The following is a 55,778-nucleotide window of genomic DNA, read 5'->3' on the forward strand; positions in this document are numbered from 1 at the left end:
GCTCCCGTGCGGCCCGAGGCCGCGCCGCCGCCCGCGCCGGGGCCGCGGGACCCCTCCGGGCCGCAGGAGCCCCCGCCCGGCCCCGTACCGGCCGAGCCGAGGCCGTCCTTCGACTGGGCCGCCGCCGAGGAGCAGGTGTCCGATCTCGTCGGGCCGCGGTTCCTGGAGGAGCCGCAGGCCGAGGGCGGGGACGGGCCCGCCGGGGACGCCGCCGCCTGGGACGTGGACGCGCCCGGGGCCGTCCGCCTCGACGACGTCGGCGGCATGACGGACGTCAAGGACCGGCTCGAAGCCGCCTTCCTGGCCCCGATGCGCAACCCGGAACTGCGCCGGCTCTACGGCAAGTCGCTCCGCGGCGGGCTGCTCCTGTACGGCCCTCCCGGGTGCGGCAAGACCTTCATCGCCCGGGCCGTCGCCGGCGAGCTCGGCGCGAACTTCCTCACCGTCTCGCTCTCCGACGTCCTCGACATGTGGATCGGGGCCTCCGAGAAGAACATCCACGACATCTTCGAGACCGCCCGCCGCCAGGCCCCCTGCGTCGTCTTCCTCGACGAGCTGGACGCCCTCGGCGGCAAGCGCTCCCGCACCCACAACAACGGGCTCCGCAACGTCGTCAACCAGCTCCTCACCGAGCTCGACGGCATCGCCTCCGGCGCCGGCAACGAAGGCGTCTTCGTCCTCGCCGCCACCAACGTGCCCTGGGACGTCGACCTCGCCCTGCGCCGCCCCGGCCGGCTCGACCGCACCCTGCTCGTGCTGCCGCCCGACGCGCCCGCCCGCGAGGCGATCCTCCGCTACCACCTGCGCGAGCGGCCGATCGAGGCCGTCGACCTCGGCAAGCTCGTCAAGGTCACCGAGGACTTCTCCGGCGCCGACCTCGCCCACCTGTGCGAGACCGCCGCCGAGGCCGCCCTCCTCGACTCCGCGCGCACCGGCACGGTCCGCCTCATCACCACCAAGGACCTCCTCGGCGCCGCCAAGCAGATCCGGCCGTCCACCGAGCCCTGGTTCGCGGCCGCCCGGAACGTCGCCATGTTCGCCAACGAGGGCGGTCTCTACGACGACCTCCTCGCCTACCTGAAGCGGAAGCGCAAGCTGTGACCACCCCCGCCACGCCCTCCGCGCTCGCCCGGGCCGAGGCGCTCTACGACGCCGGACGGTACGAGCAGGCCGGGGAGCTCGCGGCCCGGCACCTCGCCGACGACCCCGAGGACGCCGACGCGCTCACCCTGCTGGCCCGTTGCCAGCACCGGGCGGGGAACCACGCGGCCGCCCTCACCGCCGTCGAGCAGGCCCTGCGCGCGGAGCCCGAGCTGCTCATGGCGCACCTGATGCGCACCCAGATCCTGCTCGGCCTCAAGCGGTACGGCGACGCCGAGGCCGCCGCCCACCGCACGGTCGAACTGGCGCCGCAGTTCTGGGGCAGCCACTACGCCCTCGGCACCGCGCTCGCCGAGACCGCCGAGGCGGGCCGCGGCCGCGACCCGGTCCGGACGGCCGCCGCCTACGAGGCCGCCCGCACCGCCGTCGCCCTCGGCCCGGAGGAGGACGCCGCCCACTTCCTCGTCGGCCTCACCGCCCAGCGGCGCGGCGACCACGCCACCGCCCGGCGGGCGTACGAGACGACCCTGCGGCTCAACCCGCAGAGCAGCGAGGCCCACAACAACCTCTCGCTGCTGAGGCTCCGCCGCCGCTGGCTGCGGCGCGGGGCCTGGACCCAGGCCGCCGAGGGCTTCGTCGCCTCCGCCGCGCTCGACCTCGGCGACCGCAAGGCCCGCTTCAACCTGGAGGCGATGGCCTGGGGCACCGCCGCAGGCGCCCGCTGGGTCGCCCTGCTCGGCTTCCTCGCCTCCGTGCTCGGCTCCGCCCCGGTCCGGACCGGCGCGACCGGTGCCGACGCCGTCGTGCCCTTCGTCGTCGGCGCCGTCGTGCTCGTCGGCGCCTGGGCCGGCTGGGCCGTGTGGATGGCCCGCCGGGTGCCGCCCCGGCTGCGCCGCCCGCTGCTGCTGGTCGCCCGCAACTGCCGGCCGGTGCTCGCGATGGCCGCCGCCGTCGGACTGCTCGGCCTGTACTCGGCGGTCACCCTGGCGCTCTGGTCCTTCGACGCCGGGGTCGTCGGGGCACTGGGCACCCCGCTCTTCTGGGCCGTGGTCATCACGTACTGGGTGAGCCGCTCGGCCCTCAACCGGCGGATGCCCAAGGACTGACGGGGACCGCCGGATAGCATGCGCAGGTACTGACCACCCGAGGGCGAGGAGGCCCGGAGCATGGCCGGAGAGCCGCAGAGCGACTGCCTGTTCTGCAAGATCGTGGCGGGGGAGGTGCCGGCGACGCTCGTCCGCGAGACCGAGACCACGCTGGCCTTCCGCGACATCAACCCGCAGGCGCCCACCCACGTGCTCGTCATCCCGCGCCTCCACTACCCGGACGCCGCCTCGCTCGCGGCGGCCGCGCCGACCGTCGCCGCCGACGTGCTGCGCGAGGCCGGCGAGGTCGCCGAGCTGGAGAAGGTCGACGGCAGCGGCTACCGCATCGTCCTCAACACCGGCACCGGCGCCGGCCAGACCGTCTTCCACGCGCACGCGCACGTGCTGGGCGGCCGCGGCCTCACCTGGCCCCCCGGATAGTCCGTGTCCGTCCGCGAACTCGTCGTCCTCGGCACCGCCAGCCAGGTCCCGACCCGGCACCGCAACCACAACGGCTACCTGCTGCGCTGGGACGGCCACGGCATCCTCTTCGACCCCGGAGAGGGCACCCAGCGCCAGATGCTGCTGGCCGGCGTCGCCGCGCACGACCTGAACCGGATCTGCGTCACGCACTTCCACGGCGACCACTCGCTGGGCCTGGCCGGGGTGATCCAGCGGATCAACCTCGACCAGGTCCCGCACCAGGTCACCGCGCACTACCCGGAGAGCGGCCGGCACTTCTTCGAGCGGCTGCGGTACGCCACCGCCTACCGCGAGTCCGTCGAGCTGACCGAGGCGCCGGTCGCGCGGGACGGCGTCCTCGCCGTCACCGGGGCCTTCACCCTGGAGGCCCGCCGCCTCTCCCACCCCGTCGAGTCCTTCGGCTACCGGCTGGTCGAGCCCGACGGGCGGCGGCTGCTGCCCGAGCGGCTCGCCGCGCACGGCATCAAGGGCCCCGACGTGGGCCGGATCCAGCGCGAGGGCGTCCTCGACGGCGTCACGCTCGACGAGGTGAGCGAGGTCCGGCGCGGGCAGCGCTTCGCCTTCGTCATGGACACCCGGCTCTGCGACGGCGTGCACGCCCTCGCGGAGGGCGCCGACATGCTGGTCATCGAGTCGACCTTCCTCGACGCGGACGTCCGGCTCGCCGAGGACCACGGACACCTCACCGCCGGACAGGCCGCCGCCGTCGCCCGCGACGCGGGCGTGCGGCACCTCGTCCTCACCCACTTCTCGCAGCGCTACTCCGACCCGTCGGAGTTCGAACGGCAGGCCAGGGCCGCCGGATTCGAGGGCGAGCTGAGCATTGCCCAGGACCTCATGCGGGTCCCCGTACCGAAGAGATAGAGCACCACCCATGCCCCTCCCCAAGGCGGAACTGCACCTCCACATCGAAGGCACCCTCGAACCCGAGCTGGCCTTCGCGCTCGCCGAGCGGAACGGGGTGACGCTGCCGTACGCGGACACCGCCGAGCTGCGCGAGGCGTACCGCTTCAGCGACCTCCAGTCCTTCCTCGACCTCTACTACGCGCTGATGGCGGTCCTGCGGACCCCCGAGGACTTCACCGACCTCGCCGACGCCTATCTGGAGCGGGCCGCCGCGCAGGGCGTCCGGCACGCCGAGATCTTCTTCGACCCGCAGGCCCACACCTCCCGGGGCGTCCCGATCGGCACCGTGATCGAGGGGCTGACCGCCTCCCTCGACCGGGCCGAGGAGCGGTACGGGATCTCCACCCGGCTCATCCTGTGCTTCCTGCGCGACGAGTCCGCCGAGTCGGCCCTCGCCACCCTGGAGGCCGCGAAGCCGTACCTGGACCGGATCACCGGCGTCGGCCTCGACTCGGCCGAGGTCGGCCACCCGCCGGCGAAGTTCCGCGAGGTCTACGAGGAGGCCGCCCGGCTCGGCCTGCGCCGGGTCGCCCACGCGGGCGAGGAGGGCCCGGCGGCCTACGTCCGCGAGGCCCTCGACGTCCTCGGCGTGGAGCGGATCGACCACGGGCTGCGCTGCATGGAGGACCCGGAGCTGGTCGAGCGCCTGGCCCGCGAGCGGATCCCGCTCACCCTGTGCCCGCTGTCGAACGTCCGCCTCCGGGTGATCGACACCCTCGCCGACCACCCGCTGCGGGCCATGATGGACGCCGGCCTCCTGGTCACCGTCAACTCCGACGACCCCGCCTACTTCGGCGGCTACGCGGGCGACAACTACGCCGCCGTCTCCGACGCCCTGGCCCTCACCGCCGAGCAGCTGCGGACCCTGGCCCGGCACTCCTTCGAAGCCTCCTTCCTGGAGGACGACGAACCCCGCCGGGCCCGGTACCTCGCCGAGGTGGAGGCGTACCGCTTCTAGGGCCTGGTCCTTTCCGTGAACGATCCTCCCGGCGATACTGGGAGGATCGTTCGTTTCGGGGGGAGCAGCGAGTGGCGGATGTGAACGGGCCCGGCGGGGCGGGGAGTTCGGACCAGGTGGGCGAGAGCGGGCGCTCGTACCAGCCGCCCCGCTGGGCCTGGTGGACGGCCGGCGTGCTGGTGCCGCTGGCGGGGATCGTCGCGACCTTCCTGACGGCGACGCAGCGGCCGCCGGCGAGCGCGCAGGTGTCGGTCGAGCTGCCGTCCACGACGACGACGCCGGCCTCCCCGACGGAGGTGCCGGAGCCGTCGGGCCCCTCGGCGTCGTCGGAGCCCCCGGCCTCCGGGGGGACGGGGACGGCGCCACCCGGGGACCGGCCGCTGCGGATCGTGAACGAGCTCAGCGGGCTGTGCCTGGCGGTGCCGGACGGGGCGGGCACGGCGGTCGTCGACCTGGACCAGGAGACGTGCGCCGACGGCCCGGACGACGTGTGGCAGCTCCGGCCGGACGGGGCGGACCCCGTGGGGCGGCGCCTCCACCGGATCGTCAACGGGAGCAGCGGCCGGTGCGCGGCCGTCCCCGGCGGGAGCTTGAAGGCGGGGACGAAGGTCAACCAGTTCGAGTGCGGCGACTGGCGCGACCACTTCTGGCGGGTGGAGCACGAACGCCGCGACACCGGCGGGCGGGACCTCTACCGGGTCGTGAACAGGAACAGCGGACTGTGCCTGGCCGTGGTCGACGCGCGTACGGAGTCCGGCGCGGCCGTCCACCAGGTGCCCTGCGACCCGTCCCCCGAGCGCCTCTGGTGGCTCGCGCCCCTCTGACCGGGCGGCCCGGTCAGCCCCGGTCCGACGGGCGGGCCAGGCGGAAGGCCGAGCGGGCGCGGCGGGCGGCCGTCGCCGGGGCCGGGATCGGGGCGATCTCCTGCTCCGGGGCGCCGACCTGGGGGAGGAGGGCGGTCGTCGTGGGGGTGGTGCCCGCGACGACGGCGGCGAGGGCCGCGACGAGGCGGCGGACGGAGCCGGGGACGAGCGGGCGGCCGGAGGCGTGCCGGGCCACCGCCGTCATGGGGGCGGCCACCAGCAGCAGCAGGCCGGCCAGGACCGCGCCCATGCCCGGATAGCCGGCCGCCTCCGAGAGGACGCTGCCTACCAGCGGGCCGCAGGCCGTGCCGAGCGAGGACGCCGAGCCGACCAGGACGGCCCAGCGGCCGCGCGGGTCGAGGGAGGCGGCGAGGCCCAGCAGGTAGGAGAGGACCACCGGGTAGACGGCGTTCCAGAGGATCTCGCCGGTCGCGAAGGAGGCCAGGCCTCCGGCGGCCGAGCTGAGCAGCACGCAGCCGGCGATCAGGACCGTGCCGGCGCCGATCGGCACCGCGCGGCCGAGCCGCGAGCCGAGCGCCCCGGCGGCGGTGACCCCGGTGAGGCCCGCGCCGAGCGCCAGCGCGAAGACCGCGCCGACGGTCACCTCGGAGAGCCCCGCCTGGCCGGTGCCGATCCGGCCGCTCACGCCCCAGAGCGCGTTCTGGGCGAGGGACCAGCAGAGGAGGCAGCCGGCCAGGACCGCGCCCGCCCGGCGGTACGGCAGCGGCCCGCCCGCCGCCGGGGTGTGCGGGCCGGGAGCGCCCCGGTACGCGCGCGTGGCGCCCGGCAGCCGGCCGGTGACCGGCCAGACCAGCAGCGCCGCGCCGGCGAGCGCCAGCAGCGGCAGGGAGTGGCCGCCGCCGAGCCGGGGCAGCGTCAGGTAGAGCGCGCCGGCCGTGGCGGAGACCGACAGCAGGCCCAGGGTGGAGGCCCGCTGCGGATCCGGTCGTCCGGCGATCCCGGAGGCCGCCACCGCCGTCGCGGTGCCCGAGCCGAAGCCGCCGAGGACCACCCCGGCGACCACCAGCGGCAGGCTGCCGGTCGCGGCGGCGGAGCCGTACCCGAGGGCCATCGCGAGCAGCCCGAGGCGGGCCGCCCGGCGCGGGCCGATCCGCTCCACGCGCGCGGCGAGCGTGAAACCGGCGGAGGCGGAGCCGAGCAGCAGCACCGAACCGACCAGGCCGGCCTGGGACGGGCCGAGGCCCAGTCCGGCGGCGAGCCGGCCGACGACGGTCGGCAGCAGGTACGGGGCGAGGTAACCGGCCGAGAAGAGGGCGACGAGGGCGGCGAGGGCCCCTCGGGCGCGCGGGCGCGACGACATGGGCGTTCCAGGAACTGAACGGGGGAATGAGACGGCGCCCGGTGATCCACGGGGTCGCGGCACCATGTGTATCAAGCAACCGAATGGGCGGAGAAGGCACTCTCCCCCGATTCGTCCTGTGATACGGGACACAATCGGTTTGGGTGGAGGGAAGCGGGGTATCGCGCGACGATCCGTCGCGTCACCCCCGTCTCCCCGACCCCATCGGGCACACTGTCCGGACCGGCACCCCGGGTGCCGGTCCCGCCGCACCACGACCGGGGAGTTCGCCGTGAGCACAGCCAGCGGAGACCAGCGCGGAGACCAGCGCGGAGGCCGGCCCGCGGACCCGCGCGCGGACGGGCGCGGCGACCGGCACACGGGCGCGCGCGCGGACCGGCCCGCCGACGCGGGCGCCGGCCGCCCCGCCGACCCCCGCCGCGCCGGCCGCCCCGCCGAGCCGTACGGGCCCGAGACCGGCATCGACCCGCTGGAGACCGTCCGCGAGCCCGCCGACCCGGCCTGCGACGTCTTCCTCACCGGCACCGTCTTCCTCGACATCATCTTCACCGGCCTCGACAGCGCCCCCGTCCGCGGCACCGAGTCCTGGGCCCGCGGCATGGGCTCCAGCCCGGGCGGCGTCGCCAACATGGCCACCGCGCTCGCCCGCCTCGGCCTGCGCACCTCCCTCGCCGCCGCCTTCGGCGACGACCACTACGGCGAGTACTGCTGGGACGCCCTCGAACAGGGCGAGGGCATCGACCTCTCGCTCTCCCGCACCGTCGCCGGCTGGCACTCCCCGGTCACCGTCTCCATGGCCTACGAGGGCGAGCGCACGATGGTCTCCCACGGCCACGAGGCGCCCCGCCCCGACGGCTCCCCCGTCCGCCCGCCGCGCGCCCGGGCCGCCGTCGCCTCCCTCGCCCCCGGCCGCACCGAGGAGTGGGTCGCCCGGGCCGCCCGCGACGGCGCCCGGGTCTTCGCCGACGTCGGCTGGGACGACACCGGCCGCTGGGACCTGGCCGGCCTGACCGACCTGGAGCACTGCGAGGCGTTCCTGCCCAACGCCGCCGAGGCGATGCGCTACACCCGCACCGAATGCCCCCGCGCCGCCGCCCGCGCCCTGGCCGACAAGGTCCGCTACGCCGTCGTCACCCTCGGCGCCGAGGGCGCCTACGCCGTCGACGGCGCCACCGGCGAGACCGCCGAGGTCCCCGCCATCCGCGTCGAGGCCCTCGACCCCACCGGCGCCGGCGACGTCTTCGTCGCCGGCTTCGTCACCGGCACCCTCGCCGACTGGCCGCTCGCCGACCGCCTCGCCTTCGCCGGCCTCACCGCCGCCCTCTCCGTCCAGGAGTTCGGCGGCTCCCTCTCCGCCCCCACCTGGACCGAGATCGCCGCCTGGTGGCAGCACGTCCAGCACGACGACCGGCAGGACCCCGAGGCGCTGCGCGCCCGCTACGCCTTCCTGGAGGACCTCCTCCCGGCCCCCGCCCGCCCCTGGCCGCCGCGCCGCGCGGTGCCCACCATCGGCTTCCGGGCCGCGGTCCCGTAAACCGCTTCGGGCTCACGGGCACCAGGTCGTAGGCTGGGGGCGAGAGGTTGTCGAGCAGCGAGAACCCCCGCAGCAGGAGGTATGCGCAGGCCACAGGGCCGGCCCATGACGCAGACACCCACAGCCCCCGACGGCGCGGCGGACGAGGCCCGCGCCCACTTCGCGGTGCCGGCCAAGCACCCGATGGTGACCGTCCTCGGCTCCGGCGACTCCCTGCTCCGGGTCATCGAGCAGGCCTTTCCCCGGGTGGACATCCACGTCCGGGGCAACCAGGTCAGCGCGGTCGGCGACGCCGTCGAAGTCGCCCTCGTGCAGCGCCTGTTCGACGAGATGATGCTGGTGCTCCGCACCGGACAGCCGATGACGGAGGACGCAGTGGAACGCTCCATCGCCATGCTCAAGGCGAGCGAGGACGGCGAAGGCACGGACGAGACCCCGGCCGAGGTGCTCACCCAGAACATCCTCTCCAGCCGCGGCCGCACCATCCGCCCCAAGACGCTCAACCAGAAGCGCTACGTCGACGCCATCGACAAGCACACGATCGTCTTCGGCATCGGACCCGCCGGCACCGGCAAGACCTACCTGGCCATGGCCAAGGCCGTGCAGGCCCTCCAGTCCAAGCAGGTCACCCGGATCATCCTGACCCGCCCGGCGGTCGAGGCCGGCGAGCGGCTCGGCTTCCTGCCCGGCACGCTCTACGAGAAGATCGACCCGTACCTGCGGCCGCTCTACGACGCCCTGCACGACATGCTCGACCCGGACTCCATCCCCAAGCTGATGGCGAGCGGGACGATCGAGGTCGCGCCGCTGGCGTACATGCGCGGACGGACGCTCAACGACGCGTTCATCATCCTCGACGAGGCGCAGAACACGAACCCCGAGCAGATGAAGATGTTCCTCACCCGGCTCGGCTTCGACTCGAAGATCGTCATCACCGGTGACGTGACCCAGGTCGACCTGCCGAACGGCACGAAGAGCGGTCTGCGGCAGGTCCAGGACATCCTGGACGGGGTCGACGACGTCCACTTCTCGCGGCTCACGTCCCACGATGTCGTCCGGCACAAGCTCGTCGGCCGTATCGTCGACGCGTACGAGAAGTACGACAGCGCCAACGAGCAGCGCACCGGCCGCAACGGGAAGTAGAAGCACCGCACATGTCGATCGACGTCAACAACGAGTCCGGCACCGAGGTCGACGAGCAGGCGATCCTCGACGTCGCCCGCTACGCGCTCGGGCGCATGCGCATCCACCCGCTCTCCGAGCTCTCGGTGATCGTGGTGGACGCGGAGGCGATGGAGCAGCTCCACATCCAGTGGATGGACCTCCCCGGACCGACGGACGTCATGTCCTTCCCGATGGACGAGCTGCGTCCGCCGGCCAAGGACGACGAGGAGCCGCCGCAGGGGCTCCTCGGCGACATCGTGCTCTGCCCCGAGGTCGCCAAGAAGCAGGGCGAGGACGCCCCGACGAACCACTCCATGGACGAGGAGCTCCAGCTCCTCACCGTCCACGGCGTCCTCCACCTGCTCGGCTACGACCACGAGGAGCCGGACGAGAAGGCCGAGATGTTCGGCCTCCAGGCGGCGATCGTCGACGGCTGGCGCGCCGAGAAGGGCCTCACCGGCCCGTCCCCGGCCCCCACCGTCAACTGACCCCGCGCGCCCGATGAGCATCCAGCTGATCCTCGGCGCCGTCGCCCTGGTCGTCGTCGCCTGGCTCGCCGCCTGCGCCGAGGCCGGGCTCGCCCGCGTCTCCAGCTTCCGCGCCGCCGAGGCCGTCCGCTCCGGGCGGCGCGGGGCCGAGAAGCTCGCCCAGGTCGCCGCCGACCCCACCCGCTACCTCAACGTCGCGCTGCTCGTCCGCGTCGCCTGCGAGATGGCGGCCGGCGTCCTCGTCACCTACGCCTGCCTGGAGTACTTCCCGGAGACCTGGGAGGCGCTCCTCGTCGCGATCGCCGTGATGGTCCTGGTGAGCTACGTGGCCGTCGGCGTCTCACCGCGCACCATCGGCCGCCAGCACCCGCTGAACACCGCGACGGCCGCCGCGTACGTCCTCCTGCCGCTGGCCCGGATCATGGGCCCGATCCCGCAGCTGCTGATCCTCATCGGCAACGCGCTGACGCCGGGCAAGGGCTTCCGCAAGGGCCCCTTCGCCTCCGAGGCCGAGCTGCGGGCGATGGTCGACCTCGCCGAGCAGGAGTCCCTCATCGAGGACGACGAGCGCCGGATGGTGCACTCGGTCTTCGAGCTGGGCGACACGCTCGTCCGCGAGGTCATGGTGCCCCGCACCGACCTCATCTGCATCGAGCGGTACAAGACCGTCCGGCAGGCCCTCACCCTCGCGCTGCGCTCCGGCTTCTCCCGCATCCCGGTGACGGGGGAGAACGAGGACGACATCGTCGGGATCGTGTACCTGAAGGACCTGGTCCGCAAGACGCACATCAACCGCGACGCCGAGGCCGACCTGGTCTCCACCGCGATGCGCGCGGCGGCCTTCGTCCCCGACACCAAGAACGCCGGGGACCTGCTGCGCGAGATGCAGCAGGAGCGCAACCACGTCGCCGTCGTCATCGACGAGTACGGCGGCACGGCCGGCATCGTCACCATCGAGGACATCCTGGAGGAGATCGTCGGCGAGATCACCGACGAGTACGACCGGGAGCTGCCGCCGGTCCAGGAGCTCGGCGACGACCGCCACCGGGTGACCGCCCGTCTCGACATCGGCGACCTGGGCGAGCTGTACGGCTTCGGTCCCGACGAGTTCGACGACGAGGACGTGGAGACCGTCGGCGGTCTGCTCGCCAAGGCCCTCGGCCGCGTCCCGATCTCGGGCGCCTCCGCCGTCGTCGCCCTGCCGGACGGGCGGGAGCTGCGGCTGACCGCCGAGGCCCCGGCCGGCCGCCGGAACAAGATCGTCACCGTCCTCGTCGAGCCGGTCGTCCCGGCCGGGGCGGAGGGGAAGGACCCGGAGTGACCCCGGACCGGCTGCGCGCCTTCTGCCTGGAGTTCAACGACGCCACCGAGGAGTTCCCCTTCGGGCCGGACACCTCGGTCTTCAAGGTGGCGGGGAAGCTCTTCGCCCTCTCCTGGCTCGACGGCGAGCCGCTGCGGGTCAACCTCAAGTGCGATCCGGAGGACGCCGTACGGCTCCGCGAGGAGCACCCGGCGATCACCCCCGGCTACCACATGAACAAGCGTCACTGGAACACGGTCGAGGTGGCCGGGCTCCCGGACCGGATGGTCCGGGAGCTCATCGAGGACTCGTACGACCTGGTCGTGGCCGGCCTGCCGAAGGCGGTACGGCTCCGCCTCGACCGGCCCTGACCCTCAGGCCCGCTTCCGCAGGCCCAGGGCGACCAGGACCGCGGCGGCCAGCACGATCGCCGCGTCCAGCGCGATGACCGTGCGCACCCCGTCGTACAGGCTGTCGCCCGTGGTGGCGAGGACGCCGAGCAGCGGGATGCCGACGGTCAGGCCGACCTGCTGGGTGGTGGTGACCAGACCCGTCGCCAGGCCCTGCTGCTCGTCGGGGACGCCGGAGGTGACGGTGACGCCGTACGAGATGATCGCGACCAGGTGGAACATCGAGGCCACCGAGACGGCGACGGCGGCGAAGACGGCGCCCGAGGAGGTGCCGATGCCCAGCAGGGCGGCGACGAGGACGCCCTGCCCGGCGAGCCCGGCGGCCAGGGTGCGGCGGGCGCCGAAGCGGCCGATCAGCCGGGGCGCGACCGTGCCGGCGAAGACCGACACCACGCCCTGGACGCCGAAGACCAGACCGGTGGCGAAGCTGGACAGGCCCAGCGTCTCCTGGAGGTACAGCGTCAGCACGAAGATGATGGTCGACATCATCGAGAAGGTGACGAGCCCGCCGAGGTTGCCGAAGGCGACCGTGCGCCGGCGCAGCATCGGCAGCGAGACCAGCGGGGCGGCGCTGCGGGACTCCACGACCACGAAGGCGACCAGCAGCGCCACCCCGGCGACCAGGGTGACCAGGACGTCCACGCCGCCGAAGCCGCGCTCGGCCGCCGTCGACAGGGCGTAGATCAGGGAGAGCAGACCCCCGGTGACGGTGACCGCGCCCGGCACGTCGAGGCGGGGGCGCTCAGGGGTGCGGGACTCGGTGAGCAGCCGGGGCGCGAGGGGCAGCACCAGGGCGCTGAAGAGGGCGAGCAGGCCCATGGTGGAGCGCCAGCCCAGGGTGTCGGTCATGACGCCGCCGAGGACCATGCCGATGGTGAAGCCGAGCGACAGCAGGGTGCCGGAGATGCCGAGCGCCCGGTCGCGCAGCGGGCCCTCCGGGAAGGTGGTGGTCAGCAGCGACATGCCGGTCGGCACGATCGCGGCGGCGCCGACGCCCTGGAGGGCGCGGGCGGCGAGGAAGACCGCCGGGCTCCAGGCGAGGGTGGCGAGCACGGAGGCCGCGCCGAAGACCGCGAGGCCGGTCAGGAAGAGCTTCTTGCGTCCGTAGAGGTCGCCGATCCGGCCGAAGAGCAGCAGGAAGCCGCCGGACGGCAGGGCGAAGGCGGTGACGGCCCACTGGAGGGCCGAGGGCCCGATACCGAGGTCGGCGCCGAGCGCGGGCAGCGCGACGTTGAGGACGGAGAAGTCCAGCGACACCATGAACTGGGCGGCGCACAGGACGACGAGGACGAGCCGGGCCCGGCCGGTGAGGGCGGGGGCAGGGGTCGGGGGTGCGGGGGTGACGGGCGGGGACGGGGGCGAGGACACGGTTGCCATGCCCACGACTCTCGTGCGCCGGGAACAACGCCGGGGAGCGGGAACTTATCCTGTTGGTCGTACCACCAGGCGTCCGGGGGAGGAAGCACACGTGGTCACAGCGACGGAGGGCGCCGGGGGCAAGGCGCACCGACTGGCCGAGCTGCGCGAGTTCCTGATGAGCCGCCGGGCCCGGATCACCCCGGCCGAGGTGGGTCTGCCGGACGGCGGCGGCCGGCGGCGTACGCCCGGCCTGCGCCGGGAGGAGGTCGCCGTCCTCGCCGGGGTCGGCGTCAGCTGGTACCAGTGGCTGGAGCAGGGGCGGGACATCACCGTCTCCCCGCAGGTGCTGGACTCGGTGGCGCGGGTGCTGCGGCTGAGCCCGGCCGAGCGGCGCCATCTGTACGTCCTGGCGGCGCTGAACCCGCCGGCCCTCGAAGCGGCCCCGGAGGACCGGGACATGTGCGACGGGCTGCGGCGGCTGATCGAGGCGTGGATGCCCTTCCCGGCGCACATCATGGACGTGTACTGGAACACGGTGATGTACAACGACGCGGCGGCGGCCGTGCTCGGGATGCGCCCGGACGTCACCCGGAACTGCCTGATCGACTTCTTCACCGACGAGATGTACCGGTCGCGGATGCGCGGCTGGGAGGAGCTGGCGCCGAGCATCGTGGCGCAGTTCCGGTCGGCCTGCTCGGAGGTCCCGGACGACGACGGCTTCCGCGCGGTGGTCGAGGAGGCGAAGGCGGCGAGCGCCGAGTTCGTGGAGCTGTGGGCACGCCGGGACATCCGGCCGGGCGGCCAGAACCGCAAGGAGATGGACCATCCGGTGGCCGGGCTGCTGGTCATGGAGTCCACCCAGCTGCGGGTGCCGGCCCGCCCGGACCTGGTGATCGTGCTGCACACCCCGCTGCCGGAGGCCGGCACGGCCGAGAAGCTGGAGTGGCTGGTGTCGCCGGAGGGCCGGCGGGGGGCCCTGTACCCGCTGGCGGGCTGACCGCTGGCCCCGACCTATGCTCGGTCCATGACACTCAGCAGTGAGCACGGCGACCTCGGCGCCGAGGACCTGAAGATCATCACGCTGGCGCGCAGCGCCCGCGCCCGCAACGGCGTGCCCGAGGGCGCGGCCGTACGGGACGAGACCGGCCGCACCTACGTCGCGGGCACGGTGGAGCTGGAGTCGCTGAAGCTGAGCGCGCTGCGGACCGCCGTGGCGATGGCCGTGGCCAGCGGGGCGCGGTCGCTGGAGGCGGCGGCCGTGGTGTCCGGCGCCGAGGCCGCTTCGGACGAGGACCGGGCGGCCGTGCGGGATCTGGGCGGACCGGAGACCCCGGTGCTGCTGGCGGGCCCGGACGGGAAGCTGCGCGCGGCGGTCACCGCCGGCTGAGCGGCGTGCGGGGAACGGTGGGGGTCCGGCCACGGCCGGGCCCTTGCGCGTTTGTGAAGGATCTCCGCGACTTCTCTTGCCTTCCCATGCCGTCTGCGTCTCAATAGGCGGCGGACGGTCCGACGGACCGTCAGATATTCGCCATTCCACGCAGTGCCCGCACCCCCTGCGTTCGTCATCGGAAGGGGTACGAACCCGCCATGAGAAGAAGCACCTTAGGGGCTGCCGGAGCACTCGCGGCCGGACTCGCCGCCGCGTCCCTCGCCTTCGCCCCCACGGCCTCCGCCGCCGTCTCGCCGGGCACGGCCACGGCGACGTACGACTGCGGCAGCTGGGGCGGCGGCACCGCCACCCTCACCATGACCCACTCCGGCACCACCGGGCAGGTGTCGATCACCGCTCCCGTGACCACGCCGATCGCGGTCGGCGCGGACACGATCAGCTCCTCGCTGATCCTGGACAACGCCACGGGACCCGACCGGACCTTCACCGGCAAGAAGAACCCGGCGATCCCCGCCGGCGGCACGGCGAAGCTGGGTCCGCTGACCGCCACCAACGTGGTGGCCGGCGACAGTCTCAACTCCTACTTCGCCGGGGTCGCCCTCAAGCTGGTGATCTTCGGTGTCACGGTGAACTGCGACGCGGTGACCTCGCAGTCCCCGGGACCGTTCGTCATCAGCTGATCCACCGCACCACCCGTGACCGGTGCCGCCGAGGGCGGCGCCGGTCTTCGGCGTGTGCGCCGACATTCCGGAGAAGTCGGCACATCGACCGATCCTGCCATTATCTGATGGGTCATCAGTCGATGGCGTCCGTCGTTATTGACTTCTCTCGCCCCCCGGCCGTCAATGGCGCCCTCTCGACCCTCAGGAGGGGGCACTCACATGGCATTCACCCGAACCCGGGCGGCGGCCCGAAGACGGCGGTGGACCGCCGTTCTCGGCGCCACCGCCCTCGCGTTCGCGGCCGGCGGCGCGCTCGCCGCCCCGGCGACCGCGCTCGGCAGCGCGCAGTCGGTGGACTTCACCACCCGCTGCGTCCCGCCGCCCATCGCCGGCATCCCGCCCATCGAGGGCACCACCACCGCCGTGATCTCGGTCGACAACGCCACCCCCAAGGTCGGCGACACGGTCAAGGTGACCTACTCGGTCACCAAGCCCGCCGCGTCGAACCCGGTCGACCTCGCGCTCCCGGCCGACATCCTCACCCCGAGCGGCAAGGTCGTCCTCGGCGGCGCCCAGACCGGGGCGGTCAGCGTCACCGGGCCCAAGAAGAACCCGCCGGTCCCCGGCAAGGGCGCCTTCCCGGGCTTCTCCATGACCGGCTCCTTCACGGTCACCACGGCCGGCGCGATCACCCTCTCGCCGGGCGACTACAACATCCACACCAGCTACCTCATGGAGCTGGACACCCCGTGCACGGTGCTCAACCCGCCCGCGCCCGTCTCCGAGACGGTCCAGGCCGGCGACCAGCCCGTGCCCAACGAGCGGACCCTCGCGCTCGGCGCCGCCTCCGGCGCGCCCGGCGTCCGCGTCACCGTCACCGGCGCCAAGTTCACCCCGCTCACCGAGGTGACCGTGGCCGCCCGCGCCGGAGCCGCGGAGACCGCCGACCGGATGACGGTCACCACCGACAGCGAGGGCGGCTTCGTCGCCCGGCTCAAGGTGAACGACCTCGCCACCACCGGGATCGTCGCCTACGAGGGCGGCTCCTGGAACGCCGAGAAGGGCGCCGGCCCGCTCCCGTACCAGGTGATCGACGACACCCCGACCCCGCCGAACAGCCAGAAGATCACCGCCACGGTCCAGGCGGGCGAACTGTCCATGACCCAGGCCGGTGACGCCGTCTCGCTCTCCGCGGTCGACTTCGGCCAGGGCGGCTCGGCCACCGGCGCGCTCCAGACGGTGACGGTCAAGGACTTCCGCGGCGGCCCCGCGGGCTGGTCCGTGACCGGCAAGGTCACCGACTTCACCGGCCCGGGCGGCGCCATCGGCGCCGACAAGCTCAGCTGGACCCCGGCCTGTGTCGCCAAGGAGGGCAGCCCCAGCGCCTGCGCGGCCGGCTCCGCCGGTCCCGTCGGCTCCGGCGCCACCCTCGCCTCCACGGCGAACGGCACGGTCACCGGCGGCGAGTTCACCGTCGACGCCCAGCTCGCGCTGGACGTCCCGGCGTTCACCGCCCCCGGCGCCTACGCGGGCGTGCTCACGCTGACCCTGTCCTGACGGCGGCCGACGGGCCGGCCGGGCGCACCCCCGGCCGGCCCGTCGGCGGCCCCGCACCCACTCCTCCCCACCGCACCCCCGGGGGTTCCGCACCGTGCGACGCAAGCTGTACGTCCTCCTCCTGAGCGCCGCCCTGCTGCTCCTCGGGGCCCCGGCCGCCCAGGCCGCCGAGAACGGCGAGTGGGCCGTCTACCCGGCCGCCGCCCGGCTCGGCGAACGCCCCTACTACTTCCTCACCGCCGACCCGGGCGCCACCCTCCGCGACAGGGTCACCGTCGCCAACAAGACCGCCGCCCCGCTCACCTTCCGGCTCTACGGCGCCGACGCCTACAACACCGAGCGCGACGGCGGCTTCGCCATCCGCACCCTCAAGGAGGAGCAGACCGGCGCCGGCGCCTGGATCAGGCCCGAGCGCACCACGGTCACCGTCCCCGCGCGCTCCTCCGTCACCGTCCCCTTCACCCTCACCGTCCCCGCCGACGCCGACCCCGGCGACCACCCCGGTGCCCTCGTCGCCCTCGACGAGCGGATCAGCCCGGCCGGCAGCGGCTCGGTCGCCATGGGCGTCCAGCGGGCCGTCGCCGCCCGCGTCTACCTCAAGGTCAACGGGCCCGCCGTGCCCGCGCTCGCCGTCGAGGACGTCACCGTGGAGCAGGACCGGCCGGCCGTCCCCGGCACCCGGGAGAGCACCGCCCTGGTCACGTACACCCTCCACAACCGCGGCAACGTCACCCTCGACCCCAAGGTCGTCCTCACCGCCGAGGGCCTCTTCGGACGGACCCTGCTCGACCGCGACCTCGACCGGGTCCCGTCCGAGCTGCTGCCCCGGCAGCGGATCCGGCTGACCGAGCGGTGGACCGGCTCGCCGCAGTTCGACTGGGCCGAGATCACCCTCACCGCCACCGCCAAGGACGTCCGCGAGAGCGCCGCCGTCTCCTTCCTCGCCCTGCCCTGGCTGGTCGCCGGAGCGCTCGCGCTCGCCGCCGCCGGGGGCCTCGCCGGGTGGCGGATCCGGCGCCGCCGGGCCCGGCCGGGACACTGAGTGCGTGGCGCGGCCGCTCATCGGGGACAATGGCCCCCATGAGCGTGCGCAGTGATGAGACCGATGAGAACACCGCCCCCCACCGGGCGGGCTTCGCCTGCTTCGTCGGGCGCCCCAACGCGGGCAAGTCCACCCTCACGAACGCTCTGGTAGGCCAGAAGGTGGCGATCACCTCCAACCGCCCCCAGACGACCCGGCACACCGTGCGCGGCATCGTGCACCGCCCCGACGCGCAGCTGATCCTGGTCGACACCCCCGGCCTCCACAAGCCGCGCACCCTGCTCGGCGAGCGGCTCAACGACGTCGTCCGCACCACCTGGGCCGAGGTCGACGTCATCGGCTTCTGCCTGCCCGCCGACCAGAAGCTCGGCCCCGGCGACCGCTTCATCGCCAAGGAGCTCGCCGAGATCAAGAAGACCCCCAAGGTCGCCATCGTCACCAAGACCGACCTGGTGGACTCCAAGACCCTCGCCGAGCAGCTGATCGCCATCGACCAGCTCGGCCGCGAGCTCGGCATCGAGTGGGCCGAGATCGTGCCCGTCTCCGCCGTCGGCGACAAGCAGGTCCAGCTCGTCGCCGACCTGCTCATCCCGCTCCTGCCGAAGTCCCCGCCGCTCTACCCGGAGGGCGACCTCACGGACGAGCCGGAGCAGGTCATGGTCGCCGAGCTGATCCGCGAGGCCGCGCTCGAAGGCGTGCGGGACGAGCTGCCGCACTCCATCGCGGTCGTCGTCGAGGAGATGATCCCGCGCGAGGGCCGCCCCGCCGACCGGCCGCTGCTCGACATCCACGCCAACGTGTACATCGAGCGCCCCAGCCAGAAGGGCATCATCATCGGCCCCAAGGGCAGCCGCCTGAAGGAGGTCGGGATGAAGTCCCGCAAGCACATCGAGGCCCTCCTCGGCACCCCGGTCTTCCTCGACCTGCACGTCAAGGTCGCCAAGGACTGGCAGCGCGACCCCAAGCAGCTCCGCCGCCTGGGCTTCTAGCGGTGCTCGACCCCGGGACCGAGCGCTTCGTCGACGCGGCGCTCGCCCTGCCGCCCGCCGCCCTGGCCGCCGCCTTCGACCGCATGGTCGAGGACCGTTCCCAGGGCGGCCGGGAGGCGAGCCGGGCCGCGAGGCCGTCGGCGGCGCAGGACTCGGTGCTCACGCACCGGGTCCGCGGCGGACTGCTGGCCCGCGCCGACGAGCTGGACGGCCACCTCACGGGGCTCCTGTCCGACGCCAAGTCCGCGATCTGCGTCGCCGGCCGCGCGGTCCTCAAGCGCGGCAGGCTCACCCCGGAGCAGTACGCCCTCCTGGTCACCCCCTTCACCGCCCTCGGCGTCCCGGCCCCGCCGCATCCGACCGTGGACCCGCCCCGAGACGGCGTGCCAGCATGACGCCGTGACGCAGATCAGCAAGGGGGAGGACCTGCCGGTCCCCGGGCAGCCAGGGCAGGGCGGGCCGGTCCCGCTGGAGATCCCGCACGGAGCCGTCGGCAAGTCGGCGGGCGCGGGCGCGGGTGCCGGGACAGGCTCCGGTACGGGCCCGGGCGCGGACGCCGGTACGGGCTTCGGCACGGGTACGGGCACGGGCTCTGCGGCGGCCGGCTCACCGGCCGGTTCCGGTCCACCGGGAGAGGACGGCGCACCGCCCCCGCGCCGGGTCGACCGCGCGGCCGGCGGATGGTGGGCGGACCTGATCGCCGCCTCTTCCGCCCCCTCGCCCGCTCCGGCCTCCGATCCGTCGGCCGCTCCGTCGACCGGGAGGGCCGCGCCGGCCGGGATCCTCGACGGCGGAGAGTTCGACGACATCGTGTACGTCGGCAGGGGCGATGCCAAGTTCGCCATGGAGGAGGTCCCGCCGCCCGGCTACGTCCTGGTCGAGTACGCCTGGAGGGGGACGGGCTTCTTCACGCTGGACTCCGTCGACTGGGACGGCAGGGACGCCGTCGGACTCGGCGGCTCGCATCCGGCCGGCCGGTTCGCGCAGCGGGTGATGTGGTGCGACAACCTGTACCCGCTGCGCTTCCGCCTCCGGTGCCGCGCACACGACGAGTGGGTGATCGTCGTCCGGCCCGTGACCGGCGTGCGCGAGCTCGGGGCGGGCGCCACGGGGCGGGGGACCGAGGTGCTGCTCCACACCGGACCCGCCGGTGAACTGCGCACCCGGCTCCGCCCGGCGGGGGCCGACGCGTCCCTGCGCGTCCTGGGCCACAAGCCGCGTCGCCCCGGCACCCCCGCCCCGTTCCCGGACACGCTGGCGAGCGACCACGCCCGGCGCCCGGAGGACGCCCGGAAGCTGCCCGAGGGGCCGCTGCTCGTCGAGGTCGTGAACGCCGACGGCGACTGGTCGCTCGACGTCGGCCCCGTCCGCCCCCCGGAGGAGAGGAAGTCCGGCTTCTGGGGCCGTCTCTTCGGGCGCTAGCTCAGGCGCCCTCCTTGAGGACCCTCGTCACCAGCGTCCGCTGGGCGTCCGTCAGATGGGGGTCGGCGCACCTGACGGTGCGCCCGTCGACCGTGATCTCGTAGGAGAAGCCGTCCGGGACGCCCCGGACGGCTTCCGTCGCCGCGAGGACGGAGGCGGCCAGGGACTCCCACTCGGGGCCCGTGACCTCCACCTCCGCCGACCGCTCGATGCCCGCGAAACCGCCCGTGCGCCGCACTCGAATCCGCATGGCCCCTGTCTACCAGCCGGATCAGTCGGTCGGCACGCCCACGGCCGCCCACGCCTTCATGACGGCCTGGATCTCCGCCGCGTCGCCGTACCGGGCCTTCGCCGCCGCCACCGTCGCCGCCGCGAACTCGGCGAACCGGGTCTCGGGGGCGAGCGTCCCGCCCGTCATCACGTCGTACCAGATCCGCCCGGCCCGGTCCCAGGCGTTGCCGCCCAGCTCGGTCGCCACCAGGTAGAAGGCGTGGTTCGGGATGCCGGAGTTGATGTGCACCCCGCCGTTGTCCCGGCCGGTGCGCACGTAGTCGTCCATGTGGGCGGGCTGCGGGTCCTTGCCGAGCACGTCGTCGTCGTACGCGGTGCCCGGCGCCTTCATCGAGCGCAGCGCCGTCCCCTCCACGTCCGGGTGGAACAGGCCCTCGCCGATCAGCCAGTCGGCCTGCTCGACGCTCTGGCCGAGCGCGTGCTGCTTCACCAGCGAGCCGAAGACGTCGGAGACCGACTCGTTGAGCGCGCCGGACTGGCTGAAGTACTCCAGGTTGGCCGTGTACTGCGTGAAGCCGTGCGCCAGTTCGTGCCCGATGACGTCCACCGGGAGGGTGAAGTCGAGGAAGATCTCGTCGTCGCCGTCGCCGAACACCATCTGCTCGCCGTTCCAGAAGGCGTTGCCGTACTTCTCGTCGTAGTGGACGGTCGCGAGCAGCGGCAGCCCGGCGCCGTCCATCGAGTCGCGGCCGAAGGCGTCCCGGAAGAGCGCGAAGGTGGCGCCGAGGCCCGCGTAGGCGCGGTTGACGGTGGCGTCGCCCGTCGCCTCCCCGCCCTCCTCGCGGACCTTCACCCCGGGCAGGTCGGTGCGCCGCTCGGCGTCGTAGATCGTGCGGCGCGGGGCCGCGGGTCCCGCCCCGGCGCCGGACGGGTCCGCCGCGGGGCGGGGGAGGACCCGGGCGGTGCGGGCCGAGGCGGAGGCGATCAGGGTCCGGCGGGCGGCGGCCGCGACGGCGGGGTTCCCGGAGGCGGCCAGGTGCTCCAGCAGGTGGGGCGGCACGATCGTGCAGAAGGGGGAGGTCATACCCGGCAATGTGGCACTGCGCGATGCCGCTGTCACGAGAAGTGACGGAGATTGGCGAAATGGAGTGATGAGTCACCTTTCGGTCTTGACGACACCGCCGTCCCGCATACTGGAACAAGACGTCCGCCTTCCCCGGTCCTGGGCTATGGTGACGCGCATCATGCGTTTCGGGCTGCTTCTCCTTAGCTGCCGCGGCGAGGGCCTGTAGTCGTAGGCCGACCCCCTCCCCGCGGGTTTCGGTGTTGCGTTCGACAGTCGGCCGTCCCGTTCAGAGGACCCGAGGAGCCCTACGCCATGTCCCAGTCTCCGTTCGTCAGCCGTCCGACGCCGATCACCAACGCGACGCACGCGCAGAAGCCGTCCGGGATGCCGATCCACAAGTACGGCCGCTACGAGGCCGTCGAGATCCCCGACCGCACCTGGCCCGAGCGGCGCATCACCAAGGCGCCCCGCTGGCTGTCCACCGATCTGCGCGACGGCAACCAGGCCCTGATCGACCCGATGTCCCCGGCCCGCAAGCGCGAGATGTTCGACCTGCTGGTACGCCTGGGCTACAAGGAGATCGAGGTCGGCTTCCCCTCCTCCGGCGAGACCGACTTCGCCTTCGTCCGCTCCATCATCGAAGAGGGCGCGATCCCGGAGGACGTCACCATCTCCGTGCTGACCCAGGCCCGCGAGGACCTGATCGAGCGGACCGTGGAGTCCCTGGTCGGCGCCCACCGCGCCACCGTCCACCTGTACAACGCCACCGCGCCGACCTTCCGCCGGGTCGTCTTCCGCGGCTCCAAGGACGACATCAAGCAGATCGCCGTCGACGGCACCCGCCTGGTGATGGAGTACGCGGAGAAGCTGCTGGGCCCGGAGACCACCTTCGGCTACCAGTACAGCCCCGAGATCTTCACCGACACCGAGCTGGACTTCGCCCTGGAGGTCTGCGAGGCCGTCTGCGACGTCTGGCAGCCCGGCCCCGGCCGCGAGATCATCCTCAACCTGCCCGCCACCGTGGAGCGTTCGACGCCCTCCACGCACGCGGACCGCTTCGAGTGGATGTCCCGCAACCTGACCCGCCGCGAGCACGTCTGCCTGTCGGTCCACCCGCACAACGACCGCGGCACCGCCGTCGCCGCCGCCGAGCTGGCCATCATGGCCGGCGCCGACCGCATCGAGGGCTGCCTGTTCGGCCAGGGCGAGCGGACCGGCAACGTCGACCTGGTCACCCTGGGCATGAACCTGTTCAGCCAGGGCGTCGACCCGCAGATCGACTTCTCGCAGATCGACGAGATCCGCCGCACCAGCGAGTACTGCAACCAGATGGAGGTCCACCCGCGCCACCCCTACGCGGGCGACCTGGTCTACACCGCCTTCTCCGGCTCCCACCAGGACGCCATCAAGAAGGGCTTCGACGCCATGGAGGCCGACGCGGCCGCCCAGGGCAAGACCGTGGACGACATCGAGTGGGCCGTCCCCTACCTGCCCATCGACCCCAAGGACGTCGGCCGCTCCTACGAGGCCGTCATCCGGGTCAACTCGCAGTCCGGCAAGGGCGGCATCGCCTACGTCCTGAAGAACGACCACAAGCTGGACCTGCCCCGCCGGATGCAGATCGAGTTCTCCCGGATCATCCAGGCCAAGACCGACGCCGAGGGCGGCGAGGTCACCCCGGCCGCGATCTGGTCCGTCTTCCAGGACGAGTACCTGCCCAACCCGGAGAACGCCTGGGGCCGCATCCAGCTGCGCTCCGGCCAGTCCACCTCGGACACGGACGGCACCGACACCCTGCGCGTCGAGGCGGTCGTCGACGGCGTCGACACCGTCCTGACCGGCTCGGGCAACGGCCCGATCTCCGCCTTCTTCGACGCCCTGCAGTCGGTCGGCGTGGACGCCCGCCTGCTGGACTACCAGGAGCACACCATGAGCGAGGGCGCCTCCGCGCAGGCCGCCTCGTACATCGAGTGCGCCATCGACGGACGCGTGCTGTGGGGCATCGGCATCGACGCCAACACCACCCGCGCCTCCCTGAAGGCGGTCATCTCGGCGGTCAACCGCGCCGCGCGCTGACCCCGCGCCCCGTACGGCGCCCCGCCCCTCCACGAGGGGGCGGGGCGCCGTTTTTTGTGAGGTGCGTCACGGTTTCAGGCCCACTTAAGGAAGATCATTCGGACTTGCCCGAATCAGCGCCATATCGGGTGAGTTGACGGCACATCACGGCGTGACGGATGGTTCAGACCACTCCCCACGGGACCCCCACACCTTCCCTCCCCGCACTCCCTGACCTGGAGTTCCGCATGCGCACGTCCGCTGCCGTGGCCACCGTCCTCGCGGTGACCGGAGCCGCCCTCGCCTGGGCCCCCGCCGCTTCCGCCGCCCCCGCCGAATGCACCCCGAACCCGCTCGGCACCGCCGGGCTCTACGCGGAGTTCGTCGAGGGCGACTCGGTCCGGCACTCGGACTCCGAGGGCGCGGTGGCGGTCGGCGGCGACGCCGCGTTCGGCGACCCGAAGGCGCCCTCCGGCTTCTCCGTCGGGTACCAGCTCACCCCGGGCGACCTCGGGAAGCTCCCCGGCGGCCACAGCCTCGTCGTCGGCGGCACCCTGACCGCCAACCAGGTCGTCATCACCAAGGGCACCGGCATAGCCGGCAAGGTCGTCAACGCCTCCGGGGGCAAGAACTTCGGCGTCGACGGCCCGATCGCCGAGGGCGCCTCCCCGGTCGACTTCGGCAAGGAGTTCACCGGCCTGCGCGCCCGCTCCGCCGGCTGGGCGGCCGAGAAGCCCAACGGCACGGTCGCCGTCTCCGGCGACGGCCTCTTCCTCACCGGCACGGACAGCACGCTCAACGTCTTCGCCGTGGACGCCGCCGAGCTCCAGAAGGCCCGCTCGATCACCCTGGACGTCCCGGTCGGCGCCTCGACGCTGGTGAACGTCCTCGGCGCCACGTACGACATGAACGCCAACGCCACCTACGGCGTCTACTACAAGAACCTCGCCGGCGGCGCGGCCGTCATCGACGACTACAACGTCCCGGACCCGGCCTACCGGACCATCCGCTCCAAGCTGCTGTGGAACTTCCCGCAGGCCACCACGGTGAAGAAGAACTACACCTCCTGGCCCGGCACCATCCTGGCGCCCGACGCCACCGTCCACATGGGCGGCGCCGGGGTCGGCCCCGGCCACGTCAACGGCGCCGTGATCGCCAAGGAACTCGTCACCGTCCCCGGCGCCGAGACCCACCAGATGACCTTCGCCGGCTGCCTCCCCGGGAAGACCACCCCCGGCCCCGTCGTCACCCCGGAGACGCCGAAGCCGACCGACACCCCGGTCCCCACCGCGCCGGCCACCACCGCCCCGGCCCCCAGCCCCACCACCTCCGCGCCGGGCGCCCCGGAGACCACCGCGCCCGCCACCCCGGCCCCCTCCGCGACGACCTCCGGCGCCCCCGCCGAGAGCCCCGCCCCCACCGGCACCCCGGAGGAGACCACCGCCGCGCCCGCCCCCTCGCCGACCACCCCGGAGGGTGATCTCGCGACGACGGGTTCGGCCATCGGGCCCGGTGTCATCGGGGCGGCCGTCGGTGCCCTGCTCCTCGGCGGAGGCTTCCTGGCCTTCGCGAAGCGGCGCCGCCGGGCCTGAAACCCGGGTGTCGTGTCTCGGCCATCTCCGGTGCGAAGTAGCGACGAGGTGCTGACGTCACATCAAGGATGTGGCTAACATCACGCCAACGCACCGGCAGTGCAGCCGGGCCGTTGAGGAGGTGCGCGTGCGTTCTGCCCGGGAAACGCGTGGTGGGAAGCTGACCGTCTGCGGCATCCGCACCTCCTGGAACACCATCGGCGACGGCGAGTTCTTCTGCGAGGAGTGCGGCGGCGACCGCAGCTACCGGCGGCGCACCGGCCGCCGCCGGTTCGCCGTCCTCGGCGTCCCGCTCGTGCCCCGGGGCTGCACCGGCCCGGTCGTGGAGTGCGCCGCCTGCCACACCCGCTTCGGCACCGAGGTGCTGGAGCGGCCCACCACCGGCCGCTTCTCCGCGATGCTGCGGGACGCCGTCCACACCGTCGCCCTCGCCGTCCTGGCGGCCGGCGGCACCGGCTCCCGCGAGGTCCTGGACCGGGCCGTGCACGCCGTCCGGTCGGCCGGGTACGCCGACTGCACGGCCGTCCAGCTCGTCGACCTGGTCGAGGCGCTGGAGGCCGACACCGGCCGCTTCATGCCGGAGATCAACCCCGAGGGCGCCCTCCTCGCCATCGAGATCCACGAGGCCGTCGCCCCGCTCACCCCGCACCTGGAGCCCGCCGGGCGCGAGGCCCTGCTGCTCCAGGCCGCGCGGATCGCGCTGGCCGACGGCGGCTACAGCCCGGCCGAGCAGGAGGTCCTGGGCACCGTCGGGACGGCGCTCGGCCTCCCGCCCGAGGACGTGCTGCGGCTGCTGGACTCCGCCCGGACCGTCTCCTGAGCCGCGCGCTCACGGCACGATGTTCTGGTTGAGCCGGAAGGCGTTGTCGGGGTCGTAGCGGCGCTTCACCTCGCGCAGCCGGTCGTAGTTCTGCCGGTAGTTCACCCGGACCCGGTCCTGGTCGTCGGTGTCCATGAAGTTCACGTAGCCGCCCGCCTCGGTGTGCGGGCGCAGCGCCCGGTCGTAGGCGCGGGTCCACGCGACGTTCGCCGCGGTGTCGGCCGGGTCCGTCCAGGTCGCGCCGAAGGAGTGCGAGACGTCCGCGTCCCGGTAGGCGAAGGCGGTCTCCTCCGGGCCCGTGCGGTGGCAGGCGCCGTCGATCGGGAAGAGCGCGGTGTCCGACTCCATGGTCGGCATGGTCGCCCCGTACGCGGCGTGCGCCGCGGCGGCCCCGGCGCTCAGGCCGGCGCTGAAGTTCCCCTTCCAGTAGTGGTACAGCCCGGCGGGCAGCTGTTCGTCGAAGAGCGTGTTGATCACCGGGTACGGCATCCGCTCCATGAACCGGCCGACGACCGGGCCCAGTCCGTCCAGGAGCGCCAGGACCCGGTCGTCCCGGTCGCGCGGGCCGCTGAAGCAGGTGAAGGCGGCGCAGATCGGGCGTCCGTGCCAGCGCTCCGGCAGGAACGGTTCCTCCGGGCCGAGGGCCAGCACCAGGATGATGTTCAGCTCCTCCGGGGCGGCGGTGGCCGCCTCGTGCCAGGCCCCGATCACCGCCTCGTCCAGCGGATAGCAGGTCAGGCCGCCGAACACGTCGGTCAGCGGGTGCAGCCGGTAGGCGAACTCGGTCACCACCCCGAAGTTCCCGCCGCCGCCGCGCAGCGCCCAGAACAGGTCCGGCCGCCGCCCGGCGTCGCAGGAGACCAGCGCGCCGTCGGCGGTGACGACCTCCGCGCCGGTCAGGTTGTCGCAGCTCAGGCCGTAGTGGCGGGCCAGGTGGCCCATCCCGCCGCCGAGGGTCAGTCCGGCGATCCCGGTCGTGGAGATCACCCCGCCGGTGGTCGCGAGCCCGAAGGCGTGCGCCGCGTCGTTGAGGTCGCCCCAGGTGGCGCCGCCGCCGGCCCGGGCCGTCCGGGTCTCCGGGTCGATCCGCACCTCCCGCATCGGGGAGAGGTCCACCACCAGGCCGTCGTCGACCGTGCCGAAGCCGGCGACCGAGTGGGCGCCGCCGCGCACCGCGAGCGGGAGGCCGTGCTCCCGGGCGTGGCGGACCGCCGCGCTCACGTCGCCGGCGTCCGCGGCGCGGACGACGACGGCGGGCCGCCGGTCGTGCAGGGCGTTGTAGACCCGCCGGGCCTCCTCGTAGGAGGGGTCGCCGGGGGTGACGACGGTGCCGCGCACGGCACCGCGAAGCGTGTTCAGGGTCTCCGTCGTCGTGGTCATGCCTCCGGTCTACGCGGCCGGCCGGTGCCGCCGCATCGCCCGTACCGCCCATCACGGCGGCGGCCCGCGCGTGGGCCGTTCAGACCAGACCGTGCGCGTAGGCGTAGGCGGTCGCGGCGGAGCGGGTGGAGACGCCGAGCTTGGCGAAGATGTTGTTGAGGTGCCGGGCGACCGTGTGCTCGCTGATGACGAGGGCCCCGGCGACGCCCTTGTTCGTCGCGCCCCCGGCGACCAGCCGCAGCACCTCCGCCTCCCGGGCGGTCAGCCCGCCCGGCAGCCGGCGGCGGGCGGCCGCCGACAGGAGCGCGGCGGCCCGGCGGGCGTCGGGCCCGGCCCCGAGCCCCTCGAAGCCGTCCCGGGGGAAGGCGAGGCCGAGCCGCCGGACCTGCTCGTACCCGGCGGCCCGGTCGGCCGCCGCGAGCAGCATCCGGGTCTGCGCCGCCTCGTACGGCACCCGCAGCCGCAGCCGCAGGTCGAGCGCCCGGCGCAGCACGGGAGCCGCCGCTCCGGGGTCCTCGGCCAGGGCCACCGCGCCGGCCGCCGTGCCGGCGAGGGCGCGCAGCAGCGGCACGTCACCGGCGAGGGCGTCGAGCTTCGACGCCGCGTCCGCCGCGCCCCGCACGGCTCCGACGGCGAGGGACACCTCGGTCGAGGCGGCCAGCAGCCGGGCCCGGGCCAGCGGGCCGTGCCGGGCGTCCTGGCAGGCCAGGGCGAGCCGGAGGCCGGCCGCCGCCGCGTCGCCGAGGCCCTGCGCGAGCCGCAGCAGGGCGAGCCCCGGCTGGGGGAGCCGGCCCAGCTCGTGGGCGTGGGCGTAGGAGCGGGCGGCCTCGTCGAGGCGGCCCTGGCGGCGCTGGACGTCCCCGGCGGCGCAGTACGCGGCGGCCGCCGCCTCCAGGCAGTCCACGGGTACCTCGCGGCAGGCCCGCCGGGCCTCCTCCTCGGCGGCCGTCCACTCGCCGAGCAGGTCCAGGACCTCGACCCGGTGGGCCCGGCACACCCCGCGGAAGGGGTTGTCGCCGGTGCCGAAGGCGGCGCACCACTCCATCGCCGTACGGGTCCACTCCACGGCCCGGCCGAAGTCGGCGGCCTCCATGCACTGGGTGAGGGCCAGGCAGTACAGCCAGCCGGTGAAGACGCCGCTCAGCTCGCCCGCCTCCGCCGCGCACATCGCCTCGTCGAGGAGCGCGAGCCCCTCCGCCCGGCGGCCCTGGGCGAGCAGGGCGGCGGAGGCGGCCTGGCGGCTGAGGGCCAGGAGGTCGGGGCTGCCGGAGCGCTCGGCGAGGCGGGTCATCCGGCCGGTGGCGGCCAGGGCGGCGGGGCCGTCGCCGCGGGCGGTGGCCTCCTCGGCGTCGGCCCAGGCGAGGAAGGACTGCTCGGGGCAGGGCGGCAGCCCGTCCAGGTGGTGGCGGGCGCGGTGCAGCCAGCCGGCGGCGACGGCGGGCCGGCCCAGGCCCGCGTACTCGTAGTGGAGCCACCAGGCGGCCAGCCCGGCGCCCCGGTGGTCGCCGGCCGCGACGTGGGCGGCGTGCGCCCGCAGCCGGGCCGCGACGGACTCGTCGAGGTGCCCGGACCACCAGGCGGCGTCGGAGAGCGCGCCGAGGTCGTCGGGGGTCAGTGCCTCGTCCGGGTGCCGGTCGCGGGCGTGCAGCAGCGCGTACGCTTCTCCCCACGCCTCGCGGGCCACCGCGTCCCGGGCCCGGCCGGCGCGGTCGATCACGGGTGCGGACACGTGCCTCACCCCTTCCGGTCCTTCCAGCGTAGGACCGGACGCGGGGAGGGGGCACCCGGTGGACGCCCCCTCCCTTCGTGCGCGTGACGCGGTCGCGCGTCAGTCGATGGCGCCGCTCGCGCGGAGCATGTCCTCGCGCTCGACGATCTTCACGCGCTCGCGGCCCTGCGGCTCGCCCAGCGCCTTCTCGGCGGCGTCCAGCGCGTACCAGCCGTCCCACGTGGTGTAGGTGAGGTCCTTGCCCTCCAGGAAGGCGGTGACGGCCTCGGGCTCGGGGCTGGCCGGGGTGAGGAGCCGGCCGGCGGCGAAGTCCTCCAGGAGGTTCGCGACGGTCTCGTTGGCGTCGCCCTTGGTGTGGCCGATGAGACCGACCGGGCCGCGGCGGATCCAGCCGGTGACGTAGGTGGAGGCCATGTGCTCCTCGCCCTCCATCACGCGGCCGCCCTGGTCCGGGACGGTGCCGCTGACGGTGTCCCAGGGCAGCTTGGGCAGCTCGTCGGAGAGGTAGCCGACGGCGCGGTAGACGGACCGGACGTCCCAGTCGGTGGTGACGCCGGTGCCCTTCACGTTGCCGGTGCCGTCGAGCTCGGTGCGCTCGGTGCGCAGGCCGACGACCTCGCCGTTCTCGCCGAGGATCTCGACGGGGGACTCGAAGAAGTGCAGGAAGAGCTTGTGCGGGCGGTCGCCGATGTCGCGGATCGCCCAGTTCTCCAGGGTCTTGGCGACCATGTCGGTCTGCTTGTTCTTGCGCCGCTCGGCGATCGAGCCCTCGTCGTAGTCGATGTCCTCGGGGTTGACGATGACCTCGATGTTCGGCGAGTGGTCCAGCTCGCGCAGCTCCATGGGGCTGAACTTCGCCTGCGCCGGGCCGCGGCGGCCGAAGACGTGGATCTCGACGGCCTTGTTGGCGGCCAGGCCCTCGTGGACGTTGGCCGGGATCTCGGTCGGCAGCAGCTCCTCGGCGGTCTTGGCGAGGATGCGGGCGACGTCGAGGGCGACGTTGCCGACGCCGAGGACGGCGACCTTCTCGGCGGACAGGTCCCAGGTGCGCGGGACGTCGGGGTGGCCGTCGTACCAGGAGGCGAAGTCGGCGGCGCCGAAGGAGCCGTCCAGCTCGACGCCGGGGATCCGCAGCTCGCGGTCGAACATGGCGCCGGTGGAGAAGACCACCGCGTCGTAGAAGGAGCGCAGGTCGTCGAGGTGGACGTCGGTGCCGTAGTTCACGTTGCCGAAGAGGCGGACCTGCGGCTTGTCGAGGACCTGGTGGAGGGCGTTGACGATGCCCTTGATCCGCGGGTGGTCGGGGGCGACGCCGTAGCGGATGAGGCCGAAGGGGGCCGGCATCCGCTCGAAGATGTCGATGGACACGCCCGGCTCGGCGGCGGTGTCGGACTTCAGCAGCGCGTCGGCGGCGTAGATGCCGGCGGGGCCGGCGCCGACGATCGCGACCCGGAGGGGGCGGGGCATGACTGGGTTCCCTTCGCAAAGCGGGGTGCGGCGGACCGCCGACACTTAGGCCACCCTAATTAACATCCGGAGCCGAGTGGTACCCGACCCTGGTCTATGCCCCCATAAGGCGAACTTATGACTTCCCAAAGAGATGCTAGTGGGCCCGGGTCAGGAGTCCAGGAAGAGGCCCACCGCCAGAGCGGCGGAGAGGAACGTCAGGGCGACGCCGCAGACCAGCAGGACCGCGCCGGCCAGGTTGTTCGTCAGGTAGGTGAACGGGGGAGACGGCACGAGCACGTCCGCCGGGTCGTCCGGGGGGAAGGCCACCGTGATCGCGGGCCCGGCCTCGCCGTGGACGAAGCCGCGGTAGGCGCCGGTCCCGTCCGGGTAGACGTACGCGCCGCGGGTCGTCGCCCGGGTCGCGGTCGCCGTGACGCCGTGGGCGAGCAGCCACCGCTCCCGCCGCGAGCGCGCCACGCCGTACACCCCGAACCAGAGGGCCAGCCAGCTCATGCCGCCGAACGGGATCGTCATGACGACCACGTCCCACTCGCCCAGCGCGCCGGCGACCGCGCAGACGGCGACGAGCGCGAGCAGGTAGCCGAGCACGCCCCACAGGAGCCGGCGGAGGAAGGTCTTCCGCCAGGTCGGACGGAGCGAGCGGATCACGGCGAACGGCGCCCCGTCGACGTCCTCGTCGTCCGTCCGGTTCGCCAGCAGCGCGTTGATCCCCTCGGCGAAGCGGACGGCCGCCTCCGCGTCCACGTCGTCGATCCGGTGGACGACCGGAGTCGCCCCGGTCCGCGCCCGCAGCTGGAGGAGGACCGCCCGCCCCTCGGCGCGCACCCGGGAGAGCCCGTCGGCGGTGAAGGTGATCTGCTCGTGCGGGAGGTCGAGGACCAGTCCGCCGTCGTCGGCGGAGAGGACGGCGCCGTCCCGGCCCCGGAGGGCGGGGAGGGCGGCGAGGGCAGGGTTCGGCATGAGCATGATCGTAAGGTCGTGCGTCCCCCGGTGACAGGGGCGCTACCCGCCCCGGACCGCGACCGTGACCAGGGCGACGACGGCGGTGAGGCAGCCGGCCGCCATGGCGGCGCCCACGAGGGTCGCGACGACGCCCATGACGCGGCCGTAGGGGGTGTCCGGGCGGATCACCCGGGTCGGGTCGCGCGGGTCGTGGGCGAGCTCGATCTCGTCCGGGCCGGAACTCGTCGCGTAGTCGTGCTCCACGCCGTCCACGTCCGTGTAGCGGTACACCTTCCGGTGGTTCGTGTGGTGCGTGAACCGGCCGACGACCGTGATCCCGTGCCGCGGCAGGTACCACTGGCGGTACGCCTCCCGGCCGGCCGAGCGCGCGAGGAGGCCGCCGACGCCGGCGAAGAGGACCGCGAGCCAGAAGACGAGCGCGTACTCGCCCCGGGGGGCGCGGAGCGCGATGAGGACGTCGAGGGCGACCAGCGGGACGCCGACGGCCGCCGCGACCGTCCACCGGCGGGCGCGCGCGGGCTCCGGGGCGGCCCGGAGGGGGCTGGTCGTGACGAGGGCGGCGCCGTCGGGGGCCGGGGCGGCCGGGAGCGCGGCGGTCACGGCGTCCGCGAAGGCGAGCGCGCCCGCCTCGCTGACGTCGGTGACCCGGTAGATCGTCGGCTCGTTCGTGCCCGAGGCGGTGAGGACGATCGCGACGGACCGCCCCTCGGCGTGGACGAAGGAGATCGCCGCCAGCGGTATGTGGTGCTCCTTGTCCGTGCGGTGCAGGGTGACCGGCCCGCCCGCGAAGCGGAGAACCGATTCGCCACCGCGCAGGACCAGAGAGGGGGTGGCCGTCATCGTCCGCGTTCCTCCGCCGCCGTCGGTGCGTCCCGGGGCGCCTCCGGGCGACAGGGCGACGCTCCCGCGCCGATCGTAGGGGCACCGGCCCGCCCGGCACCATGCCCGGCCCCGTGCCCGCGGCCGTTCCGTGCGCCCCCCGACGCGCCCCCGCGTGCGCCGGGGCGAAAACAGGAGGCGATTCGGTCCGCCCGGAGAATGACCCCCTCGACCGTCCGGGACGGCCGTTCGAGAATCCCCCGGATTTACGGTGCTCCGCCGATTCCGCGACCGACCCGACGGCCGCGAATCGAATTATCCGCTCGAACATCCCGACCCGGGTGGCGTGCGGAAACGGACCGAACTCCCTTGGTGCGTCCGACGATTCTACGGATCACCGGTCGCCCGGGAGTGGGGAAGCGGGAAATGGATTCAGAAAGGCATACGTTGGTGAAGGAAGACACCAGAAGAGAACGACCACGGGGGAAGTCGGAGCGGCACGGCGCGCGGAGCCGGAATTGCGCGGTCCCGGGCGCGGAGGGAATCCCCTCCGCACCGGACCGGCGTCCGGACCCGCCGCTCCGCCGTCCCCTCGGCCGCTCGTTCGCAAGGGACACCGCACGGTGCCCCGGCCCCGGCACACCCGGGCCGGGACCACCGGGGAGGAGGGCCGCTCATGGCACTGCAGATCGGGGCGTACGTCGTGGAGATCCGCACCGGGCGGGTCGCGAGGGTGATGGGCCACGAGGGCCCCTACGTCCAGGTCCGCCCGCTCGGCGGCGGACGCGAGTGGGACGTGGCGCCCGAAGAGGTCCGCGAAGCCACCTCCGCGGAGCGCCTGAGCGCCGCCACCGCCCACGCCAACGCCCGCAGCCGGGGCGAGGTCCCCTGACCCCCCCCGCGGCCGCCCGGGCCGGACGTCCGGGACGGAGCCGCGGCCGGGCGGCCGGGAGGGGAGCCGCGTGCGGGAGAATGGGGGGCATGAGTCTGTTTCGTGATGACGGGATCGTGCTGCGCACCCAGAAGCTGGGTGAGGCGGACCGCATCATCACGATCCTCACCCGGGGGCACGGCCGGGTCCGGGCCGTGGCGCGCGGGGTGCGGCGGACCAAGTCGAAGTTCGGCGCGCGCCTCGAACCCTTCTCGCACGTGGACGTGCAGTTCTTCGCCCGGGGGAGCGAGCTGATCGGACGCGGGCTGCCGCTCTGCACCCAGAGCGAGACGATCGCCGCGTACGGCGGCGGCATCGTCACCGACTACGCCCGCTACACCGCCGGCACCGCGATGCTGGAGACGGCGGAGCGCTTCACCGACCACGAGGGCGAACCGGCCGTCCAGCAGTACCTCCTGCTCGTCGGCGGCCTGCGGACCCTGGCCCGGGGCGAGCACGCCCCGCACCTCATCCTCGACGCCTTCCTGCTCCGCTCCCTCGCAGTGAACGGCTACGCCCCCAGCTTCGAGGACTGCGCGAAGTGCGGACTCGACGGACCGAACCGCTTCTTCTCGGTCGCGGCGGGCGGCGTCATATGCGGCGACTGCCGGGTGCCCGGAAGCGTCGTACCCTCAGCGGAGGCCATCGGCCTGCTCAGCGCGCTGCTCACCGGCGACTGGGCGACGGCGGACGCGTGCGAGCCGCGTCACGTCAGGGAGGGCAGCGGACTCGTGTCCGCCTATCTGCACTGGCACCTGGAGCGCGGCCTGCGCTCCCTGCGTTATGTAGAGAAAAGCTAGGTAGGAGAGACCACGTCATGGCCATCGCACGACTGCTCGGTCGCCAGCGCCGGGAGTACGCAACCCCCGAGCCGCACCCGTCCGGCGCCCGCCCGCCGAAGCTCCAGACCGAGCTGATCCCGGAGCACGTCGCGATCGTCATGGACGGCAACGGCCGCTGGGCCAAGGAGCGCGGACTGCCCCGCACCGAGGGCCACAAGGTCGGCGCCGAGCAGGTCCTCGACGTCCTCCAGGGCGCGATCGAGATGGGCGTCGGCGCGATCTCCCTCTACGCCTTCTCCACCGAGAACTGGAAGCGCTCCCCCGAGGAGGTGCGCTTCCTGATGAACTTCAACCGCGACTTCATCCGCAAGTCCCGCGACCAGCTCGACTCGCTCGGCGTCCGGGTGCGCTGGGTCGGCCGGATGCCCAAGCTGTGGAAGTCCGTCGCCAAGGAGCTCCAGATCGCGCAGGAGCAGACCAAGGACAACACGAAGCTCACGCTCTACTTCTGCATGAACTACGGCGGCCGCGCCGAGCTCACGGACGCCGCGCAGGCGCTCGCCGAGGACGTCAGGGCGGGCCGGCTCGACCCCGCGAAGATCACCGAGAAGACGATCCAGAAGTACCTCTACTACCCGGACATGCCGGACGTGGACCTCTTCCTGCGCCCCAGCGGCGAGCAGCGCACCTCCAACTACCTGATCTGGCAGAGCGCGTACGCCGAGATGGTCTTCCAGGACGTGCTGTGGCCCGACTTCGACCGCCGCGACCTGTGGCGCGCCTGCGTCGAGTACGCCCAGCGCGACCGCCGCTTCGGCGGCGTCGACCCGGCCGACCTGGCCGTCCTCGACAAGGCCTGAGGCCACGGGAGGGCCCACCGGGGGGTGACGCTACGATCCGGCGCGTGAACGGGACAACGGACGACTCCACGCTCCACGACCGGATCGAGCTCACCTACCTCCCCGCCCTCGCCGACGTGCGCGAGGCGGTACGCGTCACCCTGGACGCCGCCCGCTGGTGGCGGGCGCTGCGCCTGCTCGCGTACGGCGCCGCGGTCCTCGCCTTCCTGATCGCCGCCCTGGAACTGCTGCTCCCGGGCGAGCCGGACCCGGGCACCGTGGCCGAGATGGCGGGGCTCGGCACGGCCGCCGTCCTCGTGGTCCGCCTGATGGGCTGGGCCGTCGCGCGGGCGTTCTTCCTCGCCGTCCGCGCGCAGGGCGAGGCCCGGGCCGTCGTCGACGCCGAGGGCGGCCGGTGGGCCGCCCGGGACACCGAGCAGGTCATCCGCTGGGCGATGCTGCCCCGGTACGTGGAGACCGACCGGCTCTTCGTCCTGCTCACGCCCCGGAAGACCGGATCCGGCTTCGCCTACCTGCCCAAGCACGGCCTCGCCGACCCGGCCGACGCCGACCGGCTGCGCGCCCTGCTCGACCGGCACAGCAGCCGGCTCTGACGGCATGCGCGAGGGCCCGCGCCGGACGGTCGTCCGGCGCGGGCCCTCACGTATGTCAGGTCTCAGCTCACTTCGCCGCGCACTCCGCGCAGGTGCCGAAGATCTCGACCGTGTGCGCCACGTTCACGAAACCGTGCTCGGACGCGACCGCCTCGGCCCACTGCTCGACCATCGGGCCCTCGACCTCGACCGCCTTGCCGCAGGCGCGGCAGACCAGGTGGTGGTGGTGGTCGTCCGAGGAGCAGCGGCGGTAGACGGTCTCGCCGTCGCTGGTGCGCAGCGCGTCCACCTCGCCCGCGTCCGCCAGTGACTGGAGGGTGCGGTAGACGGTGGTCAGGCCGACGGAGTCACCGCGGTGCTTGAGCATGTCGTGCAGTTCCTGCGCGCTGCGGAACTCGTCCACCTCGCTCAGTGCCGCCGACACGGCGGCGCGCTGCCGGGTCGACCGGCCGCGTACGGGGGGTCCTGCCGTCGCCACGGGGGCCTCCTTGATGTTTCCGTTGCCCCCGCCATTCTGCCAGTCCCCCCTGTGCCGGGTCAGACCCTGACGTCGTCCGCCGGCTTCCGGCCCGCCGGGACCGTGCTGTCGCAGCCGTCCACGGCCGCCGCCTCGGCCGCCTTCGCGCGCCGCCGGGCCAGCGGCGCGGCGAGCAGCGCGAGGAGGACGAAGACGCCGATGGCGTAGAGGACGATCGTGGCGCCGGGCGGGACGTCCTGGTAGTAGGAGGTGACCGTGCCGGCCAGGGTGACGGTGATGCCCGTCGCCACGGCGAGGACGAAGGTCGCCCGGAAGGACTTCGTCAGCTGCTGCGCGGCGGCGACCGGCACCACCATCAGCGCGCTGACCAGCAGCAGGCCGACGACCCGCATGGCGACGGTGACGGTGACGGCGGCGGTGACCGCGATCAGCAGGTTGAGCAGGCGGACGGGCAGGCCGGTGACCCGGGCGAACTCCTCGTCCTGGCTGACGGCGAAGAGCTGCCGGCGCAGGCCGACGGTCACCAGGATCACGAAGGCCGCCAGGACGGCGATCGCGGTGATGTCCTCGGACGAGACGGTGGAGAGCGAGCCGAAGAGGTACGAGCTGAGGTTGGCGTTGGACCCGGTCGGCGAGAGGTTGATCAGCAGCACGCCGCCGGCCATGCCGCCGTAGAAGAGCAGGGCCAGCGCGAGGTCGCCGCGGGTCTTCCCGTACGCCCTGATCAGCTCCATCGCCACGGAACCGGCGATGGCGACCAGGGTCGCCATCCAGACCGGGCTGGAGTTGAGCAGGAAGCCGAGCCCCACGCCCGTCATCGCCACGTGGCCGATGCCGTCGCCCATCAGGGCCTGGCGGCGCTGGACGAGGTAGATGCCGACGGCGGGGGCGGTGATGCCGACGAGGACGGCCGCGAGGAGCGCCCGCTGCATGAAGGCAGGTTCGAGGAAGTCCATGGTCAGCTCAGCAGTCCGGTGCGGAGCGGCTCGCCGGCCGCGTGGGGGTGGACGTGGTCGTGGCCGGGCAGCGCGTGCTGGCCGAGGGCCTCGGGCGGCGGGCCGTCGTGGACGACGCAGCCGTCGCGCAGGACGACCGCGCGGTCGATGAGGGGCTCCAGCGGGCCGAGTTCGTGGAGGACGAGGAGGACGGAGGTGCCGCCGGCGACCTGTTCGCGCAGGGTCGCGGCGAGGATCTCCTGGCTCGCGAGGTCCACGCCGGCCATCGGCTCGTCCATGATCAGGAGTTCGGGCTCGGAGGCGAGCGCGCGGGCGATCAGGACCCGCTGGTGCTGGCCGCCGGAGAGCGCGGAGACGGAGTCCTTGGCGCGGTCGGCGAGGCCGACGAGTGCGATGGCCCGCTCGACGGCGGCCCGGTCGGCCCGGGTCGTCCAGCCGAACCTCCGGCGGGCGAGCCGGCCGGAGGAGACGACCTCGCGGATGGTGGCGGGCACGCCGGCGGCGGCGGTGGTGCGCTGCGGGACGTAGCCGACGCGCGCCCAGTCGCGGAACCGCTTCCGGGGGGTGCCGAACAGCTCGATGGTGCCGCCGGTCAGCGGCACCTGGCCGATGACCGCGCGGACGGCGGTGGACTTGCCGGAGCCGTTGGCGCCGAGCAGGGCGACGACCTCGCCGCGGCCGACGGTGAGGTCGACGCCGCGCAGGACGGGACGGGCGCCGAGGGCGGCGGTGGCTCCGCGGACGGAGATGACGGGGTCGTCGTTCACTGCTTGTCTCCTACTTGGCGCCGAGCGCGCTCTTCAGGGCGGCGAGGTTGGACCGCATGACCTCGATGTAGTCATCGCCCCGGGACTGGTCGGTGATTCCCTCCAGCGGGTCGAGCACGTCGGTCTTGAGGCCGGTGTCCTGCGCGAGGGTCTTCGCGGTCTTGTCGCTCGCGAGGGTCTCGAAGAAGACGGTGGAGACCTTGTCCGCCTTCGCGATGTCCTGGAGTTCCTTGATGCGGGCGGGGCTCGGCTCGGACTCGGGGTCGACGCCGGAGATGCCCTCCTGGTCCAGGTGGTAGCGCTCGGCGAGGTAGCCGAAGGCGGAGTGGGTGGTGATGAAGGTGCGGGTCGTGGCGTCCTTGAGGCCGGTCTCGAACTCGGTGTTCAGCAGGCCGAGCTTCTTCACCAGGGCGGCGGTGTTCGCCTTGTAGTCGGCGGCGTGGTCCGGGTCGGCCTTCTCGAAGGCGGCGCCGACGCCCTGGGCGACCTCGGCGTACTTCACGGGGTCGAGCCAGATGTGCGGGTCGGTGCCGGCCTCGGAGCCGTGGTCGTGGCCCTCGTGGGACTCCTCCCCGGCGTGCTCCTCGCCCTCGTGGTCGTGGCCTTCGCCGGCGGTGGTGCCGTGGGCTTCGAGGGTGGTGAGGGTCGCGGCGTCGACGGTGTTCTTCACGCCGGCCTGGGCGATGGCCTCGTCGACGGCGGGCTGGATGCCCTTGAGGTAGAGGAGGACGTCGGCCTCGCCGAGCTCGCCGATCTGCCGCGGCTTGAGCTCCAGGTCGTGGGGTTCGACGCCGGGCTTGGTGAGCGTGGTGACGGCGACGTGGCCGCCGCCTATCTGCTCGGCCAGGTACTGCATGGGGTAGAAGGACGCGACGACGTCCAGCTTGCCGTCGCTCCCCTTGTCCGCCGCGTCGGAGGTCCCGCCGCAGGCGGAGAGGGTCAGGAGACCGAGGGTGACGGCTCCGGCGACGGCGGTGGTGGGTATCAGACGGCGTACGTTCATGACACTCATTTTCAACAAAACTGGAAACGGTTGTCAATTGCCGGAGCTGTGGTCCGGGCCACGCGCGGCGGGCGGCGGCCGCCCGCCGAACCGATTTGATACGGGCCCCATGGGCGCCGGTAACCTGTGGCATTCGCACTTCGTCGTCGTAATGAAGAGAGCACCGTGGCCGCCGACAAGATCGACACCATCGTCAGCCTGAGCAAGCGCCGTGGCTTCGTTTTCCCCTGCAGTGAGATCTACGGCGGTCAGCGCGCCGCCTGGGACTACGGGCACCTGGGCGTCGAGCTCAAGGAGAACATCAAGCGCCAGTGGTGGCGTTACATGGTCACCGCGCGCGAGGACGTCGTCGGCATCGACTCGTCGGTCATCCTGGCGACCGAGGTCTGGGAGGCCTCCGGTCACGTCGCGACCTTCACGGACCCGCTGACCGAGTGCACCTCCTGCCACAAGCGCTTCCGCGCCGACCACCTGGAGGAGGCGTACGAGGAGAAGCACGGCCGCCTCCCCGAGAACGGCCTCGCCGACCTCAACTGCCCCAACTGCGGCAACAAGGGCACCTTCACCGAGCCGAAGAACTTCTCCGGCCTGCTCGCCACCCACCTCGGCCCGACCCAGGACTCCGGCTCCGTCGCGTACCTGCGCCCGGAGACCGCCCAGGGCATCTTCACCAACTTCTCCCAGGTGCAGACGACGGCGCGCAAGAAGCCCCCGTTCGGCATCGCGCAGATGGGCAAGTCCTTCCGGAACGAGATCACTCCGGGCAACTTCATCTTCCGGACCCGCGAGTTCGAGCAGATGGAGATGGAGTTCTTCGTCAAGCCGGGCGAGGACGAGGAGTGGCAGGAGTACTGGATGCAGCAGCGCTGGAACTGGTACACCAACCTCGGCCTGCGCGAGGAGAACATGCGCTGGTTCGAGCACCCGCAGGAGAAGCTCTCCCACTACTCGAAGCGCACCGCCGACATCGAGTACCGCTTCTCCTTCGGCGGCAGCGAGTGGGGCGAGCTGGAGGGCGTCGCCAACCGCACCGACTACGACCTGACCGCCCACTCCAAGGCCTCGGGCGCCAACCTGACGTACCTGGACCAGGAGTCCGGCGAGCGCTACACGCCGTTCGTCATCGAGCCCGCCGCCGGTGTCGGCCGCGCCATGCTCGCCTTCCTCCTCGACGCGTACACCGAGGACGAGGCGCCCAACGCCAAGGGCGTCATGGAGAAGCGCGTCGTGCTGCGCCTCGACCACCGCCTGGCTCCGGTCAAGGCCGCGGTCCTGCCGCTCTCCCGCAACCCGCAGCTCTCCCCGAAGGCCAAGGGCCTCGCGGCGGACCTGCGGCAGAACTGGAACATCGACTTCGACGACGCCGGCGCCATCGGCCGCCGCTACCGCCGTCAGGACGAGATCGGCACCCCGTTCTGCATCACCGTCGACTTCGACACCCTCGACGACAACGCGGTGACCGTGCGCGAGCGCGACACGATGAAGCAGGAGCGCGTCTCCCTCGACCAGATCCAGGGCTACCTGGCCACCCGCCTGATCGGCTGCTGAACCGTCTGAGCGCGTACGCGTGAGCCCCCGGGTCCGGAACGTCGGACCCGGGGGCTCACGCGTACGGTACGGACCTCAGGCGGCGGTCGCGGCCGCCGAGGCCTCCGCCTCCGCCGCCCGCCGGGCCCCCTCGGCCGCCCGGCGACGGCCGAACCAGGCCGTCCACACGCCGAGCGCGGCGAGCACGCCGTAGATCATCACCGGGCTGACCACCACCATGGTGTCCGTCGGCAGCGCGTACGCCAGCGCGATCCGGGTCAGCGCCTCCGCCACGTACGCCACGCCCCACACCAGCGTCATCGTGCGCATCGTGGAGCGGAAGCCCTCGTACTGCCACATGCCGTTCCACCAGGCGGTGCTCTCCGGGGTGCCGTCGGTGGCGAACTTCCGGCCGAAGTAGAACATCAGCGGGCGCGGCGCGAGCAGGGTGCCGAGGCAGAGCAGGCCGAAGAGGCCGGTCACGCCGGAGTCCTTCACCAGGAGCGCGCGGGCGGTGTGCGCGCCGACCAGCGAGACGACGGCCGTGATGACCAGGAAGACCAGGGTGACGACGGCGAACTCGTCGACCTTCCGCCGCCAGGCCGCCATGACCGCGGTGTCGAGCACCGGCCAGGCGCCGCTGAGCAGCAGGGCCGAGAACTCGGACCAGCCGTGGTCCTCGGTCAGGGTGTTGTACGTGACGATCGGCGCGACCACGTTGAGGCCGATGGTCAGCAGCCAGCCGAGCGCGGCCGCCTTCCCGGAACGGGCCGGCGGGCCGGCCGAGGGTGCGGTGACGGACATGGTCTCCCCCTGAGTGCGTGCGGTGGGGGAGACGCTAGGGAGGAACAGGACAGGGAAGGGGAAATTCCGGCCCAAATGATCTTCAAGCCCGGCGCAGGGACCTGAGGATCAGGGCGACGACGGCGGCGAAGGCCGTCTCGATGTCCGGCGCGGACCAGTCGGCGGCGTGCGCCGGGTCGTGGAAGCGGTCGGTGGCGTCGAAGACGGCGCGGGCGGTCGTCACGACCTCCTCGCCCTCGACGGCGGCGAAGACGCCCTCCCGGACGCCGTCCGCCAGGATCCGGGCGATCTGGTCCACCAGGTGCTCGACGTGCCGGTCGACCACCGCGCTGTTCTCGCCGATGAGGACCTGGAAGGTGGCCATCAGCTCGGGGTCGCCGCCCGCCTTGTTCCGCTTGAGCGCGAAGAGGGCCGTCAGCCAGCCGGTCAGCCGCTCGTCGGCCGGACCGGTCCCCTCCGCGTGGGGGCGGAGCTCGGTGATCGTCCCCTCCAGCCAGCGCTCCGTGACCGCCTCGCGCAGCGCCGCCTTGGTGCGGAAGTGGCGGTAGACGCTGCCGTGGCTCACGCCGAGCACCCGGGCCACGTCCACGACCGTCGCCTTCGCCGGGCCGTAGCGCCGCAGCACCTCCTCGGTGGCTTCGAGGATGCGCTCGGCGGTGAGGGTTTCGGTGGCGGCCATGGAAGGACAGTACCCGTCAGTGCTCGCTGTCCAGGTGGGCCATCTGCGCGGCCGGATAGCGCTCGCCGGCGGCGGCGCCGGCCGGGACGGCCTCCTCGATCGCGGCGAGGTCGGCGGCGTCGAGCGGGACGTCCAGGGCGCCGAGCGCCTCGGTGAGCCGGGTCCGGGTGCGGGCGCCGACCAGCGGCACGATGTCGTCGCCCTGGGCCAGGACCCAGGCGATGGCGGTCTGCGCGACGGAGACGCCCTTGGTCTCGGCGACGGCGCGCAGCCGGTCCACCAGGTCGAGGTTGCGGTGCAGGTTCTCGCCCTGGAAGCGGGGGCTCATGCCGCGGAAGTCGCCGGGGGCGAGCGCCCGGTCGCGGGTGAAGTGGCCGCTGATCAGGCCGCGGGAGAGGACGCCGTACGCGGTGACGCCGATGCCCAGCTCGCGGGCGACCGGCAGGATCTTCTCCTCGATGCCCCGGGAGACCAGCGAGTACTCGATCTGGAGGTCCGCGATCGGGGCGACGGCGGCGGCCCGGCGCAGGGTGTCGGCGCCGACCTCGGAGAGGCCGATGTGCCGCACGTGCCCGGCCTCGACCAGTTCGGCGATGGCGCCGACGGTCTCCTCGATCGGCACGTCCGGGTCGACGCGGGCGATCCGGTAGACGTCGATGTGGTCGGTGCCGAGCCGCTGGAGCGAGTACGCGGCGAAGTTCTTCACCGCGGCCGGCCGCCCGTCGTATCCGGTGAAGCCGCCCTCGACCGTGCGCAGCGCGCCGAACTTGACGCTGGTCAGCGCCCGCTCGCGCAGGGCGGCGGGCGCGGTCCGCAGGGCCTCGCCGATGAGCAGCTCGTTGTGGCCCATGCCGTAGAAGTCGCCGGTGTCGAGCAGGGTCACGCCGGCCTCCAGGGCCGCGTGGAGGGTCGCGAGCGACTCGGCGCGGTCGGCCTCGCCGTACAGCGCGGACATGCCCATGCAGCCGAGGCCGAGGGCGGAGACGGCGGGGCCGGTGGTGCCGAGGGGGCGGGTGGGGAGCATGACGGTCTCCTGGGTGGGGAGGGGAGTGCCCTGGAGCGGGCTCCCTACAACCATGACATGACCGATGACAGATTTCAATATCTGTCATTCAAAGGCGCGGGAGGGTGCCGGAAAACCGGATGCACCGGACCGAACCGGCCCGCTACCGTGCGGGCATGTTTGCTCACCTCCCGATCTACGAGTGAGAGCGGCGCCGCTCCGGCGGACCGACGACCACCGCACACCTCACCGAAGGGGAGAACCCCGTGGCCAAGAGCCGTAACAACCTCCTCGGCGTCGGCGGACAGCGCAAGAAGCTGTCCCGCGCCGAACAGAACGGCGCCGGGCAGTCCCGCGCCGCCGACCGCGACTCCGCGGAGGCCCGCAGGCAGGATCTCCTGAAGAAGATGCGCGAGCGCAGCCAGGGCGCCGCCGACACCTCCGAGGAGTAACCCGCACGAAGAAGGGCCCGGGCCGCGCGCACGCGCGACCCGGGCCCTTCGCCGTGCCCGACCGGACCGCCCGCTCCTCAGGCCGTCGCCCTCGGCAGGCGGAGGGCGTAGAGGGCGGTGAGGAGGGACAGCGCCAGCTGGATCAGGAGCGTCGTGGCCAGCGCCGTGCCCATGGAGCCCCGCGCCGCCAGCGTCAGGAAGAGCGAGCCCAGCGTGGCCACGCCGAGCGCCAGCGCCGACTGCTGGGTCGTCACCATCACGCCGCTGCCCACGCCCGCCCGGTCCGCCGGGACCTCCGCGAGGACCACCCGGAAGAGGACCGGCAGCTGGAGCCCCTGGCCCAGGCCCGCCACCGCCATGCCCGGCGCCAGTGTCCACGGGGTGACGTCCGGCCAGGAGGACGCCGCCGTCCACGCCAGCATCCCGAGCCCGGCCGCCTGCACCACCGCGCCCGCCGGGATCACCCGCGTCCCCCAGCGGGCCACCAGGCGCGGGCCCGCCAGCGAGGCGGCGAAGAACGCCAGCGCCATCGGGGCGAGCGCCGCCCCCGAGGCGACGGGACCCAGCTCCAGACCCTGCTGGAGAGCCACCGCGATCACCAGGATGAAGCCGCCGAAGCCGCCCGAGAGGGGCAGCACGAGGGCGAGGCCCCGGCGCAGCGGCGTCAGGCGCAGGAGGGACGGCGGGACCAGCGGGGTGCCGCCCCGGAGCTCCGTGCGCCGCTCCGCCCGCCAGAACCCGGCCGCCAGGAGCGGGAACGCGGCGAGCGCCCCCCACGTCCACGGCGGCCACCCCGCCGCCCTGCCCTCCGTCAGCGGGGCGAGGAGCGCGACCAGGGCCAGCGCCAGCAGGACCGTGCCCCGCACGTCCAGGGGCGCCGGAGCCGCCGCGCGGGTCTCCGGGACCGTGCGGAGCGCCAGCGGCAGGGCCAGCAGCACCGCCGGCACGTTCACCAGGAAGACCGCCCGCCAGCCGAGCCCCGCCACGTCCGCCGCGACCAGCAGGCCGCCCAGGATCTGGCCGGTCACGAACGCGAGCCCGGTGGTCGCCCCGTACAGACCGATCGCCCTGGCCCGCCGGGCCCCTGTCGTCGAGGAGTGAAGGGTCGCGAGCACCTGCGGCAGCATCAGCGCCGCCGCGGCACCCTGTGCCACCCGCGCCGCGACCAGCGCCCAGGCGCTCGGCGCGACCCCGCAGAGCAGGGACGTCACGCCGAAGGCCACCAGGCCCGCCAGGAAGAGCCGCCGCCGGCCGAAGAGGTCGCCGAGCCGGCCGCCGAGCACCAGCAGCACCGCGTAGGACAGGCCGTACCCGGCGACGAACAGTTCGAGGAGCGCCTCGCCCGCGCCGAGGTCGCGGCCGATCGACGGCAGCGCGACGTTGACGATGAAGAAGTCGACCAGGGGCAGCGCGGCCCCCAGCAGGACGGTGAACAGGCCCAGGGAGCCGAGGACCGGCGCCGGGGCGGCAGGGGGACGGGAGGGTCGCAGTGTCGTGGTCACGTCCACGACCCTCCGCGCCCCGCCGGACCGGTACCAGAGTCTCCTCATCCTGGTACCAGGACTGCCTGGCACCAGGGTCCGCCGACGGGCAGGCTGGGATCATGAGCATCGTCGCGACGACCGGGCCCGAGGCCCGGCGGCGGGAACTCGCCGCCTTCCTGCGCAGCCGGCGCGAGCGCGTCACCCCCGAACAGGTCGGCCTGGTCCGGGGCCGCCGGCGCCGCACCCCCGGCCTGCGCCGCGAGGAGGTCGCCCAGCTCTCCGCCGTCGGCGTCACCTGGTACACCTGGATCGAGCAGGCCCGGGACATCCAGGTCTCCCCGCAGGTCCTCGACGCCCTCGCCGGGGCCCTCCTCCTCGACCCGGCCGAGCGGGCCCACCTCTTCGCCCTCGCCGGCCAGCGCGACCCCCGGCCCGGCACCCCGAGTCCGGCCGTCACCCCCGCCGTGCGGGCGCTGCTCGACCGCCTGGAGCCCATGCCCGCCGCCGTCCAGAACAGCCGCTTCGACATCCTCGCCCACAACCGCGTCTTCGGGCGGCTCTTCCGCGACCTCGACGCGCTGCCGCCCGAGGACCGCAACACGCTCTGGCTGGCCTGCACCGACCCGGAGTTCCGGGCCGCCCTCACGGACCCGGACCTGATCTCCCGCCTCGCCGGCAAGCTGCGCGCCCGGATGGCCGGCTGCCTGGCCGAACCCGCCTGGAAGCGGCTTGTCCAGCGCCTGGAGGCGGCCTCGCCCGAGTTCCGGGAGATCTGGGCCCGGCACGACGTGGTCTCCTCCGAGAACATGGCCAAGGTCATCCGCAACCCCCTCGTCGGCCCGCTGCGCTTCGAGCACACCGACCTGTGGCTCCAGCCCGGCCCGGGACCCGTCCTCGTCACCTACGTGCCGCTCGACGAGGAGACCCGGGCCGGCTGCGCCCGGCTCCTGGAGCTGGTGGCCGGGGAGCGGGCGCCCCGGGCCGCGGCCTGAGGCGGACGCGGGCCGGGGGCCGAGGCGGACGCGGGCCGCGGGCGTACTCCCGACGGCCGTTCCCGCCGGTACGGGACAATGGGGTCCATGACCGCGTTCTCCCCCCTCTCCATCGGCCCGTACGTCGTGCAGCCGCCGGTGGTGCTCGCGCCCATGGCCGGCATCACCAACGCCCCCTTCCGCACCCTCTGCCGCGAGTTCTCCGGCGGCAAGGGCCTCTTCGTGAGCGAGATGATCACGACGCGGGCGCTGGTGGAGCGCAACGAGAAGACCATGCAGCTCATCCGCTTCGACGCGACCGAGCAGCCGCGCTCGATCCAGCTGTACGGCGTGGACCCGGTCACCGTCGGCAAGGCGGTGCGGATGATCGTCGACGAGGACCTCGCGGACCACATCGACCTGAACTTCGGCTGCCCGGTGCCCAAGGTGACCCGCAAGGGCGGCGGCTCCGCGCTGCCGTACAAGCGGCCGCTGCTGCGGGCGATCCTGAACGAGGCCGTGACGAACGCCGGGGACCTCCCGGTCACGATGAAGATGCGCAAGGGCATCGACGACGACCACATCACCTACCTGGACGCGGGCCGGATCGCGGTCGAGGAGGGCGTGACGGCGATCGCCCTGCACGGGCGGACGGCGGCGCAGCACTACGGCGGTACGGCCGACTGGGACGCGATCGCGCGGCTCAAGGAGCACGTGCCGGAGATCCCGGTGCTGGGCAACGGCGACATCTGGTCGGCGGACGACGCGGTGCGGATGATGCGCGAGACCGGCTGCGACGGCGTGGTCGTGGGCCGGGGCTGCCTGGGCCGGCCGTGGCTCTTCGCGGACCTGGTGGCGGGCCTGGAGGGCACCGGCGGCTACCGGACGCCGGGCCTGCGGGAGGTCGCGGACGTCATGGTGCGGCACGCGACGCTGCTCGGCGAGTGGATCGGGGACGAGTCGCGCGGCGTCATCGACTTCCGCAAGCACGTGGCCTGGTACCTGAAGGGCTTCTCGGTCGGTTCGGAGATGCGCAAGCGGCTGGCGGTCACCTCGTCCCTGGACGAGCTGCGCGCTCAGTTGAGCGAGCTGGACCTGGACCAGCCGTGGCCGGTGGGCGCGGACGGCCCCCGGGGTCGTACGTCCGGAAACAACCGGGTCGTCCTGCCGGACGGCTGGCTGAAGGACCCCTACGACTGTGCCGGGGTGAGCGAGGACGCCGAGCTGGACACGTCCGGGGGCTGAGATTCCGGGCCCTCCGGGCGAGTGATCCTCGCCACCCCTGAGGGGGGTGGCGCTCAGATGAGCAGGTTACGGAGGGCTGTACGGCTTGAAGGGGTGGCACTGGGTGCCACCCCTTTTGTGTTCAAGAGTTGAACGCAAATGGGCGGTGAAGCTGCTCATCTGAGCGTCTTGTCCCTGGATTGGGTCAAGCGGGCTTCGGGGCGTGAATGCGGAAGCTTCACGTCGGTAACTTTCGAAGTGGGGGCGGACGGGTGGTTACGACCGTGTGACCGGCAGGCGTACCTCCCCAGAAGCCTTCGATCTGGGTATGTTCCTCGCCGTCAGGGCAGCCAACCGAGTCGTCGAGGAGTCGAGACCCGTGTCGGAAAACAATGATCAGAAGTTCGTGTACGACTTCACCGAGGGCAACAGGGACCTGAAGGACCTGCTCGGTGGCAAGGGGGCCAACCTCGCCGAGATGACCAACCTCGGCCTCCCGGTCCCTCCGGGCTTCACGATCACCACCGAGGCGTGCAAGGTCTACCTCGAGTCCGGCTCGGAGCCCGCCGCCCTGCGCGACGAGGTCTCGGCCCACCTCGACGCCCTTGAGCGGCAGATGGGCAAGAAGCTCGGCCAGGCGGACGACCCGCTGCTCGTCTCGGTCCGTTCGGGCGCCAAGTTCTCCATGCCGGGCATGATGGACACGGTCCTCAACATCGGCCTCTCCGACGAGTCCGTCGCCGGCCTCGCCCGCCAGGCGGACAACGAGCGCTTCGCGTGGGACTCGTACCGCCGGCTCATCCAGATGTTCGGCAAGACCGTCCTCGGCGTCGAGGGCGAGCTCTTCGAGGACGCCCTCGACGAGGCCAAGGCCGCGAAGAAGGTCGCCAGCGACACCGACCTGGACGCCGCCGACCTGAAGAAGGTCGTCAAGCAGTTCAAGAAGATCGTGAAGGCCGAGACCGGCCGCGACTTCCCCCAGGACCCGCGGGAGCAGATGGACCTCGCCATCGAGGCCGTCTTCAACTCCTGGAACACCGACCGCGCGAAGCTGTACCGCCGCCAGGAGCGCATCCCGGGCGACCTCGGCACCGCCGTCAACGTCTGCTCGATGGTCTTCGGCAACCTCGGCCCGGACTCCGGCACCGGCGTCGCCTTCACCCGCGACCCCGCCTCCGGCCACGAGGGCGTCTACGGCGACTACCTGCAGAACGCGCAGGGCGAGGACGTCGTCGCCGGCATCCGCAACACGGTGCCGCTGGCCGACCTCGAGTCGATCGACAAGACGTCGTACGACCAGCTCATGCAGATCATGAACACGCTGGAGACCCACTACAAGGATCTCTGCGACATCGAGTTCACCATCGAGCGCGGCCAGCTCTGGATGCTCCAGACCCGCGTCGGCAAGCGCACCGCCGGTGCCGCCTTCCGCATCGCGACCCAGCTCGTGGACCAGGGCCTGATCGACGAGGCCGAGGCGCTCCAGCGCGTCAACGGCGCCCAGCTGGCCCAGCTGATGTTCCCGAAGTTCGACGACGCCGCGAAGGTCGAGCAGATCGGGCGCGGCATCGCCGCCTCCCCGGGCGCGGCCGTCGGCAAGGCCGTCTTCGACTCGTACACGGCCGTCAAGTGGTCCCGCTCCGGCGAGAAGGTCATCCTGATCCGCCGCGAGACCAACCCGGACGACCTGGACGGCATGATCGCCGCCGAGGGCATCCTGACCTCGCGCGGCGGCAAGACCTCGCACGCCGCCGTCGTCGCCCGCGGCATGGGCAAGACCTGTGTCTGCGGCGCCGAGGAGCTGGAGGTCGACACCAAGCGCCGCCGCATGGCCACCGCCTCCGGCACGGTCATCGAGGAGGGCGACGTCGTCTCCATCGACGGCTCCACCGGCAAGGTCTACGTCGGTGAGGTACCCGTCGTACCGTCCCCGGTCGTCGAGTACTTCGAGGGCCGCATGCACGCCGGCGCCGACGACGCCGACGAGCTGGTCCAGGCCGTCCACCGGATCATGGCCTACGCCGACCGCGTCCGCCGGCTGCGCGTCCGCGCCAACGCCGACAACGCCGAGGACGCCTCCCGCGCCCGCCGTTTCGGCGCCCAGGGCATCGGCCTGTGCCGCACCGAGCACATGTTCCTCGGCGAGCGCCGCCAGTACGTCGAGCGCCTGATCCTCGCCGACACCGACGCCGAGCGCGACGAGGCCCTCAAGGCCCTGCTGCCGCTCCAGAAGACCGACTTCGTCGAGCTCTTCGAGGCGATGGACGGGCTGCCGGTCACGGTCCGCCTGCTCGACCCGCCGCTGCACGAGTTCCTGCCCGACATCACCGAGCTGTCGGTGCGCGTCGCCCTCGCCGAGTCCCGCAAGGAGCCGCACGAGAACGACCTGCGCCTGCTCCAGGCCGTGCACCGGCTGCACGAGCAGAACCCGATGCTGGGTCTGCGCGGCGTCCGCCTCGGCCTGGTCATCCCCGGCCTGTTCACCATGCAGGTCCGGGCGATCGCCGAGGCCGCGGCCCAGCGGATCGACGCCAAGGGCGACCCGCGCGTCGAGATCATGATCCCGCTCGTCGGCACCGTCCAGGAGCTGGAGATCGTCCGCGAGGACGCCGAGAAGGTCATCGCCGAGGTCGTGGCGGAGACCGGCGTGGAGCTGAAGCTGGCGCTCGGCACCATGATCGAGCTGCCCCGCGCGGCCGTCACCGCCGGCCAGATCGCCGAGGCCGCCGAGTTCTTCTCCTTCGGCACCAACGACCTCACGCAGACGGTCTGGGGCTTCTCCCGCGACGACGTGGAGGCCAGCTTCTTCACCGCGTACCTGGAGAAGGGCATCTTCGGCGTCAGCCCCTTCGAGACCATCGACAAGGACGGCGTCGGCGCCCTGGTCCGCTCCGCGGTCCAGGCCGGCCGGGCCACCCGCCCCGACATCAAGCTCGGCGTCTGCGGCGAGCACGGCGGCGACCCGGAGTCGGTGCACTTCTTCCACGAGGTCGGCCTCGACTACGTCTCCTGCTCGCCCTTCCGGATCCCGGTGGCGCGCCTGGAGGCGGGCCGCGCGGCCGCCGAGTCGAAGGGCAGCGACAGCCGCTGACCCGAGGGGCCGCGAGGCCCCGTGAAGCCCCCGGGGCCGCCGTCGGTCATCCCTTCCGAACCCTCACCGGCGGACGGCGGTCCCGGATCCGAAAGAGGCGGGACGGACACCTTGTGCGGAGGTGTCCGTCCCGTCGTTTTCACGTCAGATTCATGCGCAATTACGGCAGCATTGAATTATTGGAAATTGAACGTCTTTGTTTGCGGACGTTTCGGTCGCGGCCCCCGGATCCCCACCCGGGGGCCGCGTCCTTTTTCTGGTGTCGGGCAGGTGAGCCGCAACCCTCGCCGACCGCCGCCGGACGGGCAAAGCCCCCCACGGTCTTCACCACGTCACCTCGGTCCTGAAGGTTTCCTGCCCGACCCGCACAGCATTTCCGTTGGGCCGTGTTCGCCGCGATGCTTTTCAACTGTGGCTGAAACACCCTGGTAACGTGCAGTGATGGTGTGCATACTCGATCGCGGGGTGGTTGCGAGTGCACAGGTGGGGACTTCATGCTTCGTATTCATTTCACCGCGGACGATCTGGCGGGGGTGCGGATCGCCGCCCGTCCTGACGTCCTGTGGGAAACGATTCTCAGCTTTCACCGTTTAAGGGACCGGCGCGGCCCGGTGGTGTTCGGCGGGTGGCGCACGGAAACGAGGGCACGGCTCGGCGGGGAGACCCGGCTGCTCGCCGCCCTCGTCCCGAGCCGCGGCTATTTCCCCGACTTCCTCACCCCGGCGGAGGGCCTGCACGGCCTCGACGACGGGCTGCGGGCGGTCCGCGCGACGGCTCCCGGCCGGCTCCGCTCCGAGCTGTCCCTGCTGGCCGCCGACCGGAGCGGCGGCCGCACCGTGCCGCACTCGCTGCGGGCCCTCGCCGACGGCGGCCCGGAGCCCTTCGACCGGCTGCTCGGGGCGCTGCGCAGCTACCACCGGGCGGCCGTGGAGCCGTACTGGCCGCACATCCAGGCCCGGGTGGAGGCCGACCGGGCCCGCCGGGGCCGGGCCGTCCTGGACGGCGGCGCGGAGGAGCTGCTCGGCTCGCTGCCGCCGATGCTGACCTGGCGCGCGCCGGTCCTGGAGGCGGCCTATCCGGTCGACCGGGACGTGCACCTGGACGGGCGGGGGCTGCTGCTCCAGCCCTCGTACTTCTGCCGGGGCACTCCGGTGATGCTGCGGGACCCGGCGCTGCCGCCGGTGCTCGTCTACCCGGTGACGCACGGGGAGGCGCCGACGGTCCGCCCGCCGGGCGTCTCCTCGCTGGCGAAGCTGGTCGGTCAGACCCGCGCGGAGGTGCTGCGGGCGATAGGCGACGGCGGGACGACGAGCGAGCTGGCCCGGCGGGCCGGGGTCTCGCTCGCCTCGGCCAGCCAGCACGCGGGCGTGCTGCGGGAGGCCGGTCTGGTGGCGACCCTGCGGCACGGGAACGCGGTGCTGCACACGCTGACGCCGCTGGGCGCCGCGCTCCTCGGCGGAGGCGGGGCACAGCGGCGCGGCGCGGAGCGCTGTTACGCGCGGAACGGGCCGGTCACCTCGTAGGTGATGCCGCCCGAGGAGCTGCCCGAGGTGCCGCGCTGGCTGGAGAAGTACAGCCGCGTGCCGTCGGGCGAGAAGGCCGGTCCGGTGATCTCGGAGCCGGACTGGCCGGTGATCCGCAGGAAGGGTGCGACGGTGTCGTCCGGGGTGATCAGGCAGATCTCCATGTTGCCGCCGTCCTCGGCGATGAAGAGGTCGCCGGAGGACGCGCCGGTGACGTTGTCCACGCCGGTGAGCGGGGCGGCGCCGCCGGGCACCAGCGAGTCGTCGTAGGCGAGCTCGTAGGTGCTGTTCGTGAGGTTCAGCTGCCAGAGGCGGTTGTCGCCCTTGGTGGTGAACCAGACCTTGTCGTCGGCGTAGTGGCAGCCCTCGCCGCCGCTGAACTTCTTCGCGCCGGAGACCTGGGTGCGGGTGGTGGTCGGGGAGCCGTCCGGGTCCGGCACGTTCTGCCAGGTGAAGGAGCCGGAGGTGGCGGTGGAGGCCTTGAGGACCTGGAGGGTGCCGGAGGAGAGGTTGCCCCAGGTGGTGGGGACGAAGCGGTAGAAGCAGCCGTCGGTCTCGTCCTCGGTCAGGTAGACGACCTTGCGGACCGGGTCGGCGGCGGCGGCCTCGTGCTTGAAGCGGCCCATGGCGTCCCGGCGGACGGCCGCGTTCACGCCGTACGGGTCGGTCTCGTAGACGTACCCGAGGCTGACCTCCTCGCAGGACAGCCAGGTGTTCCACGGGGTCTTGCCGCCCGCGCAGTTCTGCCGGGTGTTCGACAGGATGCGGTACGCGCCGGTGATCGTGCCGGTCGCGCCGAACCGCACCGCGCTCGCGCCGCCGCTCGGGTTGATCTCCGAGTTGGAGACGTAGATCCAGCCGGTGCCGTCGACGTAGCAGGCGCCGCCGTCGGGGGCGTTGTGCCAGGTGTACGAGGTGCCGGGGACGGTCTGTCCCGAGCGGGCGATGACCCGGCTGGTGAACCCGGCCGGCAGCATGATGCCGTTCGCGTCCGCCGAGCCGAGGGCGCCGTAGGGGCCGGTGCCGGGCTGGGCGGGGGCCGCGTAGGCGGCGCCCGCCATCAGGGTGCCGCCGAAGGCGGCGGCCGACGTGCCGATGACCGCTCCACGCAGGAAACTGCGTCGCTCCACGTGTTCTCTCCAGAGGTGTGGTGACTGCCCGCCGCACGGCCGGCGGCGGGGCCGCGCGGAGAGTGAACCTAGGAGTCCGGAGTTGACGGGGCGTCAACGGCCGGTGACCGGGAGGGGGCGGCTGCGGGGCGGGGGAGTCGGCGGCGGAGCGGGACGCTAGGTTGCGTGCCATGGACGTGAGGGCGGAGCGGGTCGGATCGGTACGGCTGCCGGGGGCGGCGCGACTCGTGGACGGCCGCGCCCGGCCGGCCGGGCCCGGCCGCTTCGCGCTGCGGCGGGACGACCGCCTGGAGGTGTACGACCTGACGGCGCTCCTCGCCGGCTCGACCGCCCCCGTGGCGGCCTTCCCGGCGCCCTGGCCCGGCTGGGACCGGGGTGTCGACGCGGTCGCCCCGGACCTCGGCCTCGCCGTCTTCTCGGGGCAGCGCGCCGTCCGCGCGGTGGCGGCCGACGGGCGCCCGCTCTGGGAGCGCCGGCACGGCTGCTGGGGCCCCGTGGTGGACCATCCGCACACCGGAGACGAGCAGGAGGTCTGCCCGGGCCTCGAACACGGCTCGGTGCTCGTCCCGGGCGACGGGACGGCCGTCTGGGCCCACGTCGTCGGTGAGGACGGGCGGGAGCACTGGCTGGTGCTCGACGCCCGGGACGGCCGGGAACTCGCCCGCGTCCCGCTGGAGGACAGCGTGGCCTCCGGCTCGCACCAGCTCGCCCTGCCCGACGACGGGACCGTCCTGCTGTGCGTCGGCATGGGGCAGGACGGGGTGCTGCTGTACGGGGCCCGCGCGGACGGGACGGGGATGTCCGTACGGGACCTGGGAGAGGACCTCGACCGGATCCTGCTCGACGTCCACCCCACCCGCCCCGGCTACCTGACCGTCGAGCACTCCTGCCATGACCTCCGGCTGCACGCCCCGGACGGCACCGTCCTCGCCGAGCGGGACGCCGACGAGCTGGGCGAGGAGGGGTGCTGGGACCACGCGGCGGGCTTCACCGACGCCGACACCGTCCTCGCCGTCGCCGAGGACCCGGAGGGCGGGGCGGGCCACTGGCTCCTCGACGCCGCCACCCTCGCGCTCCTCGGCCCCGTCGCGTACCCCCGGCCCGTCACCGGATACGCCCGCGGCCTCGGCGACGGCACCTGGCTCACCCACGACCGGGCCACCGACACCCTCACCCGCTGGAGGCGGGCGGGGGTCTGAGCGGACGGGACCTTCGGCACTGGGGGAGGCGGGTCGCGTCGGGGAGACTGGACACATGCGCGAGACCCGGGAGCTCACCGACATCGGCGGCCGCGACGACCTCGACGTGCTGCTGCGCCGCTTCTACACGGCGGCCTTCGCCGACCCCCTCATCGGCCCGTTCTTCACCGAGATCGCCGGCACCGACCTGGAGGTCCACCTGCCGCGCATCGCGGACTTCTGGGAGCGCGCCCTCTTCCGTACCGCCGACTACGCCCGGGACGCCTTCGCCCCGCACGCCGCGCTGCACTCCGCCCGCCCCCTGACCCCCGCCCACTTCGGGCGCTGGGTCCAGCTCTGGCACGCCACCGTCGACGGGCTCCACAGGGGGCCGCTCGCGGACCGGGCCAAGGCGATGGGGGAGCGGATCTCCGTCTCGATGATGAAGCGGCTGGGCGGCCCCGGCGCGGAGGTCGAGGCGGCCACCGGCGGGACCGGCGGCTTCGTCCCGCTGGCGGCGCTCACGCTGCGCGCTGCGGCCTGAGCGAAAAAACTTCTCCGGAGAGCGATGAGTCCGGGCCGGCCGGTCCGTCTCACCTCTCGACAGCACACGGCGGACCGCGAGACGGACCGCACGACGGAGAAGAGAGAGCACGCCATGGACCCGCAGATGATCTTCGTGAACCTGCCCGTGAAGGACCTCGCCACGAGCCGCGGCTTCTACGAGAAGCTCGGGTACACGATCAACCCGCAGTTCAGCGACGACAGCACGGCCTGCGTGGTGATCAGCGACACCATCTTCGTCATGCTGCTCACCGAGGAGAAGTTCCTGTCCTTCACCGCTCCCGGCAAGAAGGTCGCCGACGCCTCCGCCACCACCCAGGTGCTGCTGACGCTGAACGCCGAGAGCCGCGAGAAGGCCGACGAGCTGGCCGACCGGGCCCTGGAGGTGGGCGGCGGTCCGGCGAAGGAGCCGATGGACATGGGCTTCATGTACGGCCGCTCCTTCGCCGACCCGGACGGCCACCACTGGGAGGTCTTCTGGATGGACCCGGCCGCGATGCAGGGCTGAGCGCCCCGCCCGGGCTCAGGCGGAGACGCCGCCGTCGACCACCAGGTCCGTGCCGACGGCGGAGCCCGCCGCGTCCGACGCGAGGTAGAGCACCGCCGCCGCCACCTCGGCCGCCGAGGAGATCCGGCCGAGCGGCGACTGCTCCTTCATCCGGACCTCCCGCTCGGCCTCCGTCTCGCCGGGCAGCAGCGACATGGCGGACTCCGAGGCGCCCGGGCTGACCGCGTTGATGCGCACCCCGTCGCCGATGTGGTCCCGGGCCGCGGCGCGGGTGAGCGCCGAGACGGCCGCCTTGGACACCTGGTAGCCGAAGACGCCCGGGATCCGGACGTGCGGGCCCAGGTTGGACGAGATGTTGACGATCGCGCCGCCGCCGTGCGCCCGCATGTGGGCCACCTCGGCCTGGAGGGCGTTCAGGACCCCGGTGACGTTGGTGTCGAGCAGGGCCCGCCAGTCGTCGAGGGGGAAGTCGGCGGCGCTGTGGCCGCCCCGGAAGATCCCCGCGTTGTTCACGGCGACGTCGAGCCCGCCGTGGGCCGCGACCGTGCGCCGCACCAGCTCGCGGGTGGAGTCCGGGCTGGTGACGTCGGCGGTGACGGCGGTGGCGGTGCCGCCCTCGGCCTCGATCAGGGCCACGGTCGCGTCGAGCGCGGCGGCGGTGCGCCCCGCGGCGACCACCTTCGCGCCCTCGGCGGCGAAGGCGCGGGCGATCTCCCGGCCGAGGCCGGAGCCGGCGCCGGTGACGAGGACGACGCGGTCGGTGAAACGTGCGGACATGGGAACTCCCCTGGAATGTGCGGTCACTTGGCGAGACGGACGGTGAGGAAGGCCAGGGCGGCGAAGAGCGCGGCCGCCGCGGCGAGCGGTGCGGTGGAGCCGCCGAGGGTGAGCAGGGCGGCGAAGACCACGGTCGGGCCGAGCTCCATGGCCGTGTTCAGGACGCCGCCCGCGAGCCCGGCGCGCGCGGCCGGCACCCGTTCGGTGGCGAGGACGGCGGCACCCGCGAAGGAGAGCGCGGCGCCCGCGGGCAGCAGGAGCAGCCCGGGCAGCAGCCCGAGGGCGTAGGGCAGGGCGGGCTCGCCCCCGGTGGCGGCGAGCAGCGCGAGCAGGC

General features: G+C 73.3%; 54 protein-coding genes and 1 pseudogene. 35 read left to right on the top strand and 20 right to left on the bottom strand.

Annotation, left to right across the window (positions count from 1 at the left end):
- The 6 genes from IE321_RS21385 to IE321_RS21410 all read left to right on the top strand — a co-directional run.
- Positions 1 to 1,101: ATP-binding protein (locus IE321_RS21385; RefSeq protein WP_190224166.1), on the top strand; the 1,101-nt coding region annotated here is incomplete at its 5' end.
- Entirely contained in the window at positions 1,098 to 2,207 is a 1,110-nt protein-coding gene (locus IE321_RS21390) for a tetratricopeptide repeat protein (RefSeq protein ID WP_190224167.1), read from the top strand. The genes IE321_RS21385 and IE321_RS21390, both read left to right, overlap by 4 nt.
- A gap of 60 nt (positions 2,208 to 2,267) precedes the next feature.
- Positions 2,268 to 2,627 (top strand): histidine triad nucleotide-binding protein, encoded by a 360-nt coding sequence (locus IE321_RS21395; RefSeq protein ID WP_043221480.1) that lies wholly within the window; start codon positions 2,268 to 2,270, stop codon positions 2,625 to 2,627.
- A 3-nt stretch (positions 2,628 to 2,630) separates the two neighbouring features.
- On the top strand, positions 2,631 to 3,533 hold the full coding sequence (locus IE321_RS21400) for a ribonuclease Z (protein WP_190224168.1): 903 nt from the start codon (positions 2,631 to 2,633) through the stop codon (positions 3,531 to 3,533).
- 10 nt (positions 3,534 to 3,543) lie between these two features.
- Entirely contained in the window at positions 3,544 to 4,533 is a 990-nt protein-coding gene (locus tag IE321_RS21405; RefSeq protein ID WP_190224169.1) for an adenosine deaminase, read from the top strand.
- Positions 4,534 to 4,604: 71 nt separating this feature from the next.
- Positions 4,605 to 5,357 (top strand): RICIN domain-containing protein, encoded by a 753-nt coding sequence (locus IE321_RS21410; protein ID WP_190224170.1) that lies wholly within the window; start codon positions 4,605 to 4,607, stop codon positions 5,355 to 5,357.
- Positions 5,358 to 5,370: 13 nt separating this feature from the next.
- Here the strand turns inward: IE321_RS21410 and IE321_RS21415 are convergent, their stop codons facing one another.
- Positions 5,371 to 6,717 carry an MFS transporter gene (locus IE321_RS21415; protein ID WP_190224171.1) on the bottom strand — a complete coding sequence of 449 codons (1,347 nt, stop codon included), beginning with the start codon at positions 6,715 to 6,717 and terminating at the stop codon, positions 5,371 to 5,373.
- 460 nt (positions 6,718 to 7,177) lie between these two features.
- Between IE321_RS21415 and IE321_RS21420 the strand changes: the two genes are divergently transcribed.
- From IE321_RS21420 to IE321_RS21440, 5 genes are all read left to right on the top strand, one after another.
- Positions 7,178 to 8,251 carry a PfkB family carbohydrate kinase gene (locus tag IE321_RS21420; protein WP_226651896.1) on the top strand — a complete coding sequence of 358 codons (1,074 nt, stop codon included), beginning with the start codon at positions 7,178 to 7,180 and terminating at the stop codon, positions 8,249 to 8,251.
- Positions 8,252 to 8,356: 105 nt separating this feature from the next.
- Positions 8,357 to 9,394 (top strand): PhoH family protein, encoded by a 1,038-nt coding sequence (locus IE321_RS21425; RefSeq protein WP_051841742.1) that lies wholly within the window; start codon positions 8,357 to 8,359, stop codon positions 9,392 to 9,394.
- Positions 9,395 to 9,405: 11 nt separating this feature from the next.
- Complete coding sequence (ybeY, locus tag IE321_RS21430; RefSeq protein ID WP_043221475.1) at positions 9,406 to 9,903, top strand: rRNA maturation RNase YbeY; 498 nt, start codon at positions 9,406 to 9,408, stop codon at positions 9,901 to 9,903.
- Positions 9,904 to 9,916: 13 nt separating this feature from the next.
- A complete protein-coding gene (locus tag IE321_RS21435) occupies positions 9,917 to 11,224 on the top strand; it encodes a hemolysin family protein (RefSeq protein WP_190224172.1) in 1,308 nt (435 codons plus the stop codon).
- Positions 11,221 to 11,574 carry an MmcQ/YjbR family DNA-binding protein gene (locus IE321_RS21440; RefSeq protein ID WP_043221473.1) on the top strand — a complete coding sequence of 118 codons (354 nt, stop codon included), beginning with the start codon at positions 11,221 to 11,223 and terminating at the stop codon, positions 11,572 to 11,574. The genes IE321_RS21435 and IE321_RS21440 overlap by 4 nt, the downstream gene beginning before the upstream one ends.
- Positions 11,575 to 11,577: 3 nt before the next feature.
- On the opposite strand, the gene IE321_RS21445 is transcribed toward IE321_RS21440, so the two are convergent.
- The gene (locus IE321_RS21445) at positions 11,578 to 12,990 is read right to left on the bottom strand and encodes an MFS transporter (protein WP_043221472.1); all 1,413 of its coding nucleotides are present in this window, start codon (positions 12,988 to 12,990) and stop codon (positions 11,578 to 11,580) included.
- A gap of 157 nt (positions 12,991 to 13,147) precedes the next feature.
- Between IE321_RS21445 and IE321_RS21450 the strand changes: the two genes are divergently transcribed.
- From IE321_RS21450 to IE321_RS21485, 8 genes are all read left to right on the top strand, one after another.
- Positions 13,148 to 13,969, top strand: coding sequence for a helix-turn-helix transcriptional regulator (locus IE321_RS21450; RefSeq protein WP_226651897.1), 822 nt, complete (start codon positions 13,148 to 13,150; stop codon positions 13,967 to 13,969).
- Between the two features lie 27 nt (positions 13,970 to 13,996).
- Positions 13,997 to 14,359 carry a cytidine deaminase-like protein gene (locus tag IE321_RS21455; protein ID WP_043221470.1) on the top strand — a complete coding sequence of 121 codons (363 nt, stop codon included), beginning with the start codon at positions 13,997 to 13,999 and terminating at the stop codon, positions 14,357 to 14,359.
- Between the two features lie 200 nt (positions 14,360 to 14,559).
- Positions 14,560 to 15,042, top strand: a complete 483-nt coding sequence (locus IE321_RS21460) for a hypothetical protein (protein WP_043221468.1) — start codon at positions 14,560 to 14,562, stop codon at positions 15,040 to 15,042.
- A gap of 201 nt (positions 15,043 to 15,243) precedes the next feature.
- Positions 15,244 to 16,581, top strand: coding sequence for a beta-xylosidase (locus IE321_RS21465; RefSeq protein ID WP_043221466.1), 1,338 nt, complete (start codon positions 15,244 to 15,246; stop codon positions 16,579 to 16,581).
- Between the two features lie 94 nt (positions 16,582 to 16,675).
- The gene (locus IE321_RS21470; protein ID WP_190224174.1) at positions 16,676 to 17,623 is read left to right on the top strand and encodes a WxL protein peptidoglycan domain-containing protein; all 948 of its coding nucleotides are present in this window, start codon (positions 16,676 to 16,678) and stop codon (positions 17,621 to 17,623) included.
- A 29-nt stretch (positions 17,624 to 17,652) separates the two neighbouring features.
- Positions 17,653 to 18,612, top strand: coding sequence for a GTPase Era (gene era, locus IE321_RS21475; RefSeq protein ID WP_043221464.1), 960 nt, complete (start codon positions 17,653 to 17,655; stop codon positions 18,610 to 18,612).
- Positions 18,613 to 18,614: 2 nt separating this feature from the next.
- A complete protein-coding gene (locus IE321_RS21480) occupies positions 18,615 to 19,007 on the top strand; it encodes a hypothetical protein (protein WP_190224175.1) in 393 nt (130 codons plus the stop codon).
- A gap of 4 nt (positions 19,008 to 19,011) precedes the next feature.
- On the top strand, positions 19,012 to 20,034 hold the full coding sequence (locus IE321_RS21485) for a hypothetical protein (protein WP_190224176.1): 1,023 nt from the start codon (positions 19,012 to 19,014) through the stop codon (positions 20,032 to 20,034).
- A 1-nt stretch (position 20,035) separates the two neighbouring features.
- Here the strand turns inward: IE321_RS21485 and IE321_RS21490 are convergent, their stop codons facing one another.
- Both IE321_RS21490 and IE321_RS21495 read right to left on the bottom strand, forming a co-directional pair.
- A complete protein-coding gene (locus IE321_RS21490) occupies positions 20,036 to 20,284 on the bottom strand; it encodes a protealysin inhibitor emfourin (RefSeq protein ID WP_043221461.1) in 249 nt (82 codons plus the stop codon).
- Between the two features lie 21 nt (positions 20,285 to 20,305).
- Positions 20,306 to 21,349: a M4 family metallopeptidase gene (locus IE321_RS21495; protein ID WP_190224177.1), complete on the bottom strand. Its 1,044-nt coding sequence runs from the start codon at positions 21,347 to 21,349 to the stop codon at positions 20,306 to 20,308.
- A gap of 294 nt (positions 21,350 to 21,643) precedes the next feature.
- On the opposite strand from IE321_RS21495, the gene leuA reads away from it, so the two are divergent.
- From leuA to IE321_RS21510, 3 genes are all read left to right on the top strand, one after another.
- Complete coding sequence (leuA, locus tag IE321_RS21500) at positions 21,644 to 23,407, top strand: 2-isopropylmalate synthase (protein WP_190224178.1); 1,764 nt, start codon at positions 21,644 to 21,646, stop codon at positions 23,405 to 23,407.
- Positions 23,408 to 23,634: 227 nt separating this feature from the next.
- The gene (locus tag IE321_RS21505) at positions 23,635 to 24,978 is read left to right on the top strand and encodes a choice-of-anchor A family protein (RefSeq protein WP_190224179.1); all 1,344 of its coding nucleotides are present in this window, start codon (positions 23,635 to 23,637) and stop codon (positions 24,976 to 24,978) included.
- 127 nt (positions 24,979 to 25,105) lie between these two features.
- A complete protein-coding gene (locus IE321_RS21510) occupies positions 25,106 to 25,798 on the top strand; it encodes a TerB family tellurite resistance protein (RefSeq protein WP_079021865.1) in 693 nt (230 codons plus the stop codon).
- A 9-nt stretch (positions 25,799 to 25,807) separates the two neighbouring features.
- Here the strand turns inward: IE321_RS21510 and IE321_RS21515 are convergent, their stop codons facing one another.
- The 5 genes from IE321_RS21515 to IE321_RS21535 form a co-directional block, all read right to left on the bottom strand.
- A complete protein-coding gene (locus IE321_RS21515; RefSeq protein ID WP_190224180.1) occupies positions 25,808 to 27,178 on the bottom strand; it encodes an FAD-binding oxidoreductase in 1,371 nt (456 codons plus the stop codon).
- 79 nt (positions 27,179 to 27,257) lie between these two features.
- Complete coding sequence (locus IE321_RS21520; RefSeq protein WP_229916495.1) at positions 27,258 to 28,907, bottom strand: helix-turn-helix domain-containing protein; 1,650 nt, start codon at positions 28,905 to 28,907, stop codon at positions 27,258 to 27,260.
- A gap of 99 nt (positions 28,908 to 29,006) precedes the next feature.
- Positions 29,007 to 30,374: an FAD-dependent oxidoreductase gene (locus IE321_RS21525; RefSeq protein ID WP_043221452.1), complete on the bottom strand. Its 1,368-nt coding sequence runs from the start codon at positions 30,372 to 30,374 to the stop codon at positions 29,007 to 29,009.
- 150 nt (positions 30,375 to 30,524) lie between these two features.
- Positions 30,525 to 31,337 carry a hypothetical protein gene (locus tag IE321_RS21530; RefSeq protein ID WP_190224181.1) on the bottom strand — a complete coding sequence of 271 codons (813 nt, stop codon included), beginning with the start codon at positions 31,335 to 31,337 and terminating at the stop codon, positions 30,525 to 30,527.
- Positions 31,338 to 31,379: 42 nt separating this feature from the next.
- Positions 31,380 to 32,180: a DUF3592 domain-containing protein gene (locus IE321_RS21535; protein ID WP_190224182.1), complete on the bottom strand. Its 801-nt coding sequence runs from the start codon at positions 32,178 to 32,180 to the stop codon at positions 31,380 to 31,382.
- A gap of 655 nt (positions 32,181 to 32,835) precedes the next feature.
- Here IE321_RS21535 and IE321_RS21540 point away from each other — a divergent pair.
- From IE321_RS21540 to IE321_RS21555, 4 genes are all read left to right on the top strand, one after another.
- Entirely contained in the window at positions 32,836 to 33,051 is a 216-nt protein-coding gene (locus IE321_RS21540) for a hypothetical protein (RefSeq protein WP_043221446.1), read from the top strand.
- 89 nt (positions 33,052 to 33,140) lie between these two features.
- Positions 33,141 to 33,890, top strand: coding sequence for a DNA repair protein RecO (recO, locus tag IE321_RS21545; RefSeq protein WP_043221445.1), 750 nt, complete (start codon positions 33,141 to 33,143; stop codon positions 33,888 to 33,890).
- A gap of 17 nt (positions 33,891 to 33,907) precedes the next feature.
- Positions 33,908 to 34,732, top strand: a complete 825-nt coding sequence (locus IE321_RS21550; RefSeq protein ID WP_043221442.1) for an isoprenyl transferase — start codon at positions 33,908 to 33,910, stop codon at positions 34,730 to 34,732.
- Positions 34,733 to 34,776: 44 nt separating this feature from the next.
- Positions 34,777 to 35,325: a YcxB family protein gene (locus IE321_RS21555; RefSeq protein ID WP_190224183.1), complete on the top strand. Its 549-nt coding sequence runs from the start codon at positions 34,777 to 34,779 to the stop codon at positions 35,323 to 35,325.
- A gap of 67 nt (positions 35,326 to 35,392) precedes the next feature.
- Here the strand turns inward: IE321_RS21555 and IE321_RS21560 are convergent, their stop codons facing one another.
- From IE321_RS21560 to IE321_RS21575, 4 genes are read right to left on the bottom strand one after another with little or no spacing between them, the layout of a single operon-like run.
- Positions 35,393 to 35,803, bottom strand: a complete 411-nt coding sequence (locus IE321_RS21560; RefSeq protein ID WP_043221439.1) for a Fur family transcriptional regulator — start codon at positions 35,801 to 35,803, stop codon at positions 35,393 to 35,395.
- Positions 35,804 to 35,862: 59 nt separating this feature from the next.
- Entirely contained in the window at positions 35,863 to 36,759 is an 897-nt protein-coding gene (locus tag IE321_RS21565; protein ID WP_190224184.1) for a metal ABC transporter permease, read from the bottom strand.
- Between the two features lie 2 nt (positions 36,760 to 36,761).
- Positions 36,762 to 37,526: a metal ABC transporter ATP-binding protein gene (locus tag IE321_RS21570; protein ID WP_043221436.1), complete on the bottom strand. Its 765-nt coding sequence runs from the start codon at positions 37,524 to 37,526 to the stop codon at positions 36,762 to 36,764.
- 10 nt (positions 37,527 to 37,536) lie between these two features.
- Complete coding sequence (locus tag IE321_RS21575; protein ID WP_190224185.1) at positions 37,537 to 38,529, bottom strand: metal ABC transporter substrate-binding protein; 993 nt, start codon at positions 38,527 to 38,529, stop codon at positions 37,537 to 37,539.
- Between the two features lie 165 nt (positions 38,530 to 38,694).
- Here IE321_RS21575 and IE321_RS21580 point away from each other — a divergent pair, with 165 nt between their 5' ends.
- Positions 38,695 to 40,077, top strand: a complete 1,383-nt coding sequence (locus IE321_RS21580) for a glycine--tRNA ligase (protein ID WP_190224186.1) — start codon at positions 38,695 to 38,697, stop codon at positions 40,075 to 40,077.
- Positions 40,078 to 40,152: 75 nt separating this feature from the next.
- Here the strand turns inward: IE321_RS21580 and IE321_RS21585 are convergent, their stop codons facing one another.
- The 3 genes from IE321_RS21585 to IE321_RS21595 form a co-directional block, all read right to left on the bottom strand.
- On the bottom strand, positions 40,153 to 40,860 hold the full coding sequence (locus IE321_RS21585) for a VC0807 family protein (protein ID WP_190224187.1): 708 nt from the start codon (positions 40,858 to 40,860) through the stop codon (positions 40,153 to 40,155).
- Between the two features lie 82 nt (positions 40,861 to 40,942).
- Complete coding sequence (locus IE321_RS21590) at positions 40,943 to 41,539, bottom strand: TetR/AcrR family transcriptional regulator (RefSeq protein ID WP_043221428.1); 597 nt, start codon at positions 41,537 to 41,539, stop codon at positions 40,943 to 40,945.
- 16 nt (positions 41,540 to 41,555) lie between these two features.
- Positions 41,556 to 42,563 carry an aldo/keto reductase gene (locus tag IE321_RS21595; protein WP_190224188.1) on the bottom strand — a complete coding sequence of 336 codons (1,008 nt, stop codon included), beginning with the start codon at positions 42,561 to 42,563 and terminating at the stop codon, positions 41,556 to 41,558.
- Between the two features lie 245 nt (positions 42,564 to 42,808).
- Here IE321_RS21595 and IE321_RS21600 point away from each other — a divergent pair, with 245 nt between their 5' ends.
- Complete coding sequence (locus IE321_RS21600; protein WP_043221424.1) at positions 42,809 to 42,994, top strand: DUF6243 family protein; 186 nt, start codon at positions 42,809 to 42,811, stop codon at positions 42,992 to 42,994.
- A gap of 77 nt (positions 42,995 to 43,071) precedes the next feature.
- Here IE321_RS21600 and IE321_RS21605 read toward each other — a convergent pair whose 3' ends face one another.
- On the bottom strand, positions 43,072 to 44,544 hold the full coding sequence (locus tag IE321_RS21605) for an MFS transporter (protein ID WP_190224189.1): 1,473 nt from the start codon (positions 44,542 to 44,544) through the stop codon (positions 43,072 to 43,074).
- A 53-nt stretch (positions 44,545 to 44,597) separates the two neighbouring features.
- Between IE321_RS21605 and IE321_RS21610 the strand changes: the two genes are divergently transcribed.
- The 4 genes from IE321_RS21610 to IE321_RS21625 all read left to right on the top strand — a co-directional run bounded on the left by IE321_RS21610 (position 44,598) and on the right by IE321_RS21625 (position 51,287).
- Complete coding sequence (locus IE321_RS21610; protein WP_043221421.1) at positions 44,598 to 45,470, top strand: MmyB family transcriptional regulator; 873 nt, start codon at positions 44,598 to 44,600, stop codon at positions 45,468 to 45,470.
- An 87-nt stretch (positions 45,471 to 45,557) separates the two neighbouring features.
- Entirely contained in the window at positions 45,558 to 46,694 is a 1,137-nt protein-coding gene (gene dusB, locus IE321_RS21615; RefSeq protein ID WP_043221419.1) for a tRNA dihydrouridine synthase DusB, read from the top strand.
- A gap of 358 nt (positions 46,695 to 47,052) precedes the next feature.
- A complete protein-coding gene (gene ppdK / locus IE321_RS21620; RefSeq protein WP_190224190.1) occupies positions 47,053 to 49,764 on the top strand; it encodes a pyruvate, phosphate dikinase in 2,712 nt (903 codons plus the stop codon).
- A gap of 494 nt (positions 49,765 to 50,258) precedes the next feature.
- Positions 50,259 to 51,287 (top strand): ArsR/SmtB family transcription factor, encoded by a 1,029-nt coding sequence (locus IE321_RS21625; protein ID WP_190224191.1) that lies wholly within the window; start codon positions 50,259 to 50,261, stop codon positions 51,285 to 51,287.
- On the opposite strand, the gene IE321_RS21630 is transcribed toward IE321_RS21625, so the two are convergent.
- Positions 51,257 to 52,417, bottom strand: coding sequence for an alkaline phosphatase PhoX (locus IE321_RS21630; protein WP_190224192.1), 1,161 nt, complete (start codon positions 52,415 to 52,417; stop codon positions 51,257 to 51,259). The genes IE321_RS21625 and IE321_RS21630 overlap by 31 nt on opposite strands.
- A gap of 170 nt (positions 52,418 to 52,587) precedes the next feature.
- On the opposite strand from IE321_RS21630, the gene IE321_RS21635 reads away from it, so the two are divergent.
- From IE321_RS21635 to IE321_RS21645, 3 genes are all read left to right on the top strand, one after another.
- A complete protein-coding gene (locus IE321_RS21635) occupies positions 52,588 to 53,616 on the top strand; it encodes a hypothetical protein (protein ID WP_190224193.1) in 1,029 nt (342 codons plus the stop codon).
- Between the two features lie 55 nt (positions 53,617 to 53,671).
- The gene (locus tag IE321_RS21640; RefSeq protein WP_043221409.1) at positions 53,672 to 54,139 is read left to right on the top strand and encodes a group III truncated hemoglobin; all 468 of its coding nucleotides are present in this window, start codon (positions 53,672 to 53,674) and stop codon (positions 54,137 to 54,139) included.
- Between the two features lie 114 nt (positions 54,140 to 54,253).
- Positions 54,254 to 54,667: a VOC family protein gene (locus IE321_RS21645; RefSeq protein ID WP_043221406.1), complete on the top strand. Its 414-nt coding sequence runs from the start codon at positions 54,254 to 54,256 to the stop codon at positions 54,665 to 54,667.
- A gap of 15 nt (positions 54,668 to 54,682) precedes the next feature.
- Here the strand turns inward: IE321_RS21645 and IE321_RS21650 are convergent, their stop codons facing one another.
- Both IE321_RS21650 and IE321_RS21655 read right to left on the bottom strand, forming a co-directional pair.
- On the bottom strand, positions 54,683 to 55,444 hold the full coding sequence (locus IE321_RS21650; RefSeq protein WP_043221404.1) for an SDR family NAD(P)-dependent oxidoreductase: 762 nt from the start codon (positions 55,442 to 55,444) through the stop codon (positions 54,683 to 54,685).
- Positions 55,445 to 55,467: 23 nt separating this feature from the next.
- A pseudogene (locus IE321_RS21655) lies at positions 55,468 to 55,778 on the bottom strand (MFS transporter); the annotation flags it as partial.

Origin of the sequence: Streptomyces hydrogenans (assembly GCF_014656075.1) — a bacterium.
Taxonomy (GTDB): Bacteria; Actinomycetota; Actinomycetes; order Streptomycetales; family Streptomycetaceae; genus Streptomyces; species Streptomyces hydrogenans.

Excerpts from the sequence above, each read along its gene's own strand:
- IE321_RS21590 (WP_043221428.1), bottom strand. The coding sequence starts at position 41,539 with ATGGCCGCCACCGAAACCCTCACCGCCGAGCGCATCCTCGAAGCCACC.
- IE321_RS21625 (WP_190224191.1), top strand. The coding sequence starts at position 50,259 with ATGCTTCGTATTCATTTCACCGCGGACGATCTGGCGGGGGTGCGGATC.
- IE321_RS21465 (WP_043221466.1), top strand. The coding sequence starts at position 15,244 with ATGGCATTCACCCGAACCCGGGCGGCGGCCCGAAGACGGCGGTGGACC.
- IE321_RS21415 (WP_190224171.1), bottom strand. The coding sequence starts at position 6,717 with ATGTCGTCGCGCCCGCGCGCCCGAGGGGCCCTCGCCGCCCTCGTCGCC.
- recO (WP_043221445.1), top strand. The coding sequence starts at position 33,141 with ATGAGTCTGTTTCGTGATGACGGGATCGTGCTGCGCACCCAGAAGCTG.
- IE321_RS21650 (WP_043221404.1), bottom strand. The coding sequence starts at position 55,444 with ATGTCCGCACGTTTCACCGACCGCGTCGTCCTCGTCACCGGCGCCGGC.
- era (WP_043221464.1), top strand. The coding sequence starts at position 17,653 with ATGGCCCCCATGAGCGTGCGCAGTGATGAGACCGATGAGAACACCGCC.
- IE321_RS21640 (WP_043221409.1), top strand. The coding sequence starts at position 53,672 with ATGCGCGAGACCCGGGAGCTCACCGACATCGGCGGCCGCGACGACCTC.
- IE321_RS21535 (WP_190224182.1), bottom strand. The coding sequence starts at position 32,180 with ATGACGGCCACCCCCTCTCTGGTCCTGCGCGGTGGCGAATCGGTTCTC.
- IE321_RS21525 (WP_043221452.1), bottom strand. The coding sequence starts at position 30,374 with ATGCCCCGCCCCCTCCGGGTCGCGATCGTCGGCGCCGGCCCCGCCGGC.
- IE321_RS21540 (WP_043221446.1), top strand. The coding sequence starts at position 32,836 with ATGGCACTGCAGATCGGGGCGTACGTCGTGGAGATCCGCACCGGGCGG.
- IE321_RS21595 (WP_190224188.1), bottom strand. The coding sequence starts at position 42,563 with ATGCTCCCCACCCGCCCCCTCGGCACCACCGGCCCCGCCGTCTCCGCC.
- IE321_RS21550 (WP_043221442.1), top strand. The coding sequence starts at position 33,908 with ATGGCCATCGCACGACTGCTCGGTCGCCAGCGCCGGGAGTACGCAACC.
- leuA (WP_190224178.1), top strand. The coding sequence starts at position 21,644 with ATGTCCCAGTCTCCGTTCGTCAGCCGTCCGACGCCGATCACCAACGCG.
- IE321_RS21605 (WP_190224189.1), bottom strand. The coding sequence starts at position 44,544 with ATGAGGAGACTCTGGTACCGGTCCGGCGGGGCGCGGAGGGTCGTGGAC.
- IE321_RS21645 (WP_043221406.1), top strand. The coding sequence starts at position 54,254 with ATGGACCCGCAGATGATCTTCGTGAACCTGCCCGTGAAGGACCTCGCC.
- IE321_RS21565 (WP_190224184.1), bottom strand. The coding sequence starts at position 36,759 with ATGGACTTCCTCGAACCTGCCTTCATGCAGCGGGCGCTCCTCGCGGCC.
- IE321_RS21610 (WP_043221421.1), top strand. The coding sequence starts at position 44,598 with ATGAGCATCGTCGCGACGACCGGGCCCGAGGCCCGGCGGCGGGAACTC.
- IE321_RS21530 (WP_190224181.1), bottom strand. The coding sequence starts at position 31,337 with ATGCCGAACCCTGCCCTCGCCGCCCTCCCCGCCCTCCGGGGCCGGGAC.
- IE321_RS21585 (WP_190224187.1), bottom strand. The coding sequence starts at position 40,860 with ATGTCCGTCACCGCACCCTCGGCCGGCCCGCCGGCCCGTTCCGGGAAG.
- ybeY (WP_043221475.1), top strand. The coding sequence starts at position 9,406 with ATGTCGATCGACGTCAACAACGAGTCCGGCACCGAGGTCGACGAGCAG.
- IE321_RS21445 (WP_043221472.1), bottom strand. The coding sequence starts at position 12,990 with ATGGCAACCGTGTCCTCGCCCCCGTCCCCGCCCGTCACCCCCGCACCC.
- IE321_RS21405 (WP_190224169.1), top strand. The coding sequence starts at position 3,544 with ATGCCCCTCCCCAAGGCGGAACTGCACCTCCACATCGAAGGCACCCTC.
- IE321_RS21505 (WP_190224179.1), top strand. The coding sequence starts at position 23,635 with ATGCGCACGTCCGCTGCCGTGGCCACCGTCCTCGCGGTGACCGGAGCC.
- IE321_RS21635 (WP_190224193.1), top strand. The coding sequence starts at position 52,588 with ATGGACGTGAGGGCGGAGCGGGTCGGATCGGTACGGCTGCCGGGGGCG.
- IE321_RS21395 (WP_043221480.1), top strand. The coding sequence starts at position 2,268 with ATGGCCGGAGAGCCGCAGAGCGACTGCCTGTTCTGCAAGATCGTGGCG.
- dusB (WP_043221419.1), top strand. The coding sequence starts at position 45,558 with ATGACCGCGTTCTCCCCCCTCTCCATCGGCCCGTACGTCGTGCAGCCG.
- IE321_RS21460 (WP_043221468.1), top strand. The coding sequence starts at position 14,560 with ATGAGAAGAAGCACCTTAGGGGCTGCCGGAGCACTCGCGGCCGGACTC.
- IE321_RS21450 (WP_226651897.1), top strand. The coding sequence starts at position 13,148 with ATGAGCCGCCGGGCCCGGATCACCCCGGCCGAGGTGGGTCTGCCGGAC.
- IE321_RS21455 (WP_043221470.1), top strand. The coding sequence starts at position 13,997 with ATGACACTCAGCAGTGAGCACGGCGACCTCGGCGCCGAGGACCTGAAG.
- IE321_RS21515 (WP_190224180.1), bottom strand. The coding sequence starts at position 27,178 with ATGACCACGACGACGGAGACCCTGAACACGCTTCGCGGTGCCGTGCGC.
- IE321_RS21435 (WP_190224172.1), top strand. The coding sequence starts at position 9,917 with ATGAGCATCCAGCTGATCCTCGGCGCCGTCGCCCTGGTCGTCGTCGCC.
- IE321_RS21490 (WP_043221461.1), bottom strand. The coding sequence starts at position 20,284 with ATGCGGATTCGAGTGCGGCGCACGGGCGGTTTCGCGGGCATCGAGCGG.
- IE321_RS21425 (WP_051841742.1), top strand. The coding sequence starts at position 8,357 with ATGACGCAGACACCCACAGCCCCCGACGGCGCGGCGGACGAGGCCCGC.
- IE321_RS21575 (WP_190224185.1), bottom strand. The coding sequence starts at position 38,529 with ATGAACGTACGCCGTCTGATACCCACCACCGCCGTCGCCGGAGCCGTC.
- IE321_RS21495 (WP_190224177.1), bottom strand. The coding sequence starts at position 21,349 with ATGACCTCCCCCTTCTGCACGATCGTGCCGCCCCACCTGCTGGAGCAC.